Annotated in this window: 58 protein-coding genes (2 of these 58 cut by a window edge); 32 read left to right on the forward strand and 26 right to left on the reverse strand. The window is 67.7% G+C overall.

Annotated elements, in window-relative coordinates; genetic code table 11:
- The 7 genes from C4F17_RS00555 to C4F17_RS00585 all read right to left on the reverse strand — a co-directional run.
- On the reverse strand, nucleotides 1–22 hold the 5' end (the start) of the coding sequence (locus tag C4F17_RS00555; RefSeq protein ID WP_106933887.1) for a helix-turn-helix transcriptional regulator. 689 nt of this gene lie to the left of the window's left edge; 22 of the gene's 711 nt are visible here — the first part of the coding sequence; the start codon lies at nucleotides 20–22; its stop codon lies off the left edge, out of view.
- A 30-nt stretch (nucleotides 23–52) separates the two neighbouring features.
- Nucleotides 53–502, reverse strand: coding sequence for a GyrI-like domain-containing protein (locus C4F17_RS00560; protein ID WP_081270466.1), 450 nt, complete (start codon nucleotides 500–502; stop codon nucleotides 53–55).
- A 14-nt stretch (nucleotides 503–516) separates the two neighbouring features.
- On the reverse strand, nucleotides 517–966 hold the full coding sequence (locus C4F17_RS00565) for an EVE domain-containing protein (RefSeq protein ID WP_106933889.1): 450 nt from the start codon (nucleotides 964–966) through the stop codon (nucleotides 517–519).
- A 6-nt stretch (nucleotides 967–972) separates the two neighbouring features.
- Complete coding sequence (locus tag C4F17_RS00570; RefSeq protein ID WP_106933890.1) at nucleotides 973–1344, reverse strand: VOC family protein; 372 nt, start codon at nucleotides 1342–1344, stop codon at nucleotides 973–975.
- 152 nt (nucleotides 1345–1496) lie between these two features.
- Nucleotides 1497–3308 (reverse strand): PhoH family protein, encoded by a 1812-nt coding sequence (locus C4F17_RS00575; protein WP_106933891.1) that lies wholly within the window; start codon nucleotides 3306–3308, stop codon nucleotides 1497–1499.
- Nucleotides 3309–3508: 200 nt separating this feature from the next.
- The gene (locus C4F17_RS00580) at nucleotides 3509–3985 is read right to left on the reverse strand and encodes a peroxiredoxin (RefSeq protein ID WP_007830801.1); all 477 of its coding nucleotides are present in this window, start codon (nucleotides 3983–3985) and stop codon (nucleotides 3509–3511) included.
- A 146-nt stretch (nucleotides 3986–4131) separates the two neighbouring features.
- Nucleotides 4132–4515, reverse strand: a complete 384-nt coding sequence (locus C4F17_RS00585; protein ID WP_081270462.1) for an Mth938-like domain-containing protein — start codon at nucleotides 4513–4515, stop codon at nucleotides 4132–4134.
- A gap of 144 nt (nucleotides 4516–4659) precedes the next feature.
- Between C4F17_RS00585 and C4F17_RS00590 the strand changes: the two genes are divergently transcribed.
- Genes C4F17_RS00590 through moaD form a run of 7 tightly spaced genes read left to right on the forward strand, consistent with a single transcriptional unit; the run spans nucleotide 4660 to nucleotide 11828 of the window.
- On the forward strand, nucleotides 4660–5892 hold the full coding sequence (locus tag C4F17_RS00590; RefSeq protein WP_106933892.1) for a pyridoxal phosphate-dependent aminotransferase: 1233 nt from the start codon (nucleotides 4660–4662) through the stop codon (nucleotides 5890–5892).
- Nucleotides 5889–6920 (forward strand): DUF1176 domain-containing protein, encoded by a 1032-nt coding sequence (locus C4F17_RS00595; protein ID WP_106933893.1) that lies wholly within the window; start codon nucleotides 5889–5891, stop codon nucleotides 6918–6920. The genes C4F17_RS00590 and C4F17_RS00595 overlap by 4 nt, the downstream gene beginning before the upstream one ends.
- 14 nt (nucleotides 6921–6934) lie before the next feature.
- Nucleotides 6935–8257 (forward strand): homoserine dehydrogenase, encoded by a 1323-nt coding sequence (locus C4F17_RS00600; protein WP_106933894.1) that lies wholly within the window; start codon nucleotides 6935–6937, stop codon nucleotides 8255–8257.
- 38 nt (nucleotides 8258–8295) lie between these two features.
- A complete protein-coding gene (gene thrC / locus C4F17_RS00605; RefSeq protein WP_106933895.1) occupies nucleotides 8296–9711 on the forward strand; it encodes a threonine synthase in 1416 nt (471 codons plus the stop codon).
- Between the two features lie 32 nt (nucleotides 9712–9743).
- A complete protein-coding gene (gene mobB / locus C4F17_RS00610; protein WP_106933896.1) occupies nucleotides 9744–10289 on the forward strand; it encodes a molybdopterin-guanine dinucleotide biosynthesis protein B in 546 nt (181 codons plus the stop codon).
- On the forward strand, nucleotides 10282–11568 hold the full coding sequence (locus C4F17_RS00615; RefSeq protein ID WP_106933897.1) for a molybdopterin molybdotransferase MoeA: 1287 nt from the start codon (nucleotides 10282–10284) through the stop codon (nucleotides 11566–11568). The genes mobB and C4F17_RS00615 overlap by 8 nt, the downstream gene beginning before the upstream one ends.
- Nucleotides 11569–11576: 8 nt before the next feature.
- Nucleotides 11577–11828: a molybdopterin converting factor subunit 1 gene (gene moaD, locus C4F17_RS00620; protein ID WP_106933898.1), complete on the forward strand. Its 252-nt coding sequence runs from the start codon at nucleotides 11577–11579 to the stop codon at nucleotides 11826–11828.
- Here the strand turns inward: moaD and dapA are convergent.
- Entirely contained in the window at nucleotides 11815–12708 is an 894-nt protein-coding gene (gene dapA / locus C4F17_RS00625) for a 4-hydroxy-tetrahydrodipicolinate synthase (protein ID WP_106933899.1), read from the reverse strand. The two genes, moaD and dapA, sit on opposite strands and share 14 nt — an antisense overlap.
- A gap of 260 nt (nucleotides 12709–12968) precedes the next feature.
- Between dapA and C4F17_RS00630 the strand changes: the two genes are divergently transcribed.
- Nucleotides 12969–13445 carry a molybdenum cofactor biosynthesis protein MoaE gene (locus C4F17_RS00630; RefSeq protein WP_081270453.1) on the forward strand — a complete coding sequence of 159 codons (477 nt, stop codon included), beginning with the start codon at nucleotides 12969–12971 and terminating at the stop codon, nucleotides 13443–13445.
- On the opposite strand, the gene C4F17_RS00635 is transcribed toward C4F17_RS00630, so the two are convergent.
- Nucleotides 13442–14437 carry a Bug family tripartite tricarboxylate transporter substrate binding protein gene (locus C4F17_RS00635; protein ID WP_159053576.1) on the reverse strand — a complete coding sequence of 332 codons (996 nt, stop codon included), beginning with the start codon at nucleotides 14435–14437 and terminating at the stop codon, nucleotides 13442–13444. The two genes, C4F17_RS00630 and C4F17_RS00635, sit on opposite strands and share 4 nt — an antisense overlap.
- 138 nt (nucleotides 14438–14575) lie before the next feature.
- Here C4F17_RS00635 and clpB point away from each other — a divergent pair, with 138 nt between their 5' ends.
- The 5 genes from clpB (at nucleotide 14576) to C4F17_RS00660 (ending at nucleotide 19918) form a co-directional block, all read left to right on the forward strand.
- A complete protein-coding gene (clpB, locus tag C4F17_RS00640; protein WP_106933900.1) occupies nucleotides 14576–17197 on the forward strand; it encodes an ATP-dependent chaperone ClpB in 2622 nt (873 codons plus the stop codon).
- A 9-nt stretch (nucleotides 17198–17206) separates the two neighbouring features.
- The gene (locus C4F17_RS00645) at nucleotides 17207–17536 is read left to right on the forward strand and encodes a hypothetical protein (protein WP_234382460.1); all 330 of its coding nucleotides are present in this window, start codon (nucleotides 17207–17209) and stop codon (nucleotides 17534–17536) included.
- 109 nt (nucleotides 17537–17645) lie between these two features.
- Complete coding sequence (locus C4F17_RS00650; protein WP_106933902.1) at nucleotides 17646–18830, forward strand: acetyl-CoA C-acyltransferase family protein; 1185 nt, start codon at nucleotides 17646–17648, stop codon at nucleotides 18828–18830.
- 5 nt (nucleotides 18831–18835) lie between these two features.
- Complete coding sequence (arfB, locus tag C4F17_RS00655; RefSeq protein WP_081270448.1) at nucleotides 18836–19243, forward strand: alternative ribosome rescue aminoacyl-tRNA hydrolase ArfB; 408 nt, start codon at nucleotides 18836–18838, stop codon at nucleotides 19241–19243.
- Between the two features lie 93 nt (nucleotides 19244–19336).
- On the forward strand, nucleotides 19337–19918 hold the full coding sequence (locus tag C4F17_RS00660; RefSeq protein WP_199851905.1) for a DUF3299 domain-containing protein: 582 nt from the start codon (nucleotides 19337–19339) through the stop codon (nucleotides 19916–19918).
- Nucleotides 19919–19928: 10 nt separating this feature from the next.
- Here C4F17_RS00660 and C4F17_RS00665 read toward each other — a convergent pair whose 3' ends face one another.
- The 4 genes from C4F17_RS00665 to C4F17_RS00680 form a co-directional block, all read right to left on the reverse strand.
- The gene (locus tag C4F17_RS00665; protein WP_106933904.1) at nucleotides 19929–20813 is read right to left on the reverse strand and encodes a LysR substrate-binding domain-containing protein; all 885 of its coding nucleotides are present in this window, start codon (nucleotides 20811–20813) and stop codon (nucleotides 19929–19931) included.
- A gap of 9 nt (nucleotides 20814–20822) precedes the next feature.
- Nucleotides 20823–22550: a SulP family inorganic anion transporter gene (locus C4F17_RS00670; protein ID WP_106933905.1), complete on the reverse strand. Its 1728-nt coding sequence runs from the start codon at nucleotides 22548–22550 to the stop codon at nucleotides 20823–20825.
- A 91-nt stretch (nucleotides 22551–22641) separates the two neighbouring features.
- Nucleotides 22642–23094, reverse strand: a complete 453-nt coding sequence (locus tag C4F17_RS00675; protein ID WP_234382463.1) for a DUF2501 domain-containing protein — start codon at nucleotides 23092–23094, stop codon at nucleotides 22642–22644.
- An 87-nt stretch (nucleotides 23095–23181) separates the two neighbouring features.
- Nucleotides 23182–24537 carry a M20/M25/M40 family metallo-hydrolase gene (locus tag C4F17_RS00680; RefSeq protein ID WP_106933907.1) on the reverse strand — a complete coding sequence of 452 codons (1356 nt, stop codon included), beginning with the start codon at nucleotides 24535–24537 and terminating at the stop codon, nucleotides 23182–23184.
- A gap of 140 nt (nucleotides 24538–24677) precedes the next feature.
- Between C4F17_RS00680 and C4F17_RS00685 the strand changes: the two genes are divergently transcribed.
- The 4 genes from C4F17_RS00685 (at nucleotide 24678) to C4F17_RS00700 (ending at nucleotide 29784) form a co-directional block, all read left to right on the forward strand.
- Nucleotides 24678–25571, forward strand: a complete 894-nt coding sequence (locus tag C4F17_RS00685) for a LysR substrate-binding domain-containing protein (RefSeq protein WP_106933908.1) — start codon at nucleotides 24678–24680, stop codon at nucleotides 25569–25571.
- A 46-nt stretch (nucleotides 25572–25617) separates the two neighbouring features.
- On the forward strand, nucleotides 25618–26139 hold the full coding sequence (locus tag C4F17_RS00690) for a sigma-70 family RNA polymerase sigma factor (RefSeq protein WP_234382465.1): 522 nt from the start codon (nucleotides 25618–25620) through the stop codon (nucleotides 26137–26139).
- A 5-nt stretch (nucleotides 26140–26144) separates the two neighbouring features.
- Complete coding sequence (locus C4F17_RS00695; protein ID WP_106933910.1) at nucleotides 26145–27134, forward strand: FecR domain-containing protein; 990 nt, start codon at nucleotides 26145–26147, stop codon at nucleotides 27132–27134.
- A 97-nt stretch (nucleotides 27135–27231) separates the two neighbouring features.
- Nucleotides 27232–29784, forward strand: coding sequence for a TonB-dependent siderophore receptor (locus C4F17_RS00700; RefSeq protein WP_106933911.1), 2553 nt, complete (start codon nucleotides 27232–27234; stop codon nucleotides 29782–29784).
- 10 nt (nucleotides 29785–29794) lie between these two features.
- Here C4F17_RS00700 and C4F17_RS00705 read toward each other — a convergent pair whose 3' ends face one another.
- From C4F17_RS00705 to C4F17_RS00720, 4 genes are all read right to left on the reverse strand, one after another.
- Entirely contained in the window at nucleotides 29795–31012 is a 1218-nt protein-coding gene (locus C4F17_RS00705; protein ID WP_106933912.1) for a beta-ketoacyl-[acyl-carrier-protein] synthase family protein, read from the reverse strand.
- Nucleotides 31009–31251 carry an acyl carrier protein gene (locus tag C4F17_RS00710; protein WP_081270439.1) on the reverse strand — a complete coding sequence of 81 codons (243 nt, stop codon included), beginning with the start codon at nucleotides 31249–31251 and terminating at the stop codon, nucleotides 31009–31011. Before C4F17_RS00710 ends, C4F17_RS00705 begins: the two co-directional genes overlap by 4 nt.
- A 96-nt stretch (nucleotides 31252–31347) precedes the next feature.
- On the reverse strand, nucleotides 31348–32082 hold the full coding sequence (locus tag C4F17_RS00715) for a phosphatase PAP2 family protein (protein WP_106933913.1): 735 nt from the start codon (nucleotides 32080–32082) through the stop codon (nucleotides 31348–31350).
- Between the two features lie 58 nt (nucleotides 32083–32140).
- Nucleotides 32141–33013, reverse strand: a complete 873-nt coding sequence (locus tag C4F17_RS00720; protein WP_106933914.1) for an AraC family transcriptional regulator — start codon at nucleotides 33011–33013, stop codon at nucleotides 32141–32143.
- 89 nt (nucleotides 33014–33102) lie between these two features.
- Between C4F17_RS00720 and C4F17_RS00725 the strand changes: the two genes are divergently transcribed.
- Nucleotides 33103–34353: an MFS transporter gene (locus tag C4F17_RS00725; RefSeq protein ID WP_081270436.1), complete on the forward strand. Its 1251-nt coding sequence runs from the start codon at nucleotides 33103–33105 to the stop codon at nucleotides 34351–34353.
- A gap of 43 nt (nucleotides 34354–34396) precedes the next feature.
- A complete protein-coding gene (locus C4F17_RS00730) occupies nucleotides 34397–35149 on the forward strand; it encodes a sulfite exporter TauE/SafE family protein (protein ID WP_106933915.1) in 753 nt (250 codons plus the stop codon).
- A 601-nt stretch (nucleotides 35150–35750) separates the two neighbouring features.
- Here C4F17_RS00730 and C4F17_RS00740 read toward each other — a convergent pair.
- The gene (locus C4F17_RS00740; protein ID WP_081267237.1) at nucleotides 35751–36656 is read right to left on the reverse strand and encodes an AEC family transporter; all 906 of its coding nucleotides are present in this window, start codon (nucleotides 36654–36656) and stop codon (nucleotides 35751–35753) included.
- A 117-nt stretch (nucleotides 36657–36773) separates the two neighbouring features.
- Between C4F17_RS00740 and C4F17_RS00745 the strand changes: the two genes are divergently transcribed.
- From C4F17_RS00745 to C4F17_RS00780, 8 genes are all read left to right on the forward strand, one after another.
- Nucleotides 36774–37748, forward strand: a complete 975-nt coding sequence (locus C4F17_RS00745; protein ID WP_106933916.1) for a tripartite tricarboxylate transporter substrate binding protein BugE — start codon at nucleotides 36774–36776, stop codon at nucleotides 37746–37748.
- A 76-nt stretch (nucleotides 37749–37824) separates the two neighbouring features.
- Entirely contained in the window at nucleotides 37825–38736 is a 912-nt protein-coding gene (xerD, locus tag C4F17_RS00750; protein WP_081267235.1) for a site-specific tyrosine recombinase XerD, read from the forward strand.
- Nucleotides 38711–39496 (forward strand): DUF72 domain-containing protein, encoded by a 786-nt coding sequence (locus C4F17_RS00755; RefSeq protein ID WP_106933917.1) that lies wholly within the window; start codon nucleotides 38711–38713, stop codon nucleotides 39494–39496. The genes xerD and C4F17_RS00755 overlap by 26 nt, the downstream gene beginning before the upstream one ends.
- Nucleotides 39493–40473, forward strand: coding sequence for a Bug family tripartite tricarboxylate transporter substrate binding protein (locus C4F17_RS00760; protein WP_106933918.1), 981 nt, complete (start codon nucleotides 39493–39495; stop codon nucleotides 40471–40473). The genes C4F17_RS00755 and C4F17_RS00760 overlap by 4 nt, the downstream gene beginning before the upstream one ends.
- Nucleotides 40474–40507: 34 nt before the next feature.
- The gene (locus tag C4F17_RS00765; RefSeq protein ID WP_106933919.1) at nucleotides 40508–41500 is read left to right on the forward strand and encodes a Bug family tripartite tricarboxylate transporter substrate binding protein; all 993 of its coding nucleotides are present in this window, start codon (nucleotides 40508–40510) and stop codon (nucleotides 41498–41500) included.
- 74 nt (nucleotides 41501–41574) lie between these two features.
- Nucleotides 41575–42162: a TetR/AcrR family transcriptional regulator gene (locus tag C4F17_RS00770; protein ID WP_106933920.1), complete on the forward strand. Its 588-nt coding sequence runs from the start codon at nucleotides 41575–41577 to the stop codon at nucleotides 42160–42162.
- Nucleotides 42163–42256: 94 nt separating this feature from the next.
- Nucleotides 42257–43390, forward strand: a complete 1134-nt coding sequence (locus C4F17_RS00775; RefSeq protein ID WP_106933921.1) for a thiolase family protein — start codon at nucleotides 42257–42259, stop codon at nucleotides 43388–43390.
- A gap of 39 nt (nucleotides 43391–43429) precedes the next feature.
- Nucleotides 43430–43909, forward strand: a complete 480-nt coding sequence (locus C4F17_RS00780) for a MaoC family dehydratase (protein ID WP_106933922.1) — start codon at nucleotides 43430–43432, stop codon at nucleotides 43907–43909.
- A gap of 74 nt (nucleotides 43910–43983) precedes the next feature.
- On the opposite strand, the gene C4F17_RS00785 is transcribed toward C4F17_RS00780, so the two are convergent.
- Nucleotides 43984–44796, reverse strand: a complete 813-nt coding sequence (locus C4F17_RS00785; RefSeq protein WP_081267228.1) for a ferritin-like domain-containing protein — start codon at nucleotides 44794–44796, stop codon at nucleotides 43984–43986.
- Between the two features lie 37 nt (nucleotides 44797–44833).
- On the opposite strand from C4F17_RS00785, the gene C4F17_RS00790 reads away from it, so the two are divergent.
- Nucleotides 44834–45358 carry a gamma carbonic anhydrase family protein gene (locus C4F17_RS00790; protein WP_081267227.1) on the forward strand — a complete coding sequence of 175 codons (525 nt, stop codon included), beginning with the start codon at nucleotides 44834–44836 and terminating at the stop codon, nucleotides 45356–45358.
- Nucleotides 45359–45397: 39 nt separating this feature from the next.
- Nucleotides 45398–46396, forward strand: coding sequence for an Hsp33 family molecular chaperone HslO (gene hslO, locus C4F17_RS00795; RefSeq protein ID WP_106933923.1), 999 nt, complete (start codon nucleotides 45398–45400; stop codon nucleotides 46394–46396).
- Between the two features lie 27 nt (nucleotides 46397–46423).
- Here the strand turns inward: hslO and C4F17_RS00800 are convergent, their stop codons facing one another.
- From C4F17_RS00800 to C4F17_RS00830, 7 genes are read right to left on the reverse strand one after another with little or no spacing between them, the layout of a single operon-like run.
- On the reverse strand, nucleotides 46424–47398 hold the full coding sequence (locus tag C4F17_RS00800; RefSeq protein ID WP_106933924.1) for a hypothetical protein: 975 nt from the start codon (nucleotides 47396–47398) through the stop codon (nucleotides 46424–46426).
- A 37-nt stretch (nucleotides 47399–47435) separates the two neighbouring features.
- On the reverse strand, nucleotides 47436–48107 hold the full coding sequence (locus C4F17_RS00805; protein ID WP_106937394.1) for an AAA family ATPase: 672 nt from the start codon (nucleotides 48105–48107) through the stop codon (nucleotides 47436–47438).
- A complete protein-coding gene (gene pnuC, locus C4F17_RS00810; protein ID WP_106933925.1) occupies nucleotides 48104–48733 on the reverse strand; it encodes a nicotinamide riboside transporter PnuC in 630 nt (209 codons plus the stop codon). The genes C4F17_RS00805 and pnuC overlap by 4 nt, the downstream gene beginning before the upstream one ends.
- Nucleotides 48734–48787: 54 nt before the next feature.
- On the reverse strand, nucleotides 48788–49066 hold the full coding sequence (gene ftsB, locus C4F17_RS00815) for a cell division protein FtsB (RefSeq protein WP_106933926.1): 279 nt from the start codon (nucleotides 49064–49066) through the stop codon (nucleotides 48788–48790).
- A gap of 19 nt (nucleotides 49067–49085) precedes the next feature.
- Nucleotides 49086–50369, reverse strand: a complete 1284-nt coding sequence (eno, locus tag C4F17_RS00820) for a phosphopyruvate hydratase (protein ID WP_081267222.1) — start codon at nucleotides 50367–50369, stop codon at nucleotides 49086–49088.
- Between the two features lie 55 nt (nucleotides 50370–50424).
- Entirely contained in the window at nucleotides 50425–50715 is a 291-nt protein-coding gene (locus C4F17_RS00825) for a DUF1330 domain-containing protein (protein ID WP_081267221.1), read from the reverse strand.
- Entirely contained in the window at nucleotides 50712–52394 is a 1683-nt protein-coding gene (locus tag C4F17_RS00830) for a CTP synthase (RefSeq protein WP_081267220.1), read from the reverse strand. Before C4F17_RS00830 ends, C4F17_RS00825 begins: the two co-directional genes overlap by 4 nt.
- A 123-nt stretch (nucleotides 52395–52517) precedes the next feature.
- On the opposite strand from C4F17_RS00830, the gene coaBC reads away from it, so the two are divergent.
- The 3 genes in view from coaBC to dut are tightly spaced (at most 2 nt apart) and all read left to right on the forward strand, a layout consistent with a single transcriptional unit that may run on beyond the window.
- Nucleotides 52518–53741: a bifunctional phosphopantothenoylcysteine decarboxylase/phosphopantothenate--cysteine ligase CoaBC gene (gene coaBC / locus C4F17_RS00835; RefSeq protein ID WP_106933927.1), complete on the forward strand. Its 1224-nt coding sequence runs from the start codon at nucleotides 52518–52520 to the stop codon at nucleotides 53739–53741.
- Nucleotides 53741–54217, forward strand: coding sequence for a hypothetical protein (locus C4F17_RS00840; protein ID WP_234382468.1), 477 nt, complete (start codon nucleotides 53741–53743; stop codon nucleotides 54215–54217). The genes coaBC and C4F17_RS00840 overlap by 1 nt, the downstream gene beginning before the upstream one ends.
- A 2-nt stretch (nucleotides 54218–54219) precedes the next feature.
- Nucleotides 54220–54545, forward strand: partial view of a dUTP diphosphatase gene (gene dut, locus C4F17_RS00845; RefSeq protein WP_081267218.1) — the 5' portion only. 121 nt of this gene lie beyond the right edge of the window; only the first 326 of its 447 coding nucleotides appear in the window; it begins with the start codon at nucleotides 54220–54222; its stop codon lies beyond the right edge, outside the window.

A 54545-nucleotide genomic window follows, 5' to 3' on the forward strand; every position in this document is an offset into this window, starting at 1 on the left:
AGAGGCGGTCGGCGCGGCGCATCGGCTTGTTCCGTTCAGTTCTTTCCGGGGCTCATGCAACGCCGATGTGGATCGCCACCTTGTCCGGTCCTTCATAGGCCTCGAAATCGCTGCGGTAGCTGCGTGTGACCTCCGGGTGCGTCTCGAAGTATTGCCATATGCGTTGCCAGGCGGCGATCACCATGTGCGGCATCTCGCCCTGTCCGGTGAAGACGAGGTAGTCGCCGGCTTCGACGGAAATGCTGCCTTGCCCGTTCGAGACGGCGACACCGGCGGTCACGTCGAACGCGCCATCGGCGTCCGACTCGTAGCCCGAGTAGACGCCGAAGATGCGGGTGTCCGCCGTCCGGTTCGGTGTCGACGCGTAAGTCTCTTCGCCGAAGAAGCGTCCCCACAGCGCGCCGAGGCGCGCAGTGGCCGGCGTGCTCTCTTCGCGGTTGGTGGTGCGCACGGTGATGCCCGAAACGCGAAAGGCGTCGACGTGCTGGCGGATGGGTTCCATGTTTCTTCTTCTCCTCAAAACGATAGTGTCTTCGCTTCCGCCTTCATGGCCTGGGCGATCAGCCGCATGTCGCCATCGTTGACCTCGAACATGCCGAAGCGGAATTTGTAGCCCCACTGCCTGGGGTTCTCGATGAAGGCGAGCCGTTCGATCAACGGCGCGATGGGCGCTTCATGCGACGTGGCATATGCCACGTCGCGGCGCCACGGCACGAAACCGTTGCCCATGTCGAACTCGTACGGCCCGCCCGACTGCACGATGCCGATCGCGACGAAGCTCTGCAGCCTGTCGGTGCCGCCGAACACTGTGGCCGGCGAATAGTAGGCCACGCGGTCTCCGGGCGACAGCCGCTTGAGCGGCGCGTGCTTGCCGTGGCCCACCTGCATGAAGCCGGTGGGCCGGTGGTCGCGGCCACGCCGGGCATGCTCGGCGCTGGCCACGGCGATCCAGTTTCGCTGCGTCATGGTGGTTCAGTCCGGTGCGTGCAGGCCGACTTCGTTGCCTTCGGTGTCGCGCATATAGGCGATGAAACCCATGCCCGGAGGCAGCGCGGACTTGGCCCCCACGATCTGTCCGCCAGCCGCCTCGACGCGTGCCAGCACGGCGTCGATGCCGGGCGTGCAGTCGAGGTAGATGCGGATTCCGGTGCCTGCACGTGCGCTGCCGCTCGCGCCGGCTTGCAGGGCGCCGCCCGTGGCGGGCTTGTCGTGGGGGAACACGGCCAGCGTGTCGGCGCCGAAGGTCTCGCGACGCAGCTTGCGGCCCAGTACGGTCTCGTAGAAGGCCTGGGCGCGGTCCATGTCGGCGACCGGGATCTCGAACCAGCTGATGGCGTTTTGCATTTGGAGGGCTCTCTTTCGTGTGTTGTTGAGGAGCCCCGATGGTGCTGGCGGGCTACTGACAGCGTCTTGTCAGTAGCCTGTCGGCAGGTCGAAAAAAAGCCCGCGCACGCTCCGGGGAGCATGCGCGGGCCCTGTGCGGGACGAAGCGAAGGCTAGAGCACGTCGCTCGCGAAATCGGCCAGCCGCGAGCGTTCGCCGCGCGCCAGCGTGATGTGCCCGCCGTGCGGCCAGCCCTTGAACTTGTCGACCGCGAAGGTCAGGCCGGAGGAGCCTTCCGTGAGGTACGGCGTGTCGATCTGCGCGAGGTTGCCCATGCAGATGATCTTGGTGCCGGGGCCTGCGCGCGTGATCAGCGTCTTCATCTGCTTGGGCGTCAGGTTCTGCGCCTCGTCGATGATCACGTACTTGTTCAGGAAGGTGCGCCCGCGCATGAAGTTCATGCTCTTGACCTTGATGCGGCTGCGGATCAGCTCGTTGGTGGCCGCGCGGCCCCACTCGCCGGCACCGCCGCCGTCACCCTTGGCCAGGAACTCGAGGTTGTCGTCGAGCGCGCCCATCCAGGGGCCCATCTTTTCTTCCTCGGTGCCGGGCAGGAAGCCGATGTCTTCGCCCACGCTCACGGTGGCGCGGGTCATGATGATCTCGGTGTAGCGGCGGTCGTCCAGCACCTGCGTGAGACCGGAGGCCAGCGCCATCAGGGTCTTGCCGGTGCCGGCGGTGCCGGTCAGCGTGACGAAGTCGATTTCCGGGTCCATCAGCAGGTTCATCGCGAAGTTCTGCTCGCGGTTGCGGGTGTTCACGCCCCACACGGCGTTCTTGCCCGAGCTGTAGTCCTTGAGCGTCTTCAGCACCGCGGTCTTGTCGCGGATTTCGGTGACGCGCGCGTACATGCTCGGCTCGCCCGGCGCTTCGAAGAAGACGAACTGGTTGATGTACAGGTTGGGCACCAGCGGACCGCTGATCCGGTAGAAGGTGTTGCTGCCGCTCTGCCAGCTTTCGACCGTCTTGCTCTGGCGGGTCCAGAAGTCGGGCGGCAGGGCCAGCGAGCCGGCGTAGAGCAGGTCGCCATCTTCCAGCGTCTTGTCGTTCTGGTAGTCGTCGGCGGCCAGGCCGAGCGCGCGCGCCTTGACGCGCATGTTGATGTCCTTCGACACCAGCACGACCTCTTGCTTCGGCTTGCCTGGCTTGTCGGTGGCGTACTCGTCGCGCAGCGCCTGCACCACGCCGAGGATCTGGTTGTCCGCCTTGCCCTGGGGCAGGCTGACCGGCAGCGAGTAGTCCAGCGGTGCGGTCTGGAAGAACAGCCGGCCGCCGGCTTCGCGGTGGCCGGTGGTGTCGAGCTTCAGGCCCTTGTCGATGTCGGCATCCTGCGCGGCGGCCAGCGCGTCAAGCGTGCGGCTGGTCTGGCGGCCGTTGCGTGCGACTTCGGTCGTGCCTTTCTTGTGGCCGTCGAGCTCTTCCAGCACGATCATCGGCAGGAAGATGTCGTGCTCCTCGAAGCGGAACAGGCACATCGGGTCGTGCAGCAGCACGTTGGTGTCGAGCACGAAGAGCTTGGCGGGACCGGCGGACTTGCTGCGCTTGGGGCGGGCGGGAGTCTGCGGCGCCGACGAGACAGGTGCGGGAGCAGCGACCGGTGCGGTCGGCTGTACCTTCGTCTCGACCTGTATGAGGGCTTGCGGCTGGGGCGCGCTCACGGGCGCCGGTGCGGTCGCGGGAGTGGCAGCGGGCGCGGCTTTCGCCTTGGTCCGGCGCGCCGGGCGCGTGGCCGCGGATGCGCCGCCGGCACCGTCGGTGCCGATGCTGTCGAACAGTTCCAGCGGTTGCGGCGTGCGCGCGGGCGCCTCATCGGCGCGCTGGTCGGTAGCGCGGCGCGAGCCCCGGTGCGAGGAACGGGCGGGCGCGTCGATTGCGTCCGGCGAGAGCAATGCGGCGCGTTTCGTGGGGGCGGGGGGCAATGGCATGTGTCAGGTCGCTCGCAGGAAGTGGGAACCAGAAAACGAAAAAGCCGCCTGAAGACCAAGGCGGCTTTGTTCGGAGGATGCGGTCGTGGAGCTCAACGGCATGAGGCCATTATGCACACCGCAAATGAAGCACCGGGGGCTCTTTTGCGCGTGGCGTTGGGCATTTCCCACGCCGCGCCGCCAGAGCGCCCCTGCGGTGATCAGGCCGCCTTCTTGAGCGCCTTGACCGCCTTGAGCACGTCGTCGACGTGCCCCGGAACCTTGAGCCCGCGCCATTCGGCCTTCAGGATGCCGTCGGCGCCGATCAGGAAGGTGCTGCGCTCGATGCCCTTGACCTTCTTGCCGTACATGATCTTGTTCTTGACCACGCCGAACATGTGGCACATCTTTTCTTCGGTGTCGGCGATGAGTTCGAAGGGGAGTTCGAGCTTGGCCTTGAATTCGTCGTGCGACTTCATGTTGTCGCGGGACACGCCGAAGACGGTGGCACCGGCTTTTTCGAAGTCTTTGTAGCGGTCGCGAAACTGCATCGCTTCGGTAGTACAACCCGGAGTGTTATCTTTCGGGTAAAAATACATGACCAGCACGTGGCCGAGATGCGAGGTATTCGAGACCTTGAGGCCGCCCGTGGCGTTGGCGTCGAATTCAGGAATGGGTTTGTTGACAACGATCGCCATGAAACTTGTTTTCTCCGTTAGATTCCGTTCTTCGAGCCCTCTCAGCCTTTTTCGGGGCTCGCTCGATGAATGGAGGATTGGTCGTTGCTAACTTTGGGGTAGCTGGCCTGTTCGCAACCTAGTATTTTACCCCGAAAACGCCTCTATCAGCCACCCGCCGGGCTCTCGACCAGCAGCGCGGCGATTACGTGGCGGCCTTCCCCGGCCAGGATGTTGTAGGTCCGGCAGGCGGCGGCTGTGTCCATGGTCTCGACCCCGGTGCGCTGCGCCATGAGGGGCTTCAGCCACGCCGGCTGGGGAAAGCGGATGCGGTTTCCGCTGCCGAAGATGATCAATTCCGCGCCCAGCGCGGTCAGTTGCGCGAAATGCTCCGGCCCGAGCTGGTCGAAGCTGGCGCAGTTCCACTCGAAGCGCTCGCCGCGCGAGCCGACGACCACGCTGCCTTCGACTTTTTCGTTGTTGATTGCAACCCAGCCGGGGCCGTGCGCGGTGAGGGACTGGGCGTCTGATTTGTCGGGCTGGAGCTTCATCTGGGCACTGGGAACTGTGGTCAAATTATAGGTTTTCCCTGGTGCCAGAGGGCCTGCAAGGGCTTTCGCAAGCCAACCTCGCCGGCCTGTATCTCCGAGTAACAAACCCGTCTCAACCCGTTAATCCGCGCCCGGGAGGGCCCTTTGAAGCAGCTCAAGAAATCGGCCAAGCTGGCCAACGTCCTCTACGACATCCGCGGTCCCATCATGGATGCCGCCAAGCAGATGGAAGAGGACGGCCAGAAGATCATCAAGCTCAACATCGGCAACCTGGCCGTGTTCGGCTTCGACGCGCCCGAGGAAATCCAGCAGGACATGATCCGCAACCTGCCGACCTCGGCGGGCTATTCGGACAGCAAGGGTGTCTTCGCCGCGCGCAAGGCCGTGATGCACGAGACGCAGAAGCAGGGTGTCGTGGGCGTCACACTCGACGACATCTACCTCGGCAACGGCGCCAGCGAGCTGATCGCCATGTCCACCAACGCGCTGCTCAACGACGGCGACGAGCTGCTCCTGCCTGCCCCCGACTATCCGCTGTGGACCGCTTCCACGAGCCTGTCCGGCGGCACCCCGGTGCACTACCTGTGCGACGAGGCCAACGGCTGGATGCCCAACCTGGACGACATCCGCGCCAAGATCACGCCGCGCACCAAGGGCATCGTGGTCATCAATCCGAACAACCCGACCGGCGCGCTGTATTCCGACGACCTGCTCAAGAGCATCGTGGCCATCGCGCGCGAGCACGACCTCGTGATCTTCGCCGACGAGGTCTACGACAAGGTGCTCTACGACGGCGTCAAGCACACCGCCATCGCGAGCCTGTCGACCGACGTGCTCACGCTGACCTTCAATTCGCTCTCCAAGAGCTACCGCTCGTGCGGCTACCGTGCCGGCTGGCTCGCGGTGTCGGGCAACAAGCGCGCCGCGCAGGACTACATCGAGGGCCTGAACATGCTCTCGAACATGCGCCTGTGCGCCAACGTGCCGGGCCAATGGGCCATCCAGACGGCGCTGGGCGGCTACCAGAGCATCAACGACCTCGTGTGCGAAGGCGGGCGCCTGCGCCGCCAGCGCGACCTGGCCTACGAGCTGATCACCGCCATTCCCGGCGTGAGCTGCGTCAAGCCGAGCGCCGCGCTCTACATGTTTCCCAAGCTCGACCCCGAGGTCTACCCGATCGAGGACGACCGCCAGTTCTTCCTCGAGCTGCTGAAGGAAACCCGCGTGATGCTGGTGCAGGGCACCGGCTTCAACTGGGCCACGCCCGACCATTTCCGCATCGTGTTCCTGCCCCACGAGGACGACCTGCGCGAAGCTATCAACCGCATCGCCAAGTTCCTGGAGCAGTACCGCCTGCGCCGCAAGACGGGCTCATGAACCTCGCCCGTGTCGCCGTGGCGCTGTCCCTGGTCGCGCTGTCCGTTGGCGCCGCCGGCAAGGAACCGGTTGCGTTCTCGCACAACGACTGGGAGCTGGCCTGCGACAACACGCTGACCTGCCGGGCCGCCGGCTACCAGGCGGACAGCGGCGGCAGCGAGCCGGTGTCGATGCTCGTTACCCGCAAGGCCGGCCCCGGCACGCCGATCGACATCCAGCTCCAGATCGGCGACGCCGACGGCGTCAAGGGCACGCTGCGCTTCAAGGTCGGCAAGGCCACGGTCTCGGGCCTCGAGGCGGGAACCGCCAGCTTCGACGACAGCCAGGTCCGTTCCGTGCTGCCCGAACTCCTCAAGGGCGACGAAGCCCAGGTCACGGCGGGCGGCGGCAAGAAGTGGGTTCTTTCGCTGTCCGGCCTCAATGCCGTGCTGCTGAAGATGGACGAGGCGCAGGGCCGGGTCGGCACGCCGGGTGCGCTGGTGCGCAAGGGCAGCAGGCCCGAATCCTCGGCGCTGCAGCCTGTGCCCATGCCCGTCGTCAACGTGCCGAGGCCGCCGAAGGCGCGTCCCGGCGATGCCGCCCTGGCCGCGCGCATCTTCCCCTCGCTCGACCTGAAAGACGCGCTCGAGCAGTGCAACAACCAGGAACAGGTCAACGCCAAGTCGGTGGAAGTCCACCGCCTGAACGACCGCAAGGTGCTGCTGGCCCTGGGCTGCGGCGTGGGGGCGTACAACTACACCACGCTGCTCTGGATTGCCGGCGACAAGCCGCCTTATGCGCCCGTGTCCCTCGAGGCGAGCGGCGAGTTCGACGAAAAGGACGCCAGCGTCACCTCTTCCATGAAGGGGCGCGGCATCGGCGACTGCTGGTCGGCCGAGACCTGGAATTTCAACGGCAAGGACTTCGTGCGCACCGGCGCGACGGGCGACGGCATGTGCCGTGGCTTCGCCGGTGGTGCCTGGAGCTTGCCCCGCTACGTCAGCCGCGTCGTCGTGACCGAGCCGGCCGCCACCCCATCCAAACCATGAACGCGACTCTCCCAATGAAATCCATCCAAGTAGGCCTGCTCGGCGCAGGCACGGTCGGCAGCGGCACCTTCAAGGTGCTCCAGCGCAACCAGGAAGAAATCAAGCGCCGTGCCGGCCGCGGCATCGAGATCACCATGGTGGCCGAGCTCGACACCGCCCGCGCCCGCGAAGTGGCCGGCGAAGGCGTGAAAGTGGTTGCCGATGCGCGCGAAATCATCGCCAACCCCGACATCGACATCGTCATCGAGCTGATCGGCGGCTACGGCATCGCGAAGCAGCTGGTGCTCGAAGCCATCGCGGCCGGCAAGCACGTGGTCACGGCCAACAAGGCGCTGCTCGCGGTGCACGGCACCGAGATCTTCGCGGCCGCGCACGCCAAGGGCGTGATGGTGGCCTTCGAGGCCGCGGTGGCCGGCGGCATCCCGATCATCAAGGCGCTGCGCGAAGGCCTCACGGCCAACAGCATCCAGTGGCTGGCCGGCATCATCAACGGCACCACCAACTTCATCCTGTCCGAGATGCGCGACAAGGGCCTGGACTTCGCGACCGTGCTCAAGGAAGCGCAGCGCCTGGGCTACGCCGAAGCCGACCCGACCTTCGACATCGAAGGCGTGGACGCCGGCCACAAGGTCACGCTGATGAGCGCCATCGCCTTCGGCATTCCGGTGCAGTTCGACAAGGCCCACATCGAGGGCATCACCAAGCTCGCCGCGCAGGACATCAAGTACGCCGAGCAGCTCGGCTACCGCATCAAGCTGCTGGGCGTGACCAAGCGCACCGCCAAGGGCATCGAGCTGCGCGTGCACCCGTCGCTGGTGCCGTCGAAGCGCCTGCTGGCGAACGTCGAGGGCGCGATGAACGCGGTGGTGGTGCACGGCGACGCCGTGGGCACCACGCTCTACTACGGCAAGGGCGCGGGCAGCGAGCCCACGGCCAGCGCCGTGATCGCCGACCTGGTCGACATCACCCGCCTGCACACGGCCGACGCGGCGCACCGCGTGCCGCACCTGGCCTTCCACCCCGACGCCATGAGCGACCTGAAGGTGCTGCCGATGACCGAGGTCGTCACCAGCTACTACCTGCGCCTGCGCGTGGCCGACCAGGCCGGCGTGCTCGCCAAGGTGACGGGCCTGCTCGCCACCGCCGGCATCAGCATCGACGCGGTGCTGCAGCGCGAGGCCGACGAAGTGGGTGGCGAGGGCTCGACGCAGACCGACCTCATCATCCTCACGCACGACGCGCGCGAAGGCACCGTCAACGATGTGCTGGCCGAACTGCAGGCGCTGCCCACCGTGCTGCAGCCGATCGTGCGCATCCGCAAGGAAGAGCTGTCCTGAGCGACGGCGCGCCCAAGCCAAACAACCGAGCATTCAAAGTGAACTACCTGAGCACCCGCGGCCACCCCGACCGCAAGCGCTTCTGCGAAATCCTCCTCGAAGGCCTCGCGCCCGACGGCGGGCTCTACCTGCCCGAGCAATACCCGCAGGTCGACACCGCCACGCTCGCCAAGTGGCGCGCGCTGCCGTACGCCGAGCTGGCCTTCGAGATCCTCTCGCTCTACATCGACGACATTCCGCCGGCCGACCTGAAGGCGCTCTGCGCGAAGACCTACACCGCCGAAGTGTTCGGTACCGACGAGATCGTGCCGCTGCGCGAGCTCGAAGACGGCGTGTACCTCGAAGCCCTGTCCAACGGCCCCACGCTGGCCTTCAAGGACATGGCGATGCAGCTGCTGGGCAACCTGTTCGAGTACGAACTGGCGCGCCGCGGCTCGGAGCTCAACATCCTGGGCGCCACCAGCGGCGACACCGGCAGCGCTGCCGAGTACGCCATGCGCGGCAAGAAGGGCGTGCGCGTCTTCATGACCTCGCCGGACGGCCGCATGAGCCCGTTCCAGCAGGCGCAGATGTTCAGCCTGCAGGACGAGAACATTCACAACATCGCCATCACCGGCGTGTTCGACGACTGCCAGGACATCGTCAAGGCGGTGTCGAACGACTTGGGCTTCAAGCGCAAGTACCGCATCGGCACGGTCAACTCGATCAACTGGGCGCGGCTGCTGGCGCAGGTGGTCTATTACTTCGCTGGCTACTTCCAGGCCACGGCGAGCAACGACAAGCCGGTGAGCTTCACCGTGCCCTCGGGCAACTTCGGCAACGTCTGCGCGGGCCACGTGGCACGCATGATGGGCCTGCCGATCCAGACGCTGGTGGTCGCCACCAACGAGAACGACGTGCTCGACGAGTTCTTCCGCACCGGCGTGTACCGCGTGCGCGGCGCGGCCGACACGCACGAGACCTCCAGCCCGTCGATGGACATCAGCAAGGCCAGCAACTTCGAGCGCTTCGTGTTCGACCTGGTGGGCCGCGACGCCGCCCGGCTGCGCAAGCTGTTCGTGGAAGACCTGGGCGTGCAGGGCAGCTTCGACCTGAGCGGCGACCCGGCGTTCCAGCAGGCCGCCGGGCGCTTCGGCTTCAAGAGCAGCCGCAGCACGCATGCAGACCGCCTGGCCGTCATCCGTGACACCGACAAGCGCTTTGCAACGCTGGTCGACCCGCACACGGCCGACGGCCTGAAGGCCGCGCGCGAGCACATCGTGCCGGGCGTGCCGATGGTGGTGCTCGAAACCGCCTTGCCCATCAAGTTCGCGGCCACGCTGGTCGAGGCGCTGGGCGAAGAGCCCGCGCGCCCGAAGAAGTTCGAAGGCATCGAGGCGCTGCCCAAGCGCGTCGTCAAGCTGCCGGCCGACGCGGAAGCCGTCAAGGCCTACATCGCGCAGAACTGTGACTGACCACGGCCGGGCCCGCGCATGAAGGTCGTCGCATGAAGGTGGTCGGGTTTGCCGGCTATTCGGGCGCGGGCAAGACCACGCTGCTCGAGCGCCTGATTCCGGCGCTCAAGCGGCACGGGCTGCGCGTGTCGGTGGTCAAGCATGCGCACCACAAGTTCGACATCGACCATCCGGGCAAGGACACCTGGCGCCACCGCCAGGCCGGAGCCTTCGAGGTGGTGGTGGCGTCCGACCAGCGGCTGGCGGTGATGCGCGAGTTCGAGGTGCCCGTCGAGCCCAGCGTGCACCAACTGCTGGCCGAAGTGCATGCCGCGGCCGACTGGGTGCTGGTCGAGGGCTTCCGGCACAGCGACCTGCTCAAGATCGAGGTCTGGCGCGAGCCGGGAGCGGGCGAGCCTTCGCGGCCCGTGCTGTACCCGGACGACCCCTTCGTCACCGCCGTGGCCACTGACGCGCCGGGCAGCCTGCCGTCGCCCACCGCGCGCCCGCTGTTCGACCTCAACGACGCCGAGGCCATTGCGAAGTGGTTGATCGACAGCGGCGACCGCTTCGAATACAACCCCGAACACCATGGCTGATTCACCCGTTCCCTTCTCCGCTTCTTCGTCGCGTCCGCCGCTGATGCCGCTGGACGAGGCCATCGCCGTCCTGCTCGCGAAGGCGCAACCGGCGCTCGCGACCGAAAGCATCGTCACCTTCGACGCCGATGGCCGCGTGCTGGCGCAAGACCTCGTCTCCGGCCTCACGGTGCCGCCGCGCGACAACAGCGCCATGGACGGCTATGCCGTGCGCGTGGCCGACTGCGCCGCGCCGGGCGCCGAGCTGAAGGTGGCGCAGCGCATTCCCGCGGGCACCGTCGGCACGCCGCTCGCGGCAGGCACGGCGGCGCGCATCTTCACGGGCGCGCAGATCCCCGAAGGCGCCGACGCGGTCGTGATGCAGGAAGACACGGCCGCCACGCCGCAGGAGGGCGGCCTGGGCTCGGTGCGCATCGCCATCGTGCCGGCAGCCGGCCAGTGGATTCGCCGCGCAGGGGAAGACGTGGCCTCCGGGGATGTCGTGCTCAAGAAGGGCGAGCGCCTGACGCCCGCCGCGCTCGGCCTGGCGGCCAGCATCGGCTTCCACAAGCTGCCGGTGGCCCGCAAGCCACGCGTGGCGATGCTCTCCACCGGCGACGAGCTGGTGATGCCCGGCGAGGTCGCGCCCGACGCGATGAAGCCCGGCGCCATCTACAACTCCAACCGCTTCTTCATGCGTGCGCTGCTGCATCGCCTGGGCTGCGAGGTGAACGACTTGGGCATCGTGCCCGACAACCGCGAGACCACCATCGCGGCGCTGCGCGATGCGGCCGAGTCCAGCGACCTGATCATCACGACCGGCGGCGTGTCCGTCGGCGAGGAAGACCACATCCGCGCGGCCTTGCAGTCGCTGGGCGAACTGCAGCTGTGGTCGCTGTCGATGAAGCCCGGCAAGCCTTTCGCCTATGGCTCCATCGCGCGCGGCAACGGGCAGGGCGCCTGCCATGTGACCGGGCTGCCGGGCAACCCGGTGTCGAGCTTCCTGACCTTCCTGATGCTGGTGCGGCCCTTCCTGCTGACGCTGCAAGGCGCCACGCGCGTTGCGCCGGAGCCGGTGAAGATGCGCGCCGATTTCGACTGGCCGCGCGCCGACAAGCGCCGTGAGTTCCTGCGCGCGCGGCGCAACGCGGCGGGCGGCCTCGAGCTCTTCGGCAACCAGAGTTCGGGCGTGCTCACCTCGATGGTCTGGGGCGACGGCGTGGTCGACAACCCGGCGGGGCAGACGATCCAGTCCGGCGACACCGTCGACTTCATTCCCTTCGCTTCGCTGCTGGGCTGAATCCGCTCATGAAAGTCCAGGTCCGTTATTTCGCCTCGGTGCGCGAGGCGCTTTCCAGCAGTGGCGAAGCCGTCGACACGAAGACCGAAACGCTCGCCGCCCTGCGCGACGAACTCATTGCCAGGGGCGGCGCCTACGCCACCGCGCTGGCCCGGGGCAGGGCGGTGCGCATGGCGCTCGACCAGGCGATGAGCGATGAAGCCGCAGCCCTGCACGAAGGCTGCGAGGTCGCCTTCTTTCCTCCGGTCACGGGCGGTTGAGCGAGGCGTCGAGCGCCACCAGCCGCTCGCGCAGGCCATCTGACGCACGGGTCATCGGCGAGCGCAATTCGTCCTGCATTTCGCCCGCGTGCGCGAGCAGCGCCTTCACCGGGCCGGGGTTCGGTTCGGCAAAGAGCATTTCCACCAGCGGCTGCAGCGCCTGCCACTCGGCGCGTGCCTCGGCCAGCCGGTTCTGCGCCAGCAGCCGCACCAGTTGCACGAAGCGCCGCGTCTGCACGTTGCCGCTGGCCGCGATCGCTCCCACGCCGCCTTCGGCCATGGTGCTGAAGATCTGGTGGTCTTCGCCCGTCAGCACCTGCAGCCGGCCATCGGCGATCACGGCGCGCGTCTTGGCCATGTCGCCGCCGCAGTCCTTGATGCCGCGGATGCGCGGGTGCCCGGCCAGCGCCAGCAGCGTGTCGCGCGCGATGGTGACGCCGGTGCGGTAGGGAATGTCGTAGACCAGCACCGGCACCGCGCTGGCATCGGCGATGGCGTGGAACCATTCGAGCAGCCCGGCCTGCGAGGGACGCACATAGTGCGGCGCGGACACCAGCAGGCCCGCCAGCGGGCGCTCCGAGAGCTTGCGCGCCCAGGCCGTGGCCTTGCCCAGGTGGTAGCCGGACATGCCCATCACGACCGGCAGGCCGCCCGCGGCTTCCAGCACGGTGTCCAGCATGGCCAGTTGCTCGGCCTCGTCGAGCGCGGCCGCCTCGCCGGTGGAGCCGCAGGGCACGAAGCCTGTCACGCCGTCGCTCGCGAGCCGGCGGACCAGCGCGGCAAGCGCGGCGTGGTCGACGGCGCCATTGCGCAACGGGGTGACGAGGGCCACCCAGAAGCCGGAAAAGTCGGGGGTGGTGGGGTTCTGTTGTTGAGGCACGCGGGCTTCCTTTCAGGAATCGACCGATGGAAAGAACCATCGTCCGATGCGCGCGCAACCCAGGAGGGGCCAAAGCCTTGGCGGGTTCCGTCGCTCATCCGACGACGGAACCTCGGCTCCGGTCAGACGAGCTTTGGTTTTTTGGCTTTGTTGTTGCCCCGGTGCGCACGGCGGTCTTCGGGGTGCGAAGGCACCGGGAAGAGCGTGGGCGTGGCAAGGCAGGGCATCGGCGCAGTCTATCGCGATGCCACAATTCGGACATGAGCGTTGCCCGTGTTTCGATCCAGACGACCGATTTCGACCTCTCGCAGGAGGTTGCCGCGTTGCGCGACGGCGACAAACGCGTGGGCGCCGTCTGCAGCTTCGTGGGCACCGTGCGCGACCGGAACGACGGCAGCAGCGTTTCGTCGATGGAGCTGGAGCACTACCCCGGCATGACCGAGAAAGCCATCGAGGCCATGATCGACGAGGCGCACAGACGCTTCGACATCCTCGGTGCGCGTGTGATCCACCGCGTGGGCCTGCTGCAGCCGCCGGACCAGATCATGATGGTGGCGGTGGTGTCGGCGCACCGCGGCCAGAGCTTCGAGGCCTGCGAGTTCCTGATGGACTACCTCAAGACCCAGGCGCCGTTCTGGAAGAAAGAGCAGACGCCCGAAGGCGCCCGCTGGGTCGATGCGCGCGTGGCCGACGACGCGGCGCTGGCGCGCTGGGGCATCAGCGCCCCGAATGCCTAGAGAGGCTTGAAGCCGCTGGACTGGATGATCCGCTCCCAGGTCTGCGTGTACGTGCGCACCCGGCCCGCGAACTGGCCCTGCGGCTCGTAGCCGACCGTCAGGCCCATCGTGGTGAGCTTCTGCTTCACGTCGGGCATGGCCAGCACCTTCTGCAGCGCGTCGCCGTACTTGTCGATGATCGGCTGCGGCGTGCCCACCGGCGCGAAGATGCCGTAGTAGGGCAGGTCGTCCAGGTTCGCGAAGCCCAGTTCGCTGAAGGTCGGCACGTTCGGGATGACGGCCTGGCGCTTGGCGCCGATGGACGCCACGATGCGCACCTTGCCCGCCTTGTGGTTCTCGATGAAGTCCGGCACCGAGGCGATGCCCGCGGTGATCTGGTTGCCCAGCATGTCGGCCGTCATGGGCGCGCTGCCGCGGTAGGGCGCGGGCTGCACGTCGATCTTGTACTTGTCCGAGATCATCTTCACCAGGAACTCGGGAATGGAGGCCGGCGCGGGAATGCCGATGGTTTCCTTGCCGCCCTTTTGCGTGCGCACCCACTTCACGTATTCGTCCATGGACTTGGCCGGCGTGCCGCCCGAGACGGCCAGCACGTTGGCGAAGGTGGCGAAGCCGGCCACGGGCACGAAGTCGGTGGCCGGGTTGAAGCCGGGGTTCTTCACGACCTGCGGCAGGATCGATATGGTGTGGTCATGCGACAGGAACAGCGTGTGGCCGTCGGCCGGCGAAGACTTCAGCACCGTGGCCGCGATCTGCCCGCCCGCGCCTGCCCGGTTCTCGACCACCACGGGCACGCCCAGCACGTCCTTGAGCTTTTCGCCCAGCGTGCGTGCAATGGCGTCGGTGCCGGCCCCTGCCGGAAAGCCCACCAGCAGGCGGATGGGGGTGCCGCTTTGCGCCTGCGCAAGGCCGCACAGGCCCATGGCGGCTAGAAAGAGGCCGGCGCCGATCGCCCGGCGGACCGGCTGAACGCGCTGCATTGAAAAAACCATGATCGACTCCATTCGAGAGAGAGAAATGCCTACGGGCAGGAAACGGGTCTCGTGCAATACCCGTGCCCAGTGCGCCGGCCTGGCCGGCAGCCTTGAATCGTGCCCGAACGGCCCTATTTTGGATGCAGGAATACCACCATGCGACAAGACAAACTCACCACCAAATTTCAGGAAGCACTGGGCGACGCACAGTCGCTCGCGCTGGGCAACGACAACGCCTACATCGAGCCGGCTCACCTGCTGGCCGCGATGCTGCGGCAGGACGACGGTCCCCGCGCCCTGCTGGAGCGTGCCGGCGTCAACGTGCCCGGCCTGCTGAACGGGGCCGAGGCAGCCATCAAGAAGCTGCCGCAGGTGCAGGGCCACGACATCGTGCAGGTCGGCCCCGAACTCGGCAAGCTGCTGCAGGCCACCGAGAAGGAAGCCATCAAGCGCAACGACCAGTTCATTGCAGGCGAACTCTTCCTGCTGGCCCTGGCCGACAGCAAGGCCGACATCGGCAAGACCGCCCGCGAAAACGGCCTGAGCCGCAAGTCGCTCGAATCGGCCATCGACGCCGTGCGCGGCGGCCAGGGCGTGAACAGCGCCGATGCCGAAGGCCAGCGCGAGGCGCTCAAGAAATACACCTTGGACCTGACCGAGCGGGCCCGGCTGGGCAAGCTCGACCCGGTCATCGGCCGCGACGAGGAAATCCGCCGCGCCATCCAGGTGCTGCAGCGCCGCACCAAGAACAACCCCGTGCTCATCGGCGAACCTGGCGTGGGCAAGACCGCCATCGTCGAAGGCCTCGCGCAGCGCATCGTCGCGGGCGAGGTGCCCGATTCGCTCAAGGGCAAGCGGGTGCTGTCGCTCGACATGGCCGCGCTGCTGGCCGGCGCCAAGTTCCGCGGCGAATTCGAAGAGCGCCTGAAGACCGTGCTCAACGAACTCGCGAAGGACGAAGGCCAGACCATCGTCTTCATCGACGAGCTGCACACCATGGTCGGGGCCGGCAAGGCCGAAGGCGCCATGGATGCGGGCAACATGCTCAAGCCGGCCCTTGCGCGCGGCGAGCTGCACTGCGTGGGCGCCACCACGCTCGACGAATACCGCAAGTACATCGAGAAGGACGCCGCGCTGGAGCGCCGCTTCCAGAAGATCATCGTGGGCGAACCGAGCGTGGAGGCCACCATCGCCATCCTGCGCGGCCTGCAGGAAAAATACGAAGTGCACCACGGCGTGCAGATCACCGACCCGGCCATCGTGGCCGCGGCCGAACTGAGCGACCGCTACATCACCGACCGCTTCCTGCCCGACAAGGCCATCGACCTGATCGACGAGGCCGCGGCCAAGATCAAGATCGAGATGGACTCCAAGCCCGAGGTCATGGACCGGCTCGACCGCCGCCTCATCCAGCTGCAGATCGAGCGCGAAGCCGTGCGCCGCGAAAAGGACGAGGCCTCGCAGAAGCGCCTCGGCCTGATCGAGGACGAGATCGTCAAGCTGCAGAAGGAAATCGCCGACTACGACGAGATCTGGCAGGCCGAGAAGGCGCAGGCCCAGGGCAGCGCGCAGGTGCGCGAAGACGTCGACAAGATCAAGTTCCAGATCGAGGAATGGAAGCGCAAGGGCGACTTCAACAAGGTCGCGGAACTCCAGTACGGCCAACTGCCGGCACTTGAAAAGCGCCTGAAGGAAGCCGAGGCCAGCGAGGCGAGCAAGGGCAAGTCGAGCGCGCCCACGCTGCTGCGCACGCAAGTTGGCGCGGAGGAAATCGCCGAGGTCGTGGCGCGTGCCACCGGCATTCCGGTCGCCAAGCTGATGCAGGGCGAGCGCGACAAGCTGCTCGTGATGGAAGACAAGCTGCACGAGCGCGTGGTCGGCCAGGACGAGGCCATCGGTGCGGTCGCCAACGCGATCCGCCGTTCGCGCTCGGGCCTGTCCGATCCGAACCGCCCCACGGGCTCGTTCCTGTTCCTGGGCCCCACGGGCGTGGGCAAGACCGAGCTGTGCAAGGCGCTCGCGGGCTTCCTGTTCGACAGCGAAGACCACCTGATCCGCATCGACATGAGCGAGTTCATGGAGAAGCATTCGGTCGCCCGCCTGATCGGCGCGCCGCCGGGCTACGTGGGCTACGAGGAGGGCGGCTACCTCACGGAAGCCGTGCGCCGCAAGCCCTACAGCGTGGTGCTGCTCGACGAGGTCGAGAAGGCTCACCCGGACGTGTTCAACGTGCTGCTGCAGGTGCTCGACGATGGCCGCCTGACCGACGGCCAGGGCCGCACCGTGGACTTCAAGAACACCGTGATCGTGATGACGAGCAACATCGGCTCGCCCATCATCCAGGCCATGGTGGGCAAGCCTTCGGAAGAGATCAAGGAAGCGGTGTGGGACGAGCTGAAGAACTACTTCCGCCCCGAGTTCCTGAACCGTATCGACGAGACCGTGGTGTTCCATGCGCTCGACGCGAAGAACATCGAATCGATCGCGGCGATACAGCTCAAGGTGCTGCAGGCGCGGCTCGCGAAGATGGACCTGGGCCTGGAGGTGTCGCCGGCGGCGCTGGCGGAGATCGCCAAGGTCGGCTTCGACCCGGTGTTCGGCGCGCGTCCGCTGAAACGCGCGATCCAGCAGCGCATCGAGAACCCGCTGTCGAAGCTGTTGCTGGACGGCAGCTTCGGGCCGAAGGACACGATCGAGGTCACGACCGACCCGATCCGTTCGCCGGGCCAGTTCTCGTTCACGAAGACCGGGGAACCAACCGCGGCTGCCTCGGCCTAAAGTCGGATGATGAACTTCATTTTTCGCGTCATTCTTCTGCTTCTGGGGCTGGTCTTCGCGGCGAGCCTGGCCGTGGCGGTCATGCTGCTGGCGGCGGTGTGGGGTGTGCGCTACGCCTGGGGGCGTCTCACGGGCAAGCCCGTGAGCCCTTGGGTGATGCGCTTCAACCCCCGCTCCGGCTTCGACAAATTTCGCAATGCGGCACAGCCGGGCGAACCCAGCGCCGCAGACGTGGCCAATGCCCGGGCGCGCGGCGAATCGGTGGAGCGCCCGGTGCGCATTCGCGGCAGCGCCAGCGACGTGACCGACGTGTCGCCCAAGTCGGTCTCGCGCGGCTGAGCCTGCGCTATTCCACGCGCGACAACCCGTCGCGCCGTTCGCCGTCAGAATCGTCCTCCTGCAGCCGCCGCTTCTCGCGGCTTTCGCTTTCATCCAGGAGAGACATCCCATGACTTCGCGCGACATCTTCGTGGTCGGCACCGCCCGCACCGCCATCGGCACCTTCGGCGGTGCCTTGAAGGATGTACCCAACACCCAGCTGGCCACCACGGCAGTGAAGGCCGCCATCGAGCGCAGCGGCCTTGCGGGCGATGCCATCGGCCATGTGGTGATGGGCAACGTGATCCCCACCGACGTGAAGGACGCCTACCTGAGCCGCGTGGCGGCCATCGACGCGGGTTGCCCCATCGAAACGCCGGCCTTCAACGTCAATCGCCTGTGCGGCTCGGGCCTGCAGGCCATCGTGTCCGCGGCGCAGGCCATCGCGCTGGGCGACTGCGACATCGCCATCGGCGGCGGCTCGGAGTCGATGAGCCGCGGCCCGTACTTCGACACCTCGGCGCGCTACGGCGCGCGCATGGGCGACGCGGTGCTGGTCGACTACATGCTCGGCATCCTGCACGACCCGTGGGAGAAGATCCACATGGGCATCACCGCCGAGAACGTGGCCGCGCGCTACGGCATCACGCGCGAGCAGATGGACGAACTGGCCGTTGCCAGCCAGCAGCGCGCGGCGGCCGCCATCGCGGCGGCCCGCTTCAAGGAGCAGATCGTTCCCGTCGAGGTGAAGACGCGCAAGGGCGTGGTGCTGTTCGACACCGACGAGCATGTGCGCGCCGACACTTCTGTAGAGACGTTGTCGAAGATGAAACCCGCGTTCAAGAAGGACGGCCTCGTCACCGCCGGCAATGCCTCGGGCATCAACGACGGTGCCGCCGCGGTGGTGCTGGCTGCCGGCGAGAGCGTCAAGGCGCGCGGCCTGAAGCCGCTTGCACGCCTGGTGGGCTATGCGCATGCCGGCGTCGAGCCCGCCTACATGGGCATCGGCCCGGTGCCGGCCACGCGCAAGGTGCTGGAGCGCACCGGCCTGAAAGTGAGCGACTTCGACGTGATCGAGTCGAACGAAGCCTTCGCGGCGCAGGCCTGCGCGGTCATCAAGGAGCTGGGCTTCGACCCCGCCAAGGTGAACCCGAACGGCTCTGGCATTTCGCTGGGCCATCCGGTGGGCGCGACCGGCGCGATCATCACCAAGAAGGCGATTGCCGAGCTGCATCGCACGGGCGGGCGCTATGCGCTGGTCACGATGTGCATCGGCGGCGGGCAGGGCATTGCCGCCGTCTTCGAACGGGTCTGAACGTCGTGCTGCGTCCGCCCGTGCTGATCGATCCCGACGAGGTCGAGATCAGCGCCATCCGGGCGCAGGGCGCGGGCGGGCAGAACGTCAACAAGGTGTCGAGTGCGGTGCACCTGCGCTACGACATCCACGCCAGTTCGCTGCCGCCCGACGTGAAGGAACGGCTGCTCGCCCTGCGCGACAGCCGCATCACGCAGGAAGGCGTGCTGGTGCTCAAGGCGCAGCAGCACCGCACGCAGGAAATGAACCGCGCCGACGCCTTCGCGCGCCTGCAGGCGGTGGTCGACAGCGTGGCCGCGCCGCCGCGCGTGCGGCGTGCCACCAAGCCGACCTACGGTTCGAAGCAGCGCCGGCTCGAAGGCAAGAGCCAGCGCTCGCAGATCAAGAACCTGCGCGGGCCGGTGCGGGACTGAGCGCGCCGGCGCCTTGACGTATGCCGAGGCCGGGGGAAGGGACAAAGCCGGGGCTTTATCTGCCTGAAACATCGCGCCCGCACAATCAGGCGAATGAGAAGTCTTTTCGCACGCGTCCTGTTGTCGGCGCTTCTGCTGACACCGCTGGCCGTGCTGCTCGACGGCTGCACGCCGGACGCAGCATCGGGGCAGGTTGCCAGCAACGCCGCGGCGCCCGAACTCAAATGGGAAGCGCTGATCCCCAAGAGCTGGGACCCGACCAGGCGCTACCGCAACATCAGCCTCGAGGCGCTGCGCGACAACGATCCCCAGGCCATCCAGATGCTCGACGAGATGCGCGCCGTCTGGGACAACGCGCCGGTCAACGTCGAGCTCGACGGCAAGGCGGCCAAGCTCGCGGGCTTCGTCGTGCCGCTGGATGCCTCGCAGGAGGGCATCCGCGAGTTCCTGCTGGTGCCGTACTTCGGCGCCTGCATCCACACCCCGCCGCCGCCCGCCAACCAGATCGTGCACGTGATAGCGCCAGGCCCCGTGAAGGGCCTGCATGCGATGGACACGGTGTACGTCAGCGGCACGCTGAAGGCGGCGCGCTATGCGTCGGCGGACATGGGTGTGAGCGGCTACGAGATCGCTTCCGCGACGGTCGAGCGTTTCGTGCCCCGGCAGCCGCAGTGACGCGGGGCCTTCAGGCCATGCGCTGCGAGAGGAAATCCAGGAACGAGGTGATGCGCGCCGACAGCTGCGTGTTGCGGTAGTACACCGCGTTCACCGGCTGGCGCACGTCCACCGTGTCCTTGGCCAGCAGCTGGACCAGCGCGCCGCTGGCCCGGTCGGCGCCTGTCATGAAGTCCGACAGGCAGACGATGCCCACGCCGGCCAGTGCGAGCTGGCGCAGCGTTTCGCCGCTCGATGCCATCAGCGTCGGCGCGATGGTCCACTCGTCGCCGTGCGGACCTCGCAGCGGCCAGCGGTTGAGCGACTCCGGCTGTGTGAAGCCGAGCAGTGCATGCCCGGCCAGCTCGTCCACCTTGCGCGGCTTGCCGCTGGCCTCGAGATACGCGGGGCTGGCGAGCACGCGCAGCCGGTGGGTGCCCAGCGGGCGCGCATGCAGCGTGGAGTCGCGCAGCGGGCCGATGCGGATCGCGATGTCGGTGCGGCGCTCCAGCAGGTCGATGGGCAGGTCGTCGGTGTCCAGCTCCAGGCTGATCTGCGGATAGAGCCGCCGGAATTCAGGCACCAGCGGCACGATGGCATGCAGCATGAAGGGCGAGGCTGCGTTCACCCGCAGACGCCCGGCGGGCTGCTGGCGGCGCGCGGCCATCTGCTCTTCGGCATCGTCGATCGCATCGAGGATGGCGCGCGTGCGCTGCAGGAAGGCCGCGCCTTCCTCGGTGAGTTCGAGCCGCCGCGTGGTGCGGCGCAGCAGCGTGGTGTCGAGCTTCTGCTCGAGCCGGCTCAATGCGCGGCTGATGCCGGAGACCGTTTGCGCCAACTGCTCCGACGCGGCGGTGATCGAGCCCGTGTCCACCACCGCGCGGAACGCAACCAGTTCTTCGATGGTGGTTTTCATGGGGGCGCTTCAGGCGGCGGATTCGGTCTCGGCGGAGGCCGCCGGCACGTCGATGCGCGGCATCAACGCGGCGAGCGCTTCGCCGTCGGTGCGGTAGCTGAACAGCATGGGGCCCGGGGCCAGCAGGCCGGCGCGTTCCAGCACCTGCATCGCGGGCAGCTTGAGGCCGCTCAGGTGCAGGCGGATGCCCTTGGATTCCATCATCCGGCGGATCGAGCCGAACACTTCGGCGCCGGTGATGTCGATGCGGTTGATCGGCTGCGCGAACAGGCACACGTCGGTGAGTCCGGGCCGTTCGGCCAGCGCCACGGTGAGCGCGCGTTCGAGCGTGGAGGCCGAGGCGAAGTCGAGCTCGGCGTCCATGCGCAGCGCATAGAGCTGCGGCGCCAGCGGCGGCAGCTTCCAGAGATTGCGGTCGCGCAGGCTGCCGTCGGGGTGCAGGCCCACTTCGATGATGCGCGGATGCAGGTGGCGGTACATGTAGTGCGCCAGCGCCGCCAGCAGCCCGCCGAGCACGCCCCAGTAGATGCTGGGCGCGGTCGCGATGGTCAGCACGAAGGTGCCGAAGGCAATGCCCGCCTCGATGCGCGAGATGCGCCACAGCGCGGTGAAGCTCGCCGGCTTCACCAGCCCCAGGATGGCCGTGACCACCACCGCCGCCAGCACTGCCTGCGGCACGTGATAGAGCAGCGGCATCAGCCACAGCAGCGCGCCCGCCACCACCATCACGCTGAACAGCGTCGCCCAGCCGGTCTGCGCGCCCGCATAGAGCGTGATGGCCGAGCGCGAGAACGACGAGCTGGTCGGGAAGGCGCCCGAGAAGCCCGAGGCCAGCTTGGCCAGGCCCTGGCCGATCAGGTCCTGGTTTTCGTTCCAGAGCGTGCCGGCGCGTGCGTTGTCGACCTTGGCGCTCGATGCGGTTTCCAGAAAGCTCACCAGCGTGATCATCAGCGCTGGCAGCACCAGCGCGCCGAGCGTGCCCATCGGCAGCAGGCCGGGCCAGTAGAAGGACGGCAGGCCCGAAGGCAGGCTGCCGACCACCGCGCCGCCGCGCAGCGCATAGTTGATCACCCAGCTGATCGCGGCCGCGCCGGCCACCAGCGCCATCGTGGTCGGAAAGCGCGGCAGCAGCCGCTTGCCGAGCCACAGCACCGCGATGCTGCCGAGCCCGAAGGCGATGGCCACCAGGTCGGGCAACGGGCCGCCGCGCAGCACCTGTGGAATGGTGCGGCCGGTGAAGCCCAGCAGCGCGGGCAGCTGCGAGATGGCGATCAGCACCGCCGCCCCCTGCGTGAAACCGATCAGCACCGGCGAATTGACCAGCCGCAGCAGCCAGCCGAAGCGCCCCGCGCCCAGCACGATCTGGATGGCCCCGGACATCAGCGTGAGCCACACCGCCATCGCCACCCACTCGGCGCTGCCCGCCACCGCCAGCGGCGCGAGCGAGGCACCGACCAGCAGGCTGGTAAGCGCCGTGGGGCCGACCGACAGCCGCTGCGACGAGCTGAACATCACCGCGATCAGCGCCGGGAACAGCGCGGCATACACGCCCGTCACCAGCGGCATGCCGGCCAGCGCGGCATACGCCACGCCCTGCGGAATGACCATCAGCGCGACGGTGATGCCGGCCATCGCCTCGTTGCGCAGCAGCGCGGCGGAGGGACGGGGCCAGGCAAGGCAGGGGACCCAGCGGGAGAGGCGCTGGCGCAGGGAAGGGGAGGTGGTGGCCGGATTCATGGATGACGGATGGCGCCCGCAACGGTGCTTGATGCCGCGCGGGCGCGGAGAGCTTACGCGGCTGCGCGAAGCATTGGGAGCTGAGGCGTGCCTAGATCAGCGACGTCGCGTTCTTGAGAACGTAGTCGCAGGCCTTGGTCTTGAGCTTGGAGGACAGGATCTTGAAGTTCAGCGTCTGGCCGTCGCCGCCCTTGAGCAGGCCCTTGGCGCCGTTGGCGAAGCCGGTTTCCTGGGGCTTCTGGCCGGTGATCTTTGCGAGCAGCTTGTCTTTCACCGAGGCCGCGTCGCCGCCCAGGTAGTTGTTCTTGACGCAGTACTGCAGCACCCCTGCCGCGTTGCCGATGGTGCTGGAGCCGATGGCGGGCATCTTGAAGCCGAGGTTGCTGCCCAGCCCGCCGAGCGAGGAGCCGCCGGTGCCGCCCTGGGTGTTGGCGCTGGCGGCCTCGCCGGCTTTTTCCTTCAGCTGGTCGAGCAGGTTGTTGGCTTGGGCCGAGGCACCTGCCGCGAGCAGTGCCAGGGCGATGAGGGTGGAGCGGGCGTGCATGGTGTCCTCCTGTCGGTCAGCGTGATGGAAAGCGGCCATCAGCATACCGGAGACTTTCAGGGGCACAGCCCCTGGCACGCGCCTGGCCTACTTCGTGCGGGGCGGGCGCTTTTCCAGCAAAGGCGCACTCGTGCCCTGAACGCCGACCAGCCCCAGCACCGTCACCAGCGAGTTCTGCGCGCCTTTCCAGCCGTCGGTCACGTCGATCCATTCGCTCAGCGCGTGGAAGCCGCCCGTCTTGCCGCCGCCGCCGATGATGATGGCCGGAATGCCCAGCGACATCGGCACGTTCGCGTCGGTGCTCGCGCCGGTCAGCAGCGTCTTGTGGCCGAAGGCCGCGTTCGAGCGCGTGGCGGCCTCGACGATCACCGTGTCCGACTGCGTGCGGCCGCCCGGGCGGTCGCCGATGAGCTTGGTGCTCACGCTCAGCGTGTTGACGTTCCAGCGCTTGTTTTCCTCCACCACGGCCTCGTCGATGGCCGCGAGGATTTTCTTCTCGGTCTCCAGCAGCGGCGCCATTTCGTCGGAGCGGATGTCGACCGCCATGCGCGCGTCGGGTGCGATGGTGTTGACCGAGGTGCCGCCGCCGACCGTGCCCACGGTGAACGTCGTCTTGGGGAAGGTGGGCGTGCGCACGTCGGCGATCTTGGCAATGGCGCGGCCCATGCCGTGGATGGCGCTGGGCACCTGGCCGAACGCACCGAAGCTGTGGCCGCCCGGGCCCTTGAAGGTCACTTCGTAGCGATGGCTGCCGGTGCCGAGCATCAGCACCGTGCCTTCGGGCGCGGGCTCGAGGCCGACCATGCCGTCGATGTCGAGGTTGTCGCGGAAGATGGCTTTCATGCCGCGCAGGTTGCCCAGTTCTTCCTCGCCCACGTTGCCGACGAACAGCAGGTCGCCCACGGTCTGGATCTTGTTGTCGTTCAGCACCTTGAGCCACGACAGCAGCACCGACAGGCCGCGCGTGTCGTCGGAGATGCCGGGCGCGTAGAGCTTGCCGTCGCGCTCCTTCACCTTGACGTCGGTGCCTGCGGGGAACACGGTGTCGAGGTGGGCCGAGATCAGCAGCTTGGGCCCGTTGCCCGTGCCCTTGCGCAGGCCGACCACGTTGCCTTCGGCGTCGATCTTCGCGTCGTCGAGGCCCAAGGCCTTCATGCGCGCCAGGAAGGCTTCGGCGCGCTTCTGTTCCTTGAACGGGGGCGCCTCGATCTCGGTGAGCATCTTCAGGTCTTCCACCGAGCGGGCATGGTCGGCCTTCACCGCGTCGAGCAGCTTCTGGATCTGCGGCGACGCCATCAGCTGCGTGTAGGCCTTGTCCACCTCGGGGCGCACCTGCGCGGGCGTGGCGGCGACCGAGCCGGTCTGGGCATGCGCGAAGCCGGCGGCGGCGGACGCCAGGGCAAGGACGAGCGGGGCGAGGCGAAGAGACGCGGGGCGAGACATGGTGCGGGAATGTCCTTGAAAGAAAAACCGGTGAAAAGAGAGGCGCCGCCGACGCGGCGTCGTCAGCGATTCTTGCGGCTGTGCCAAGCGCGTGCTCTGGTTTAATCTTCCGCGTTGTCAGTTTTTCTAACGAGAGCCCCATGCGCCGCCATATTCCCAGCACCCGCGCGCTGCTGATCTTCGACGCGGTGGCGCGCCATCACGGCGTGGGCAAGGCCGCGGAAGAGCTCTGCCTGACCCACAGCGCGGTGAGCCAGCAACTGCGGCTGCTGGAGTCGCAGATCGGCGTGCGGCTGGTGCAGCGCACCGCGCGCGGCACCGAGCTGACCGAGCCGGGTCGGCGCTACCACGGCCAGATTTCCGGCGACCTGCTGCGGCTGCAGAACCACACGCTGGAGGCAATGGCGCAGCGCGCCGACGGCCTGCGCCTGCTGGTGGGCGCGGTGCCGGTGCTGGCCGAAGGCTGGCTCACGCCGAGGCTGCCGGAATTCATCGCGCAGCACCCGGGCTGCAGCCTGCATCTGCAGGTGTTTCCGACGCATCTCTACATGGAGGACCTGCCCTTCGACGTCGGCGTGCAGTACGACGACGCGGTGTGGCCCGGCGCCAATGCCCTGCCGTTGATGGGAGAGCCGTGCGTGGTGGTGTGCTCGCCAAAGGCGAAAGGCCGGGCGGCAATGGGGCGCGGCGACTTCCGTGCCGCGCCGCTGCTGCATCTGCGCACGCGCATGGGCGCCTGGGAGGAATGGTTCGGCCAGTCGGCGAACGCGCGTGCCCCCGACAACCTGGTGGCGGGGCACCGCTTCGACCTGTTCTCGTCGCTGGTCGCGGCGGTGCGCGCCGACCTGGGCGTGGGGCTGGTGCCGGAGTACTTCATCGAACGCGAACTGCGCTCGGGCGAACTGGTGCTGGCCTGCCCGGAACGGGTGCCGTCGAGCCGTGGCTACAGCGTGTTCGTGGCGCCGAGCCGCGCCGACGATGCGCTGGTCGGCGCTTTCGTCGAGTGGCTCCTTGCGGCGGCGTCGATACAATGAGAACAGTTCTTATTTGTATAGAGGGCCTTCGCCCCTTCGAATCCGCGTGCCGCCTTCCTCCGCAGCGTCCATTGCCCAGTCCGCCTCGCACCAGCAGGTCGAGACGCTGTACGCCAACCACCACGGCTGGCTGCAGGGCTGGCTGCGCAAGAAACTGGGCAACGCCTTCGACGCGGCGGACCTGGCGCAGGACACCTTCCTGCGCGTGATGCGCGCGCCGGGGCTGGACCGCGTCGAAGAGCCGCGCGCCTACCTCACCACCGTCGCGCGCAACCTGCTCATCAACCATGTGCGCCGCCGCGCCATCGAGCAGGCTTATCTCGATGCGCTGGCGCTCCTGCCCGAGCCCATGGCGCCCGCGCCCGAAGTGCGGCTCATGGTGCTGGAGACGCTGGTCGAGATCGACCGGCGCCTGCTTGGCCTGCCCGTGCAGGCCAAGCAGGCCTTCCTGCTGGCGCAGCTCGAGGGCCTGGGCCAGGCGGAGATCGCCGCGGAACTTGGCATTTCGGTGTCGACCGTGAAGCGGCACCTGGCGAAGGCGGCGATGCGTTGCTTTTTCTCGGAGTAGGCCGGGTGGTTTTCTCCGGAACCGACGGCGCGCCCGTCTCGCAGGCGGTTGCGCAACAGGCCGTGCAATGGTGGGTCGAGCTGCGCGAGAGCGACATCAGCGCCGCGCGGCTGACCCTGTGGCGGCGCTGGCGCGAGGCCGACGCGGCGCACGAGGCAGCGTGGCAGCGCATCGAGACCGTCGGCGGCCGGTTCGCGGACATTCCCACGCCGCTGGCCAGGGCCGTGCTGAGCACCCCGCCGGACTCGCTGCGCCGACGCCGCAGCATGCAACTGCTGACCGTGCTCGTGGTTGCCGGCGGCAGCGCGCTGGCCGTGCGCCAGGCCACGCCGTGGCGTGCATGGACGGCCGACCACGTCTCGGGCGTCGGCGATCGGCAAACGGTGCAACTGCCAGACGGCGGCAGCGTGGTGCTCAACACCGACAGCGCCGTCAATGTCCGCTTCGACGCCGATCGCCGCGTGCTGCAGTTGGTGCGCGGAGAAATCCGTGTGCAGACCGCGCAGGACGCGCTGCGCCGTCCGTTCTTCGTCGAGACCGAGGCGGGCGCCGTGCGCGCCATCGGCACGCGCTTCACGGTGCGTGAACGGGGCAGCGAAGGTGGAGTCGACGTGGGCGTGCAGCAAGGCGCGGTAGAGCTGCGCCCCGCCGACGCGCCCGCCGCGTCGCGCATCCTCCAGGCCGGCGAGGCCGGGAGTTTCACGCGCACGCGGGCCATGTACGCCGGCGCGCTCGACAGCAATGCAGGTGCCTGGGCCGACGACGGCATGCTCGTGGTCTCGCGCATGCGCCTGGACGGCTTCCTGGCCGAAGTCGGCCGCTACCGGAAAGGGCGGCTGGGGTGCGACCCGGCTGTTGCCGGCCTGCAGGTGTCGGGCGCCTACCCGCTGGACGACACCGACCGCATCCTCGCGGCGCTGACTTCCTCGCTGCCTGTCGAGGTGCACACGTACACGCGGTACTGGGTCACGGTGCACCCCAGAAAAAATAAATGAGCTAGTTCGGCGGGGGTGCTTGTCAACGAAGGAAGGGCGCGGATGCGTCGCCTCTTTTTCTTTTCTCGTCACTCACCTTTCCATCGAAGGCACTTTCATGCTTGAGCATTCCGGCCGGCCGACTTTCGCGCCGAACTCCTCCCGTTCGAACTCCCGTGGCAAGGCGCGCCTGCACATGCTGGCCCTGGCCTCGCGGACCTTGTGTTTCGCCGCGGTGGCCGGCATGGTCGCGGCAGGCCTTGCGGCGCCTCGCACTTCGCTCGCACAGCAGGCAGGCTCGCGCAGCCAGGACGTGCGTCGCTTCGACATTCCCGCAGGCCCGCTCGAGGGCGTTCTCAACCGTCTGGGGCGCGACGCCGGCGTGCTCATCACCTTCGGCTCCCAAGTCACCGAGGGGCTGAGCAGCCGTGGCGTGAGCGGCAGCCACACGGTGGCCGAGGCGCTGTCCCGGGCGCTCGAAGGCACGGGGCTCGGTGCCGTCCCCGCGGCCAGCGGCGGTTATGCGCTGCAGGCCCTGCCGGGAGGCGCGCCCTCCGCTTCCGCCGAGGGCGCGGCAGCCACCATGGCCACCGTGACCGTCACGGCGGACGCCGTGCGCGATGCAAGAACCGACGGTACCGGAAGCTACACGGCCGGCCCGTCGTCCATGTCCACCGGCCTCGGCCTCTCCTTGCGCGACACGCCCCAAAGCGTGACCGTTGTGACGCGCCAGCAGATGGACGACCAGGGCGTCGTGAGCGTCTCCGACGTGATGAGCCAGAGCCCCGGCATCACCGTGCAGAGCTATGACAGCGACCGCTGGAGCTTCAGCGCCCGCGGCTTCGCGGTCACCAATTTCCAGTACGACGGCGTCACCAAGGATTACGACGGCGTGTACGACTGGGGCGCCACCAACGGCGACCTGACGATCTACGACCGTGTCGAGATCCTCAAGGGCGCGACCGGCCTGATGAGCGGCACGGGCGACCCGTCGGCCACCGTCAACTTCATCCGCAAGCGTCCCACCGACCGTTTTGCCGGATCAGTAGCCGGCACGGTGGGCTCTTGGCACAACGGGCGCGGGGAGGTCGATCTGTCGGGGCCGCTCAACGCGAGCGGCAGCGTGCGCGGCCGCTTCGTCGGCGCCTACCAGGACCGCGAGTCGTTCCTCGATCGCTATCGCCAGAAGAAAAGCGTGGCGTACGGCGTGATCGAAGCCGATCTTTCGCGCGACACGCTGCTCACGCTGGGCGCCGACTATCAGGACACCGACCCCCGCGGCTCGACCTGGACCGGTTTCCCCATCTTCTACAGCGACGGCAGCCGCACCGATTTCAGCCGCTCGTTCAACCCCGCGACCGACTGGAGCCGGCGCCAGATGCGAACGCGCAACGTGTTCGCCACGCTGGAACAGCGGCTGAACGACGACTGGCGCTTCAAGCTCAACGTGAGCAATCAGGAAAGCAAGCACCGCTCGTTGCTCGGCTCTGCCAGCGGCGGCAACCCCGATCCGGTGACCGGCGATGGCATGTATCTGTTCTCGGGCGACTTCCGCGGCGACCGCACGCAGAACACCGTGAGTGCCAGCCTGAACGGCTCCTACAGCCTGCTGGGACGCAAGCACGAGGCGATGTTCGGCGCGTCCTGGTCGGACAGCAAGACGCACGGGCCATGGTCCGAATCGCTCTATCCCATGCTGACGGGCAGCATCTTCAACTGGAACGGCGCGTTCGAGCAGCCGGCCTACCCGCCTATTGCCTCGTACTCGGAGCGCCGCCGGCAGAGCGGCGTGTACGGCGCCACCCGGCTGCGGCCGACCGATGCGCTGTCGGTGATCGTGGGGGCTCGCGTCAGCCGCGTCGTCGGCGGCGACGCCCGGGTCTTCAGCGACGGCGTCACGCCGGCGCTGGCCAGCAACTACCGGGAGAGCGGCGTGGTCACGCCGTATGCCGGCGTGGTCTACGACCTGAACGACACCTACTCGGTGTACGGCAGCTACACCAGCATCTTCTCGCCGCAGTCGCTGCTGGACGCCAACCGCCAGTTCCTGCCGGCCGTCGAGGGACGCGGCATCGAGGCGGGCATCAAGGCGGAGTACCTCGAGGGGCGCCTCAATGCAAGCCTGGCCGCGTTCCAGATCCGGCAGGACAACGTGGCGGAATACGTCGATTTCGTCGACGGCGCTTCGGTGTACCGCGCCGTGAAGGGCGTGACCAACAAGGGCATCGAGGCTGAGTTGTCGGGGCAGATCGCCACCGGCTGGAACCTGCAGGCGGGCTATGCCTACAACCATGTGCGTGACGCCAAGGGCCAGCGTGTCTACGGCGCGACGCTGATGGCCAGCCAGCCCGAACATGTGGTGCGGCTGTCGACCAGCTATAGGCTGCCCGGCGAATGGAACGCGCTCACGGTCGGTGGCGGCGTCAGCTGGCAGAGCGCCTTCTATGGCAAGGTGTGGAACCCGGCGGCGCAGGAGTACGCCGAGATCCGGCAGAAGGGCTATGCGCTGGTGAGCCTGATGGCGCGCTACCAGGTGAACAAGGCGCTGTCCGCCACGCTCAACATCCACAACCTGCTCGACAAGAAGTACTACGCGGGCATGGGCCTGTTCGAGACGGGCTTCTACGGCGAACCGCGCAACGTGACGTTGACGCTTCGCTACCAGTTCTGAGTCAGGAAGCCTAGGAAGCGTCCGGTCGGCGGAACAGCAGCACTGAGTTCGTGCCGCCGAAGGCGAAGGAATTGCTGATCGCGGCCTCGATCGACGGTGCCGCCGTGTCGCCCGGCTGCACCAGGTTCAGGCTGCATGCCGGGTCGATTTCCGCGCAGTGCGCATTGGGCGGCAGCTGCCGCTCGTGCACAGCGAGCACGGTGATGAGCGCTTCGAGCGCGCCCGCCGCGCCCAGCAGGTGGCCGTGCAGCGCCTTGGTCGAACTCACGCGCAGCGCGCCGAGGTCGTCGCCCCACACGTCGGCCAGTGCATTGCGCTCGACCACGTCGCCGATGCGCGTGGCCGTGCCGTGCGCATTGCAGTAGCCCACGTCGCGCGGCTGCAGGCCGGCTTGCCGCAGCGCGGCGCGCAGTGCGCGGGCCTGGCCGGGGGCGTCGGGCTTGGTGAGGTGGGTGGCGTCGCTGCTCAGGCCCCAGCCGGCCAGCGTGGCATAGCTGCGGGCGCCACGGGCGCGGGCGCGCTCGGCGGATTCCAAAATCAGGAAGGCCGCGCCTTCACCCAGCACGAAGCCGCTGCGGTCGGCCGCGAAGGGCCGCACCGCGCCGGCCGCTTCGCCGGGCTGGAAGGTGGCGAGCGTCTGCATCGCCTGCCAGGCCAGGACCACGCCCGGCACGATCAGCGCCTCGCTGCCGCCGGCAATGGCGATGTCGACCTCGCCGCGTTGCACCGCCTTGGCAGCCTCGGCAATGGCCGCCGACGACGAGGCGCAGGCGACCGAATAAGTGAGCACCGGGCCCTGAACGCCCTGGCGCATGGCCACGTGGGCGGCGGGTGCGTTGGGCATGAAGGCAGGAATGGTGAGCGGTGACACGCGGCCATTGCCGCGATAGGCGGCTTCCAGCGCCGCGGCGCCGCCCATGCCGCAACCGGCGAAGACGCCGATGCGTTCGGGGTCGGCATCGCCCGCCGCGATGCCCGCGTCGCGCATCGCCATGTCGGCCGCTGCCACGGCCAGCTGGCTCACGCGGTCGACGCCCGCGAGTTGCAGCTTGGTGAACCAGCGCGTCTCGTCGAATGCGACGGTGGCCGCGGCGGCCGGCTTGGGGAGTTCGGGGTAAACGGGCTGGATGGCCGAATGGCCTTGCAGCAAGGCCTGGAACAGTACGCCGGGCGAGTCGCCGTGCGGCGCCACGACGCCCAGTCCGGTGACGGCGACCTCGTGGTTCACGCTGCCTTTGCCGCGCGGACCTTGTCGACCAGCGCCGCGAGTTCGGCCAGGGTGTCGATGTTCGCGTCCTCGTCGGGCATGGTGATGCCGAAGTGGTCTTCGATGGCGAACAGGAATTCGGCGAGTGCCAGCGAATCGAGTCCGCCGGTTTCCCGCATCGAGGCGTGTGGGTCGAGCTTCGACGGCTCGATGCCGTACTTCTCGTGGATCAGGTCCTGCAATTCCTTCAGCGAACTCATCGTGCGATGCCTGTCGTCATGTGCTGCCGCTGATCGATTGCCACCCCTGCAGGGCATGCCATTGGATCGATCCCTTCCTCATTCCGGCTGTTGTGGTCAATGATGGCCAATGATATCCGCTCCCGCGTGAGGGGCATCCCCTCGCAAACGCTTCCCCGGGCGCCAGTACAGCGAGGGCAGGGCGAACACCACGCCCAGCAGGGCACCCGCCGCCGCGTCGAGCACCACGTGCTGCTTGACGGCCAGCGTCGAGTAGGCGATGGCGGCGAACCACGCCCAGTTCAGCACGCGCCACGGCGCCGGCGTGCGGGTTTCGCGCAGCACGTGCTCGATGCGGATGGCGGTGAAGATGGCCACCGCCACGTGCATGGAGGGACAGGCGTTGCCCGCTGCATCCACGCCCTGCAGCATCGCAAAGCCGGGAAAGCCGGACACGTCGATGGAGAGCGGCGGAATCTGCGTCGGCCACAAATAGAAGAGCCCCAGCCCGGTGATGCACAGCCCGCCGATCCATAGCCCGTAGACCACCAGCTCGCGGAAGGTGAGCTGCAGCCCCGGTGCGATGCCGACGTAGAACCAGAGCGACAGGTAGGCGCCCAATGCATAGGGCTGGAACGGAATGAGGTGGTCCAGCGGCGTCAGCGGCATCAGCGTGATCGGGAACGACGGATTGCGCAGCAGGTGGAAGTAGCCGATGAAGAACAGCCACGTGAAGACCGTGGTGCCGACCGCCTTCAGCAGGAAATGGCGGCGCATGCGCAGCCAGATGTCGGCGGTCCATGTGGGCGCCGGGGCTTCGGGCGCCAGCTGCAGGGGGATCGGTGAGTGCATGGTGTCGGTCGCCGATCTTGCCAGAGCGGCATGACCCGCCGCGCGATGCCCCACGGGTTCAGCTTGCCGCGGCGCGCTTGCGGTGCTGGAACGAGGTCGGCGAGCGGCCGGTCGCCGCCTTGAACATGGCGCAGAAGGCGCTGTCGGTGGCATAGCCGCTGGCCGCCGCCACCTGGCTCACGGCCATGCCGCGCGCCAGCAGCGGCAGCGCATGGGCCATCACGGCCTGCTGGCGCCATTGCTGCCAGCTCATGCCGAGCTGGTCGCGAAACAGCCGCGCCACCGTGCGCTCGCTGGCGCCGATGGTGGCGGCGCGCTCGGCCAGCGTGGCGCGGTCGGCCGGGTTGCGCAGCAGCGCCTCGCAGAGCTGGCGCAGGCGCTTGTCGGCGGGCAGCGGCACGTCGATGCGGATCTGCGTGGCGCGCTCGACCTCGTCCACCAGCAACGGCGCGATCATGCGTTCGCGCTGCGGCGCGTGCGGGTCGGCCGGCGGCAGGCCATCGGGCGTGGTGTCGAGCGCCAGCATCAGTGCGCGCAGCAGCGGGCTGATCTCCAGCACCTCGCATTTCTCCCAGGTGGGAGCGATCCAGGCGTGCAGGTAGACGGTGCGCAGCTCCGCGTCTTCGATCAGCGTGATGCTGTGCGGCATGTTGGCCGGCACCCAGAGCGCGCGGGAGGGCGGCACGATGTAGCTGCCGTCCTGCGTGCTGAGCCGGATCACGCCGCGGGTCGAGAAGGTGAGCTGCGGCCACGGGTGCTCGTGCAGCTCGACCAGGGTGTCGGCGCTCAGGAAATGTTCCTTGGCGCGCAGCGGGCGCACCGCGTCGGGGGCGTAGAGGTGTGGCGTGAGCGGCCCGACGCTGTTGGCCGGCGCGGTCGCGGGAGAAGTCGCGACGGAAGAAGAGGCAGCGGTGGAGGCGGCGCTTGGCATGGTTTCGACAAATGTTGTCGCTGTATCGCCATTCTGCCGCGTCCCCGCCGCATAGGATCGAAGCCCGCCCCGGTTTTTTGTAGCAATCCATGTCCTCCTCATCCTCCGCCGCCGTTCCGGCCACCACCTTGCGCACCGACGCCAAGCTGATCGGGCTGGTCGGCCTGGCCCATGCGGTCAGCCACTTCAGCCAGCTCATCCTGGCGCCGTTGTTTCCCTGGCTGAAGGACGCGTTCAACGTGAGCTATGTGGAGCTGGGAGCGGTGCTCACGGTGTTCTTCGTGGTCTCGTGCATCGTGCAGGCGGCCTCGGGCTTCATCGTCGACAAGCTGGGCCCGCGGCCGGTGCTGTTCGTGGGGCTGGGCGCGCTGGGGCTTGCGGCTTTCGGCTACGCAGCGGCGCAGAGCTACTGGATGCTGCTGGCGTGCGCGGTGGTCGGCGGCATCGGCAACGGCGTGTTCCACCCGGTCGACTACACGCTGTTCAACCGCAAGGTCGCGCCCACGCGGCTGGGCCATGCCTACAGCGTGCACGGCATCACCGGCAGCCTGGGCTGGGCGCTGGCGCCGGCCTTCGTGGTGCCGATTGCCATTGCCTATTCGTGGCGCGTGGCGCTGGCGTCCGCGGGCGCCGTGGCCATCGTGGTGCTTCTGGTGCTTTGGGTCTACCGCAGCGCGCTGTCGCTCGACGCGGCGGCCGTGCACAAGGCCACCGGGCAGGGCGAGCCCGCGCCCGCCGGCGGCGAGTTCGACTTCCTGCGCATTCCCGCGGTGTGGATGTGCTTCGGTTTCTTCTTTTTCTACGCCGCCGTGATCAGCGTGGTGCAGACCTTTGCACCGGTGGCGGCGGGCCACCTGCATGCGGTGCCGGTGGCGCTGGTGGCGGTGTGCCTCACCGTCTACATGGTGGCCAGCGCGGCCGGCATGGTGGTGGGCGGCTTTCTCGCGTCCGATCCGTCGCGCTGCGAGCGCATCGTGGGCGCTGGCTTCGGCGTGGCCGCCATGCTGGCCTTGGTGCTGGCCTTCGCGGACTTCCCGCCGATCGTGGTGCCGGTGCTCTTCGGCATGATGGGTTTCGTCTCCGGGGTGGCTGGCCCTTCGCGCGACCTGCTGGTGAAGAAGTCGACCCCGCCCAACGCCACCGGCCGCGTCTACGGCGTGGTGTACGCGGGCCTGGACATCGGTCAGGCCGTGGCGCCGCTGGTGTTCGGCCGCCTGATGGACCACGGGCAGTACACGAGCGTCATCGTCGGCCTGGCGGTGGTGCAGGGCGTGCTGATCGCCAGCGCCTTCAATGTGCGCCGGGTGCGCCGCACGGCGCTGGTGCCGGCCTCCGCCTGAGCCCCTGCCGGGTCGTTGAACAGCGGCCGATATCATCGGCCGCATGCAAGCCTTGTATGTGTCAGTGATCGCCGGTGCAGTGCTGGCGGGCTTCGTGCAGGGCCTGTCCGGCTTTGCGTTCGGCATGGTGGCCATGTCAGTGTGGGCCTGGACGCTGGAGCCTCAGCTGGCGGCGCTGCTTGCGCTGTTCGGGGCGCTCACCGGGCAGGTGATCGCTGCCGTCACGGTGCGCCGCGCCTTCGACAAGAGCCTGCTGTGGCCCTTCGTGCTTGGCGGACTCGTGGGCGTGCCTTTCGGTGTGTGGCTGCTGCCGCACCTGGACCTCGTGGTCTTCAAGCTGTGCATTGGCGTGCTGCTTGTGCTGTGGTGCCCGGCCATGCTGATGTCGCAGCACCTGCCGAAGATCGCCTTCGGCGGCCGCGTGGCGGACGGAGTTGCCGGCGCCATCGGCGGCGCCATGGCCGGCATCGGCGGTTTCTCGGGAACCATTCCCACGCTCTGGTGCACGCTGCGCGGCTTCCAGCGCGATACGCAGCGTGCGGTGATTCAGAACTTCAACCTGTCTATGCTGATGGTGGCGTTTGCTGTTCACCTTGCGAGTGGCAGCATTGCGCGTTCTACGATTCCACTGCTCGGTGTGGTGGCGCTTGCGGTTGCGTTGCCTGTGTTGCTGGGGGCTCGGCTTTATGTGGGGATCAGTGAGGCTGCGTTTCGGAAGTTGGTGTTGGGGTTGTTGACGGCTTCCGGGGTGGCTATGTTGGCTTCTGCTGTGCCTGCTTTGTTGGGTCGGGGCTGAGGGTTGTTTTTGCTTTTTGGTGGGTTTTTTTCCGGGGCCGGGTCTCGCCCCGGCGGGCGACTCACTTTCTTTTGCTTCGCCAAAAGAAAGTAAGCAAAGAAAAGGCGACCCCGCTGTCTGCGACCCCTTCGCTGCGCTACGGGGCAACCTGCGGTGCTCGCGTTTCGCGGGGTCTCGCCCAAACTCGCTTCGCTCAAACAAGGGCGAGCCCTGATCCGCGAAACGCTGCGCTCCTCGGCGCAGCCAGAGGGGAGGGGAAACTGGCCGGGCCTTTGCTGCGCTCGGCCACCGATGCTGCAGCAGGCGCTGCGCGCCTGCTGCAGCCCCGCGCCGAGCGCAGCGATGGCGCGTCCGGTTTCCAAATCCCTTCTGGCTGCGCCGAGGAGCGCAGACGCAGGCGGGATCAGGGCCGCAGCTGCTTGAGCGAAGCGAGTTCTGCGGACCCCCGCCGGAGTCGAGCACCGCAGGTTGCCCGCAGCGAAGCGGAGGGACGCAGACAGCAGGGTCGCCTTTCTTTTGCCTACGTTTCTTTGGCGAAGCAAAGAAAAGTAGGTCGGCCGCCGGGCCGAGACCCGGCCCCGGAACACAAAAAGAAAAGCAACTACCGAGGCAACGCCAAGGCAAACGGCAAGCTGAGCACCCCCAACAGCGTAGACAGCGTCACTAACCCCGCCACATAAGCCCCGTTGTATCCCATCCGCGCAGCCAGCACATAAGCACTCGAAGCAGTCGGCACCGCGGAAAAAGCCATCAGCACCGAAGCCTGCATCGCATCGAGCCGCAACGCCAGAGCCAGCCCCCATGCGACCAGCGGCAGGACGAGGTGCCGTATGCCCAGTATCGACACCGCCAGCACCTTGCCCGTGCCCAGCGTCGAGAACTTCATGCCCGCACCCGCGGCCAGCAGCCCCAATGCGAGCGATGCGGCGCCGATGCGCGTGAGCGTGGGCGTGGCCCAGCCCGGCACGGTGATCCCCAGCACATTGGCCAGCAGCCCCGCGACTGTCGCGACGATCAGCGGGTTGCGCACCAGCTGCTGCAAGAAGCCGGTCTGCGCATGGCGCGTCATTGGCCACACGGCCGCGATGTTGAAGATGGGCACGCACACGCCGATCAGCACGGCAATGAGCAGCAGGCCTTCGGACCCGGCCAGCCGCTCTGCCAGCGCGAGGCAGATGAACGAATTGAAGCGGAACGCGACCTGGGCGCTGGCTGCGTGGTCACGGCGGTCGATATGCGAGCCGATGCCGGGCATGAAGGGCAGGGCGTAGGCCAAGCCGATGCCGACCGCACCGATGCACAGGCCCGCTGTCAGCAGGTTCGACGTGGCGCCGAAGTCCAGCGGGCTGCGCACGATCGAGTGGAACAGCAGCACAGGAAAAAGAAAGTAGTAGACAAGGCTCTCGACCTGGTCCCACACGCGGCGGTCGAGGGCGGTGTAGCGGCACAGGAGCCAGCCGATGGCGATGAGCGAAAAGTCGGGGAAGAGCAGCTGCGCGTAGTTCACCGCTTCGAGGATAAACCGGACGGACCATGGGTAATCCACAGCACGGGTGCGGGCCGTGAGCCGCTAGCATCCGGGCTTTCGTTTTTTCGACATCAAAGTCAAGTCAAGGAGTTTTCGATGCAACGTCGTCAATGGAGCGCTCTGGTGGGCGCCGCCGCACTGGTCGCGGTAGCGGGCCCGAGCTTCGCGCAGGGATACCCCAGCAAGCCCGTCGAGCTGAGCGTGCCCTTCGCACCGGGCGGCACGACCGACATCGTGGCGCGCGTGATCTCCGACCCGCTGGGCAAGGTGCTGGGCCAGCCGGTGGTGGTGATCAACCGTGCCGGTGGCGGCGGCATCGTGGGTGCGGCCGAGACGGCACGCGCCACGCCCGACGGCTACAAGCTCGGCATCGCCACGGTGTCGAGCACGGCGGCCAATCCGGCCATCAACCCGAAGACGCCGTACGACCCGATCAACGACTTCACGCCGATCATCAACATCGCGGCCACGCCGAACATCATCGCCGTCAACCCGAGCTTCCCGGCCAAGAACTACGCCGAGTTCGTGGCCGAGCTGAAGAAGAACCCCGGCAAGTATTCGTATGCCTCGTCGGGCACGGGCGGCATCGGCCACCTGCTGATGGAGCTGTACAAGAGCCTGACCAACACCTTCGTCACGCACATTCCGTACCGTGGCGCGGGCCCGGCGCTGAACGACGTGGTGGCCGGCCAGGTGCCGATCATGTTCGACAACATTCCCTCGGCCATGCCCTTCATCACCAGCGGCCGGCTGATCCCGATCGTGGTGTCCGCGCCCCAGCGCCTGGCCGCGCTGCCCAACGTGCCGACCTTCAAGGAAGTCGGCCTGGAGCCGGTGAACCGCATGGCCTACTACGGCATCCTCGGCCCCAAGGGCCTGCCGAAGGAAGTGGTCGAGAAGATCAGCGCCGGTGTGAAGAAGTCGGTGGAAGAACCCGCGGTGCGCAAGCGCATCGAGGACACGGGCTCGCTGATCGTGGCCAATACGCCCGAGCAGTTCGCCGCGCAGATCAAGGCCGAGTACGAGGTCTACAAGGACGTGGTGAAGAAGCAGAACCTGAAGCTCGACTGAGCCCGGTTTTTTCTTTCTTTCGACGCAAGCCGCCCGCGCCCCGGGCGGCTTTTTCTTTTTTGCTATCTTGCAACGCATGACCGAGGCCGCCGCCGCACCCACTCCCGATATCGACGACTTCATCGACGCCCTCTGGCTCGAGGACGGCTTGTCGAAGAACACGCTCGCCGCCTACCGCCGCGACCTCGCGCTGTTCGCGCAGTGGCTCGGCAAGCAGCAAGGCGGCGCCACGCTCGCCACCGCGCGGGAGACCGACCTGCAGGCCTACATGGGCGCGCGGCTCACCAACAAGGGCAAGGCAACGTCGGCCAACCGCCGGCTCACGGTGTTCAAGCGCTACTACCGCTGGGCGCTGCGCGAGCGGCGCATCACGGCCGACCCGAGCATCCGGCTCATGCCCGCGCGCCAGATGCCGCGCGCCATCAAGACGCTGTCGGAGAAGCAGGTCGACGACCTGCTGGCCGCGCCCGATGTCGAATCGCCCCTGGGCCTGCGCGACCGCGCGATGCTGGAACTGATGTACGCGAGCGGCCTGCGCGTGAGCGAACTGGTGGCGCTCAAGGCCATCGACATGAGCCTGAACGACGGCGTGCTGCGCGTGCTGGGCAAGGGAAGCAAGGAGCGGCTGGTGCCCTTCGGGGGCGAGGCTCGGCGCTGGATCGAACGCTACCTGGAGGAATCGCGCCCCGCGATCCTCGACGGCCAGCAGACGCCCGACCTGTTCGTCACGGCGCGCGGCGCAGGCATGACGCGCGTGATGTTCTGGATCATCGTGAAGAAGCATGCGACCGCCGCTGGCATTCACGTGCCGCTGTCGCCGCACACGCTGCGCCACGCCTTTGCCACGCACCTGCTGAACCACGGGGTCGACCTGCGCGCGGTGCAGCTGCTGCTGGGGCATGCGGACATCTCGACCACCACCATCTACACGCATGTGGCGCGCGAGCGCCTGAAGCAGCTTCATGCGAAGCACCACCCGCGCGGCTGAGCCTGTGCAGCCCTGGCGCATCGGCTGCGCCGGATGGAGCCTGCCGCGCGCGCTGTGGCCGGTGTTTCCGCCCGAGGGCTCGCACCTGGAGCGCTATGCGCAGCGCTTCGACGCGGTCGAGATCGACACCTCGTTCTACCGGCCGCACCGGCGCGAGACCTACGAACGCTGGGCCGCGAGCACGCCCGAAGGATTCCGCTTCGCGGTCAAGCTGCCGAAGGCGGTGACGCACGAACGACGGCTGGTCGATGCGATGCCTGCGTTCGAAGAATTTGCCGCGCAGGTCGGGGGGCTCGGGAACAAGCTCGGTGCGCTGGTCGTGCAGTTGCCGCCGAGCCTGGCGTTCGATGCCGGGGTGGTGCGCGGTTTTTTCAGCGCGCTTAGGCGCAGGCACCCGGGCGCTGTGGTGCTGGAGCCCCGTCATCGCAGCTGGTTCACGCCGCAGGCCGAGGGGCTGCTGTCTATTTTCGAAGTGGCCCGCGTGCTCGCGGACCCGGTGCTGTTCGACGAAGCCGCGGCCCCCGGCGGCTGGCCGGGCCTTGTCTATCTGCGGTTGCACGGCTCGCCGCGGCGCTACTGGTCGGCCTACGGCGACGACCTGCTTGCGCGGCTCGCGCAGCGGCTGCAGCTTGCGAAGGAAGAAGGCGCGCAGTGCTGGTGCGTGTTCGACAACACGGCCGGCGGCGAGGCGACAGGCAACGCGCTGGCGCTGCAGCGGCTGCTGGAGAATCAACGATCAACAAGAGGAGACGGAACATGAAATTCACAAGACTCTGCGCCGGCCTGGGCCTTGGCTTTGCAATGGCCGCGGCCACCGGCCTTGCCGCCGCGCAAGGCTTCCCGGGCGCCAAGCCCATTCGCCTGATCGTCGGCTATCCGCCCGGCGGCGGCATCGACTTTGCGGCGCGCACGGTGCAGGTGCCGCTGCAGGAGGCGCTCAAGCAGCAACTGGTGGTCGACTACAAGCCCGGCGCCAGCGGCATGATCGCGGCCACCGAACTCACGCGCCAGCCCGCCGACGGCTATACGCTGCTGCTGGCCAACACCGGGCCCTTCGCCATCGCGCCCTACCTGCAGAGCAAGCCGCCGTACGACCCGATCAGACAGTTCACCTACATCGGGCAGATCAGCCAGGGCAGCTACATCGCGGTGACGCGGCCCGACCATCCGGCGAAGAACCTCAAGGAGTTCGTGGCGTGGGCCAAGGGGCAGCCGGGCAAGGTCAACTTTGCCTCGGGCGGCAACGGCACCTCGACGCACCTGAACGGCGAGCTGATGAACCAGGTGACGGGGCTCGACATGACGCACGTGCCCTACAAGGGCAGCGCGCCGGCCGTGCAGGACCTGATCGGCGGGCAGACGCAGATCCTCATCGACGCGGGCAGCGTGCTGCTGCCGCAGGTCAAGGGCGGCAAGCTCAAGGCGTTGGCCGTGACCGGCCCGGTGCGAGACCCGCAGCTGCCCGACGTGCCGACCGTGAAGGAACTGGGGCTGGCGGGCATGGAGTCGGTCGGCTTCCAGGGGCTGGTGGGGCCGGCGAACATGCCCAAGGACGTGGTCGATCGGCTCTCGGGCGAGCTGGCCAAGGCGCTGGCGCAGCCCGAGATCAAGGCCAAGTTCGCGACGGCGGGGGCCGAGGTGCATTCGCTGGGCCCGGTCGAGTTCGCGGCCTTCGTGAAGGCGGACAATGAGAAGTGGTCCAGGCTGATCAAGGAGCGCAAGCTGCAGCTGGACTGACGCAATCACGCAGACGACCCGATCCACAGACACCATGAATTTCCTCGCTTCCTCGAAGCCATCGCGCCGCACGGCGACCCGACTCCTCGCCGCCGCCGCGCTGTGCGCCGCTTCTGGCGCCTACGCGCAGGCCGTGCCCAAGACCGTGCGGCTCATCGTCGCCTACCCGGCGGGCGGCGTCAGCGACGTGGTCGCGCGGGCGCTGGGCGACCGGCTCGCGGCGCAGATGGGCATCACGGTGATCGTGGACAACCGTGCCGGCGCAAGCGGCGCCATCGGCATGGACGCGGTGGCCAAGGCCGCGCCCGACGGCGCGACGCTGGGCTTCTCGGCCATCAGTCCGCTGGTGCTGAGCCCGCACCTGGGCAAGCTGCCCTTCGATCCGCTCAAGGACGTGGCGCCCGTGGCCAGCGTGATGTATTCGCCGGTGCTGCTGATCGCCACGCCGGCGAGCAAGGCCAAGGACTTCAAGGCGCTCATCGACGACGCCAAGGCGCACCCGGGCGCGGTGCGCTGGGCCACTTCCGGCCCGGCGTCGCTGGGCCACATCGTGCTGGAGCAACTGCATGCGGCGGCGGGCGTGGACATCACGCACGTACCGTACAAGGGCGGCGGTCAGCAGCTCAACGATGCGATCGGCGGGCAGTTCGAGATTCTGTCGACCAACGCGAGCCCGACGCTGTCGTCGCACATCCAGTCGGGCAAGCTGCGCCCGCTGGCCGTGGGAGCGCCGGCCCGGCTCGACAGCCTGCCCCAGGTGCCCACGCTGGGCGAGTTGGGCTACAAGGCGGCCAACATCAACTCGCTGTTCGGCGTGTTCGCGCCGGCCGCCACGCCGGCTGCGCTGGTCGCGCGGTACAACGCCGAGATCAACAAGGCGCTGGCCAGCCCCGAGCTGCGCGCCAAGCTCACGGCCACCGACAACGTGCCGACCGGCGGCACGTCTGCAGCCTTTGCGAAGGAAATCGCCAGCGAGTTCGAAAGCAACGGCCGCATCATCAAGGCGGCGAACATCAAGGCCGACTGAGCCGCCTCGCACCACCTGACGCCTGGAAGACACCTGCGCTTGTGGTTCGATTCTCCCTACCTTATAGTAGGTAGATGACCAGCGCCACAGCAGCCGTTCCCGCCCTTGCCACCGGCAGCACCCGCGAGCAGATCCTCGCGGTGGCGCGCGGCTTCATCGAAACCCGTTCCTACCTGGGCTTCAGCTTCCAGGACGTGGCCGATGCGGTCGGCGTGCGCAAGGCCAGCCTCTATCACCACTTTCCCAGCAAGGAAGCACTGGGCATCGCGGTGATCCGCTCCGCCACCCAGGGCTTCAAGGACTGGGATGCCGCCCGCGAGCGTGAGCCCAAAGACGCGCTCGAATCGTATTTCCGCATGTACCGCAACACGCTGAATGCCGGCTCCGGCATCTGCCCGGCAGGCGCGCTTGCGCCGGGCTGGGACGTCATCAACGACGAACTGCGCGAGGCGGTGCGCGAACTGCGCAGCACCCAGGTGACGTGGCTCACGGGCGTGCTGGGTGCGCTGATGCCGGAACGCAAGAAGGGCGTTTCGGTCGCTTCGCTGGCGGCTTTCGTGTTTTCTTCCTGCCAGGGTGCGCTGCTGTCGGCGCGCATGACAGGGCGCGTGGACGAGTTCGACGAAGCCATCGCGCAACTCAGGAGTTCATTGCCCGGCTGAGCGCCGGGCCTGACGCAGGCGCGCCTCGGCGTGCCTATTTTTTGACCTCGTAGCCTACCGATTGGATGGTAGGTTTCATCTGTTGGAGCCATTCATGAAAGCCGTCATTTCCGCCTATGCCCGTTCTCCCTTTCACTTCGCGAAGAAAGGCGCGCTGGCCGAGGTGCGCCCCGACACGCTGGCCGCCGACGTGGTGAAGGGCCTGCTGCAGCGCACCGACCTCGATCCCGCGCTGCTCGAAGACATCATCCTGGGCTGCGCCTACCCGGAGGCCTCGCAGGGCAACAACCTCGCGCGCATCGTCGGTCTGCTGGCCGGCCTGCCGCACGAGGTGGGCGGCATGACGGTGAACCGCTTCTGCGGCTCGTCGATGCAGGCGGTGCACATTGCCGCCGCGCAGATCGAGGCGGGCATGGGCGACGCGTTCCTGTGCGTGGGCGTGGAATCGATGACGGCGGTCCCGCAGGGCGGCTTCAACTTCTCGCCCAGCCCGGAACTGCTGGCCGACACCGACGCCTACATCTCCATGGGCGAAACCGCCGAGAACGCGGCGCAGCGCTGGAACGTGAGCCGCGCCGACCAGGAGGCCTTCGCGGTGGAGTCGCACCGCAAGGCCGCCGCCGCACGCGCGGAGGGCCGGCTGGCGGGCGAGATCGTGCCGGTGCGGCTGGCCTCGGGCGACATCGTCGATGCCGACGGCTGCATCCGCCCCAGCACTTCCGCCGAGGCGCTGGCGAACCTCAAGCCCGCATTCCGCCCCGACGGCGTGGTGACGGCCGGCACCTCGTCTCCGCTGACCGACGGCGCGGCGGTGGTGCTCGTCACCAGCGATGCGTTTGCCGCCAGGCATGGCCTGCAGGCGCTGGCACGCATCCGCTCGTTCGCGACCGTGGGCGTCGATCCCGCCGTCATGGGCATCGGCCCGATCCCCGCGACGCGCAAGGCGCTGGCCCGCGCCGGCCTGAGCGCCGCCGACCTGGACGTGATCGAGATCAACGAAGCCTTCTCGTCGCAGGCGCTGGCCTGCATCCGCGACCTGGGCCTCGACCCCGCGAAGATCAACCTCGACGGTGGCGGCCTCTCCATCGGCCATCCGCTGGGCGCGACCGGCGCACGCATCACCGGCAAGGCCGCGTCGCTGCTGGTGCGCGAGAAGGGGCGCTATGCGCTGGCCACGCAATGCATCGGCGGCGGGCAGGGCATCGCGACGATCCTCGAGCGCGCTTGAACGGTCCGAGAATGCGGCCACGAACCCCAAGGAGAACCGATGACGGCAACCCCTGAAACCGGCGCCAGGCCCAAGCTGTACCTCGAAGACCTGTCCGTCGGCGACCGCTTCCGCAGCACCGAACACGCGCTGGACGTGGCGCAGATCCAGGCCTTCGCGCGGCAGTTCGACCCGCAGCCCTTCCACACCGACGAAGAGGCCGCGAAGAAGACTTTCTTCGGCGGGCTGGCCGCGAGCGGCTGGCACACCGCGGCGCTCACCATGAAGCTGCTGGTCGAAAGCGGCATCCCGCTGGCCGACGGCATCATCGGTTCAGGCGGCGAGCTGCAATGGCCCAAGCCCACGCGGCCCGGCGACGTGCTGCATGTGGTGAGCGAGGTGGTCGATATCGTGCCCTCGCGCTCCAAGCCCGGCCGCGCGATGGTCACCATGCGCTGCCAGACGCTCAACCAGCGCGGCGATGTGCTTCAGCACTTCACGCCCAGGCTGGTGGTGCACGCCAGGCCGGCGGCGGCCTGAGTCGGGGTTTCAAAACACCCGCAGGCCCAGTTCCTCGACCAGCGAGGCGACCTGCCGGTGCGAGATCGCCTCGGTCATTCGGGGCGGGAGTCGGCCAGGGCGCGCAGTTCTTCGGGGCTGAAGCCGGCCCGGCTGCGCGCCTCGAGATTGAAGGGCGGCTTGTGGCGCGGCGCGTCGTAGCGCGCGACCAAGGCCGGATAGGTGGCCTCGGGGTCGATGCCGGCGCGCTCGCACAGCCAGCGGTACCAGTGGTTGCCGATGGCCACATGGCCCACTTCGTCGCGCAGGATGATGTCCAGGATCTCGACCGCCCGCAGCGCATCGGGCGTGTTCACCCGCTTGAGCTTGGCCTGGATCAGCGGCGTGGCGTCCAGCCCGCGCGCCTCCAGCGTGCGCGGCACGAGCGCCATGCGGCCGAGCACATCGTCCTTGGTCTTCTCGCACATGTTCCAGAGGCCGTCATGGCCCGGAAAGTCGCCGTAGCGCCAGCCCATGTCCTGCAGGTGCGTGTGCAGCAGCGTGAAGTGCAGCGCTTCTTCGTCGGCCACGCGCAGCCAGTCGCGGTAGTAGGCCTCGGGCATGCCGTCGTAGCGCCACACGGCGTCGAGTGCGAGGTTGATGGCATTGAACTCGATGTGGCAGATCGAATGGATCAGCGCGGCCCGGCCATCGGGCGTGAACGGCGAGCGCTTCTGCACCGCGGTGGCGGCCACGCGCACGGGCTTTTCCGGGCGGCCGGGCACGCCGGTGTCGTCGCCGGGTGTGCGGATCGGGTCGGTTGCTATGGAATCGGTAGCGCCGTGCAGAGAAATGGCGCGCGTTGCAGCCACCTTCTGTTCGGGATCGGAGAGGCGCAGCGCGGCCAGCGCGCTCAATCGGGGGTGCATCCCTACAATTCTAGTTTTGCCCCCGGAGACAACCACGATGGCGATTTATGAATTGGACGGCGTTGCACCGACCCTCGGCGAAGGCGCATGGGTGGCCGACAGCGCGCAGGTGATGGGCAACGTCAAGCTGGCCGACAACGCGAGCGTGTGGTTCGGCGCGGTGCTGCGCGGCGACACCGAGACGCTGACCATCGGACGCAACAGCAACATCCAGGACCTGTCGGTGCTGCATGCCGACATCGGCTGCCCGCTGACCATCGGCGACAACGTCACCGTGGGCCACCAGGTGATGCTGCACGGCTGCACCGTCGGCGACAACTCGCTCATCGGCATCCAGGCCGTGGTCTTGAATAACGCGAAGATCGGCCGCAATTCGATCGTTGGCGCCGGCAGCGTCGTGACCGAGGGCAAGGAGTTTCCGGACAACTCGCTCATCATCGGCTCGCCGGCCAAGGTGGTGCGCACCCTCGATGACGCCGCGGCCGCCCGGCTGCGCCAGAGCGCCGAGCACTATGTAGAGAACGCCCATCGCTTCGCGAAGGGCCTCAAGAAGATCGCCTGACCGGTTCGGTTGCAGGCACACAGAGAGAAAGAAAACGTTTTGAGCGAGCTGCACAAATTCCTGTTCGATGGCCTGCCGGTGCGCGGCATGATCGTGCGCCTGACAGATGCGTGGCAGGAGATCCTTGCGCGGCGCGCCTCCAACACCGCCACCGGCGCCTACCCGCCGCCCGTGGCCGAACTGCTCGGCGAAATGACGGCCGCCGCCACGCTGATGCAGGCCAACATCAAGTTCAACGGCGCGCTGATCCTGCAGATCTTCGGCGACGGCCCGGTCAAGGTGGCCGTGGCCGAGGCCAGGCCCGACCTGAGCCTGCGCGCCACCGCCAAGGTGATCGGCGAGCTGCCGGCCGACGCGCGGCTGCCCGACATGGTCAACGTGAACAACAAGGGCCGCTGCGCCATCACGCTCGACCCCAAGGACAAGCTGCCGGGCACGACGCCCTACCAGGGCGTGGTACCGCTGTTCGACGACAACGGCGAAAAGCTCGGCAAGCTCAGCGACGTGCTGCAGCACTACATGCTGCAGAGCGAGCAGCTCGACACCACCCTGGTGCTCGCGGCCGACGACAAGGTGGCCGCGGGCCTCTTGATCCAGCGCCTGCCCGTGAAGGGCGAGGGCAACCTCGAAGGCACTTCCAGCAAGGACCACGACCAGGCCAACGAAGACCAGATCGGCCTGAACGAGGACTACAACCGCATCTCGATCCTCGCCTCCAGCCTGACGCGCGACGAATTGCTCACGCTCGACATCGAGACCATTCTTCGCCGCCTTTTCTGGGAAGAGAGGCTGCTGCGCTTCGAGCCGCAGGCCGGCCTGCTGGGCCCGCACTTCGCCTGCACCTGCGGGCGCGAGCGCGTGGCGCAGATGATCCGCGGCCTGGGCGTGGAGGAGGCCGAGAGCATCCTCGCCGAGCGCGGCGACATCGAGGTGGGCTGCGACTTCTGCGGCAAGCAGTACCGCTTCGACGCGGTCGACACCGCGCAGATCTTCAGGCCGCCGACGGACCAGATTCCGGGCAGCCCGGTCGTCCAGTAGGCAGCCTGTCGAAGCGCGCTCGCGGACTCAGCGCGCTTCGCTGCTGTCGAAGCCGCCGAACGAAATGTCCGGCGCGCTCGTGTTGTGCTTCGACGGCAGGCTTCGGCCGAAGCGCACCTGCGTGGCCTGCAGGCTCTTGACCTCTGGCAGCGGCAGCACCTGCTGCGCGGCTTGCGGCGCGGCCTGCCAGCGCACTTCGCTCACGTCGGCGTTGTCCGGCGTCACGTACATCGAGCGCAGCACCGCGAAGGGCTGCGCATTCACCGTCGGCTTCGACAGGGTGACGTCGAGCGCGGTGCGCGTGCGGCTGATTTCGTCGACACGCGCCACCGCGCTGCCGCCGTTCGCAAAGCGCACGTGGATCGCCAGCGGCTTCGGCACGATGCGGATCGACGCGATGCTCACCACCGGCCGCGCGGCCGCCTCCACCGGCCCGAGCAGGAACGAAGAGCCGTACACGCCGTCGCCGAAGCGCGGGTCCGGCAGCGGCTTGAGCCGCCAGTAGCCGTCCGACGGATAGAGCACGATGGCCTCGAGCGCCTTGCCGTTCTCCTTCCTGAACACCTGCAGCAGATGGAAGCCACGGTCGCTGCGCTTGCCCACGGTCACGGGCACGCTCTGCGGGCGCCAGAAGGTCGGCAGCGTCATGCCGACGATGCGCCACTCGGCGTTGTCCAGCAGCACCACGGTGCGCTTCTTGAAGCGGTGCGCGGGGTCGGTGGGGTGGGCGCCGCCGTCGAAGTTGCAGCCCGAGAAGTCGGGCGCCGTGACGTCGTTGCCGATCTTGTCGAGATAGTCGGGCTGCAGCGCCTCGATGCGCATGTGGCGGATGCCGTCGCCGCGCAGGGTGAGGGAGACGTTGTCTTCCTCGGCGCAGGCGGTGGTCGTGGTGCCGTTCTCTATCGTGGCCGCGACGGGGGCGGCAGCGGCATGGCCGGCGGCCAGCAGCAGGGCGATGAATGTGGTGGCAGGGGCGAGGCGCGCGGCTGTCGAAAGGGGCATCGGGTCTCCGGTGAAGGGGATGGTGCGCGCCGCTGGGTTACTCGCGGCGCGCGATCAGGTCGCTGAAGAGCTTATGTTCGCATTCCGGGTCGGAGCATTTCTCGCAAGGCCATGACCACGAGGAGGGCTTGGCTTCGAGCCGGCCGCGTGCGCGCGTGCGGCCTTCGTTGCCCGCGATCGAGTTGATCGCGTTCCAGGCGTTGGCAAAGCGCTCGCCGCCGCTGCCATGCACCACGGCGAACGAGAGCCTGGCGCCGATGAGCGCGGCGCGCACCAGCGTGTCGGTCGGCTGCTGCGCATGCGGGCCGTCGCGCATGTCGTCGGCCACCCAGGGCAGGTCGAGCGCGGTGAGCAGCGTGATGGCATAGCGCCGCTGCGCGGCCAGGGCGCCTTCGTAGAGCGAGGTGTCGGCGAACAGCTGTTCGCTGTAGACCGCCGTCATGAGCGCGGTGGTGTCGGCCACCACAACGCCCGACGCGGCGGCGACGCCGATGCGGCGGGTCTGTTCGTCGGCGATGGCCTGCTGTTCGTCGGGGCGCGGCGTGCGGCCTTCGCGCTCGCACCATTCGCGCAGGTATTCGCCAACGAGCGTTACCGGGGTTCCGCGGTCCCGCAGGCGCTGCGCGATGGCGCGCGCCAGCTCGGTCTTGCCGGTGCTTTCGGCGCCCAGCAGCGCGATGACGCAGCCGGTCGGCAGGGTGGGCGTCATGCGCGTGCCGCCTGTGCCGCTTGCGGCAGGCGCTGCCGCCATGCCAGGTAACCGGCCACGCTGAGCGCGGCGAACACCGCGTACAGCCCGACCGTGAGCCAAAGGCCCTTGTGGATGAACAGGCCCACGCTGACCACGTTCACCGCCAGCCAGACCAGCCAGTTCTCGATGAACTTGCGCCCGAGCAGGAACTGCCCGACCAGGCTCAGCCCGGTGGCGAAGCCGTCCCACCAGGGCACGTCGGTGTCGGTGAAGCGGCGCAGGAAGAGGGCGACGGCCGGCCACGCCAAGGCGCAGGCGGCCAGCGCGAGGGCAATGCCGCGCGGCGAAAGCCGGCTGACATGCAGGGCGCTCCCGTCCGCCCGGTGGCCGCGCAGCCACTGGGCCCAGCCCCACAGGGCGACGAAAGCGAAAAAGACCTGGAGCGAGGCGTCGCCGTAGATGCGCGCCTTGGCGAAGACGGCCACATAGAGCAGCGAACTGACGATGGCCAGCGGCCATCCCCAGTGGATCTCGCGCATGTTGCACCCGACCATGGCGAGCGCGAGGAGCGCGGCGACAAGTTCGAGCCAGCTGACGGGAGAGCCCCAGAGCAGGAATGCAGGGGCCGAGAGAAGCTCAAGGATCAGATTCGCCCCCAGAGGGCACCGACACGAAGTGCGCGAAGACTGGGGGTCATCTTAGTGCGCGATCTGGACGAACACTTCGTTCGGCTTCACCATGCCGAGTTCCGCCCGCGCGCGTTCCTCGACCATTTCGAGGCCTTCCTTGAGGTCGTTGACCTCCGAGGTCAGGCGCTCGTTGTTCAGCGCGGCCTTGGCGTTGGCTTCCTTCTGGTCGGCCAGCTTGGTCCGCAGCTGCGCCACGTCGCGCACGCTGCCGCGCCCGTTCCACAGCTGCCACTGCAGGACGCCCAGCAGAAGCAGCAGGATGATCGGTGGAACGAGTCGGGCGCGCATGCGCGGGGCGTCCAGTGCGTTACTTCAGGTTGTAGAACGCGCCGCGGCCCGGGTACACGGCGATGTCGCCAAGGTCTTCTTCGATGCGCAGCAGCTGGTTGTACTTGGCGATGCGGTCCGAGCGCGACAGCGAGCCGGTCTTGATCTGGCCGGCGTTGGTGCCCACCGCGATATCGGCGATGGTGCTGTCTTCGGTTTCGCCCGAACGGTGCGAGATCACGGCCGTGTAGCCCGCGCGCTTGGCCATCTCGATGGCGGCGAAGGTCTCGGTCAGCGTGCCGATCTGGTTGATCTTGATGAGGATCGAGTTGGCGATGCCCTTGTCGATGCCCTCTTGCAGGATCTTGGTGTTGGTGACGAACAGGTCGTCGCCCACCAGCTGCACGCGCTTGCCCAGGCGTTCGGTCAGGTGCTTCCAGCCGTCCCAGTCGCCTTCGTGCATGCCGTCTTCGATGCTGATGATCGGGTACTTGTCGACCCAGGTCGCGAGCATGTCGGTCCAGCTTTCGGACGTGAGCGAGAGGTTTTCGCCCGACAGCACGTACTTGCCGTCCTTGTAGAACTCGCTGGCCGCGCAGTCCAGGCCCAGGGCGATCTGCTCGCCCGCCGTGTAGCCGGCCTTGTCGATGGCTTCCAGGATCAGCTGGATGGCCGCTTCATGGCTCTCGACGCTGGGGGCGAAGCCGCCTTCGTCGCCCACGGCCGTGCTGATGCCGCGGTCGCCCAGGATCTTCTTCAGTGCATGGAACACCTCGGCGCCGTAGCGCACGGCCTCGCGGAAGCTCTTGGCGCCCACGGGGATGATCATGAACTCCTGCAGGTCGAGGCTGTTGTTGGCATGCGCGCCGCCGTTGATGACGTTCATCATCGGCACCGGCAGCTGCATGCCGCCCATGCCGCCGAAGTAGCGGTACAGCGGCAGACCGGACTCTTCGGCCGCGGCGCGGGCCACGGCCATCGACACGGCGAGGGTGGCGTTGGCGCCCAGGCGGCCCTTGTTGTCGGTGCCGTCCAGGTCGATCATCGTGCGATCGAGGAAGGCCTGTTCGCTGGCGTCCAGGCCGAGCACGGCTTCCGAGATCTCGGTGTTGATGTTCTCCACGGCCTTGAGCACGCCCTTGCCCAGGTAGCGGCTCTTGTCGCCGTCGCGCAGCTCGATGGCTTCGCGCGAACCGGTCGACGCGCCCGAGGGCACGGCCGCACGGCCCATGGTGCCCGACTCCAGCAGCACGTCGCACTCGACGGTGGGGTTGCCTCGGCTGTCGAGAATTTCGCGGCCGACGATGTCAACGATTGCACTCATCTTTTGTCTTTCTCTTTCGGTTCTCTTTGGCGGATGAATAAATGGGGCAGGGGGCTCAGAGGCCCTCGACGGCGATCATGTTCATGATCGCGGCGCCGGCACGCGCTTCGCGGGCCTTGAGGTATTCGGGCGTGTCGTAGAAGGCCTTGGCCTTCTCGAAGCTGGCGAACTTGAGGATGACGACGCGCGTGGGCTTCCAGTCGCCCTCCAGCGGCTGCACCTGGCCGCCGCGCACGCACACTTCGGCGCCGTGCGCCTGCATGGCGGCGCTCGACCACTTCTTGTATTCCTCGTACTGCGTCGGGTTGGTCACCTCGACGTGGGCGATGACGTATCCGCTGCTCATGCGACGGCCTTCAGTGCCTTGTTGGTGCTGCCCGCGCCCTTTTCCTTGTGTTCGAGCGCCGCCTTGATGAAGGCGTTGAACAGCGGATGGCCGCCCCACGGGGTCGACTTGAACTCGGGGTGGAACTGCACGCCCATGAACCAGGGGTGCACGTCCTGCGGCAGCTCGACGATCTCGGTCAGGTGCTCGCGCTGCGTGAGCGCCGAGATCACGAGGCCGGCCTTGCGCAGTTCGTCGAGGTAGTTGACGTTGGCTTCGTAGCGGTGGCGGTGGCGCTCGGTGACCACGTCGCCGTAGATGCTGTGGGCCAGCGTGCCGGGCGAGACGTCGGAGCTCTGCGCGCCCAGGCGCATGGTGCCGCCGAGGTCGGACTTCTCGTCGCGCGTCTTCACGGTGCCGTCGGCGTCCTTCCACTCGGTGATCAGCGCGATCACGGGGGTGGGCGTCTCGGGGTCGAACTCGGTGCTGTTCGCGTTCTTCAGGCCGGCCACGTGGCGGGCGTACTCGATGGTGGCAACCTGCATGCCCAGGCAGATGCCCAGGTAGGGCACCTTGCCTTCACGGGCGAAGCGGGCCGCCGAGATCTTGCCTTCCACGCCGCGCTGGCCGAAGCCGCCGGGCACCAGGATGGCGTCGTACTTGGCCAGGCGGGACACGTCCTGCGCGTTGATGGTCTCGGAGTCGATGTAGTCGATCTTCACGCGGGCATGGTTCTTCATGCCGGCGTGGCGCAGGGCTTCGTTCAGCGACTTGTAGCTGTCCGACAGGTCGACGTACTTGCCGACCATGGCAATCGACACTTCCTTTTGCGGGTGCTCGACTTCGTAGACCAGGTCGTCCCAGCGCTGCAGCTTGGCGGGTGGGGTGTTGATGCGCAGCTTGTCGCAGATCAGGCCGTCCAGGCCCTGCTCGTGCAGCATGCGGGGCACCTTGTAGATGGTGTCCACGTCCCACATCGAAATCACGCCCCATTCGGGCACGTTCGAGAAGAGCGAGATCTTGGCGCGCTCGTCGTCGGGGATCGGGCGGTCGGCGCGGCACAGCAGGGCGTCGGCCTGGATGCCGATTTCGCGCAGCTTCTGCGCGGTGTGCTGCGTGGGCTTGGTCTTGAGTTCGCCGGCGGCGGCGATCCAGGGCACGTAGCTCAGGTGCACGAAGGCCGAGTTGTTCGGGCCCATGCGCAGGCTCATCTGGCGCACGGCCTCCAGGAAGGGCAGCGACTCGATGTCGCCCACGGTGCCGCCGATTTCGACGATGGCCACGTCCACCTCGTGCGCAGTGCCGATGCCGGCGCCGCGCTTGATGTATTCCTGGATTTCGTTGGTGATGTGCGGGATCACCTGCACCGTCTTGCCGAGGTAGTCGCCACGGCGCTCTTTTTCGAGCACGGTCTTGTAGATCTGGCCGGTCGTGAAGTTGTTGGCCTTGCGCATCCGCGTGTTGATGAAGCGCTCGTAGTGGCCGAGGTCGAGGTCGGTCTCTGCGCCGTCATCGGTGACGAACACTTCACCATGCTGGAAGGGCGACATCGTGCCGGGGTCGACATTGATGTACGGATCGAGCTTGATGAGGGTGACTTGGAGGCCGCGCGATTCGAGGATCGCGGCGAGCGAGGCGGAGGCGATTCCCTTGCCAAGGGAAGATACGACACCACCGGTGACGAAGACAAATTTGGTCATGCCAGTTCCGGACTTTGCAATCCGGGCAGTGGGAAATTGCGATTATAGGTGTGCCCTTCGCGACACTTTCCGCCAGGGGCTTGTTGCCGCGGGTCGGATGGCATGTGAGCAACAATACAGCCCATGCAAGATCTCGCCGGCAAACACATCGTCCTGGGCCTCACCGGAGGCATCGCCTGCTACAAGTCGGCCGAGCTGTGCCGGCTGTTCGTCAAGGCGGGCGCGACCGTCCAGGTCGTCATGACCGAGGCGGCCGAGCAGTTCATCACGCCGGTGACCATGCAGGCGCTCTCGGGGCGCACCGTCTACACCTCGCAGTGGGACACCCGCGAGCCCAACAACATGCCGCACATCAACCTGAGCCGCGAGGCCGATGCGATCGTGCTGGCGCCCTGCAGCGCCGACTTCATCGCGCGGCTGGTGCAGGGCCGCTCCGACGACCTGCTGAGCCTGATGTGCCTTGCCCGCCCCATGGACCGAATTCCGCTGCTCATCGCGCCGGCCATGAACCGCGAGATGTGGGGCCATCCGGCCACGCAGCGCAACCTGGTGCAGGTGGCGGCCGACGGCGCCACGGTGCTGGGCGTGGGCAACGGCTGGCAGGCCTGCGGCGAAACCGGCGACGGGCGCATGCTCGAACCCGCCCAGCTGCTCGAGGACATCACGGCCTTCTTCAGCCCCAAGCTGCTGGCGGGGCAGAAGGTGCTGGTCACGGCAGGGCCGACTTTCGAGTCGCTCGACCCGATCCGCGGCATCACCAACCATTCGTCCGGCAAGATGGGCTTTGCCATTGCCCGCGCGGCCCGCGAAGCGGGCGCCGAGGTCACGCTGGTGGCCGGCCCGGTGCACCTGCCCACGCCGCGCGGCGTGACGCGCGTCGACGTTCTGTCCGCGCAGGACATGCTCGAAGCCACCACCCGTGCCGCGGAGTTTGCTAGCATTTTCGTAGCAACAGCCGCCGTGGCCGACTGGCGCCCGGCCACGCAGAGCGACCAGAAGATCAAGAAGGACGGCAGCGGCAAGACCCCGGTGCTGGAGTTCGTCGAGAACGCCGACATCCTGCTTAACGTCGCGCGCAGCGAGCGCGCCCAGTCGAAGAAGCTCTTCTGCGTAGGCTTTGCCGCCGAAAGCGAGAACCTCGCGGCGCACGCCAAGGCCAAGCGCGAGCGCAAGGGCATTCCGCTCCTGGTCGGGAACATCGGCCCGCTGACCTTCGGGCAGGACGACAACGCGCTGCTGCTGGTCGATGCCAACGGCGTGCGCGAACTGCCGCGCGCGCCCAAGCTCACGCTGGCCCGCGAACTGATGACCGAGATCGCCGCACGACTTCCCGACTGGAGGGTCTGATGAACCTGAATCCCCAATGGAACACGCCGCCCAATGGCGATTTCGCGCGTTACGTCGAACGGCTGTCGGCCCAGGCCGCATTGCCCAGGCGCGCGCCGAAGGAGGGCGAACCGGGGCTCGACGTCGGCATGACGCAACCGCCCGGCCAGCAGGGCCCCGTCACGGCAGCCATGCAACGGCAGCAGCAACAGCAACAGCAGGAACTCCCCAACGGCGAAGTACCCAAGGCCCAGCCCGGTGCGTTCGATCCGAAGGTGCTCAAGGTGATGGGCGCGGTCGGCGCGCTGGTGTTCCTCGTCCTGTGGGCTTCGGGCGTGCCTTTCGGCGTGCTCGTGCTGCTGCTGGGCGTGGCCCTGTGGTTCGGCAAGAAATTGAAGGGCGTGAAGTTCACCCCCGGTGTCGCCAAGTGGCAGCTGCTGCTGGAAGAGGCGAACCGCAAGCAAAGAGAACAGCAACAGAAGCAAGGCAGCAATTAAAAGTGAAAGTCGACGTCCGTATCCTCGATCCGCGCATGGTGGATCAATTGCCCGCCTATGCCACCCCCGGCAGCGCCGGCCTCGACCTGCGGGCCTGCCTCGACGCCCCCATCACGCTGGAGCCCAACGGCTGGCAGCTGGTGGGCACCGGCATCGCGATCCACCTGGCCGACCCGGCCTATGCGGCAATGATCCTTCCGCGCTCGGGCCTGGGCCACAAGCACGGCATCGTGCTGGGCAACCTCGTCGGCCTGATCGACAGCGACTACCAGGGCGAACTGAAGATCAGCGCCTGGAACCGCAGCGACACGCCCTTCGTGCTGAATCC

Source organism: Variovorax sp. PMC12, assembly GCF_003019815.1.
In the GTDB taxonomy this organism is placed as follows: domain Bacteria; phylum Pseudomonadota; class Gammaproteobacteria; order Burkholderiales; family Burkholderiaceae_C; genus Variovorax.

Excerpts from the sequence above, each read along its gene's own strand:
- C4F17_RS00560 (WP_081270466.1), bottom strand. The coding sequence starts at position 502 with ATGGAACCCATCCGCCAGCACGTCGACGCCTTTCGCGTTTCGGGCATC.
- C4F17_RS00565 (WP_106933889.1), bottom strand. The coding sequence starts at position 966 with ATGACGCAGCGAAACTGGATCGCCGTGGCCAGCGCCGAGCATGCCCGG.
- C4F17_RS00570 (WP_106933890.1), bottom strand. The coding sequence starts at position 1,344 with ATGCAAAACGCCATCAGCTGGTTCGAGATCCCGGTCGCCGACATGGAC.
- C4F17_RS00575 (WP_106933891.1), bottom strand. The coding sequence starts at position 3,308 with ATGCCATTGCCCCCCGCCCCCACGAAACGCGCCGCATTGCTCTCGCCG.
- C4F17_RS00580 (WP_007830801.1), bottom strand. The coding sequence starts at position 3,985 with ATGGCGATCGTTGTCAACAAACCCATTCCTGAATTCGACGCCAACGCC.
- C4F17_RS00585 (WP_081270462.1), bottom strand. The coding sequence starts at position 4,515 with ATGAAGCTCCAGCCCGACAAATCAGACGCCCAGTCCCTCACCGCGCAC.
- C4F17_RS00595 (WP_106933893.1), top strand. The coding sequence starts at position 5,889 with ATGAACCTCGCCCGTGTCGCCGTGGCGCTGTCCCTGGTCGCGCTGTCC.
- C4F17_RS00600 (WP_106933894.1), top strand. The coding sequence starts at position 6,935 with ATGAAATCCATCCAAGTAGGCCTGCTCGGCGCAGGCACGGTCGGCAGC.
- mobB (WP_106933896.1), top strand. The coding sequence starts at position 9,744 with ATGAAGGTGGTCGGGTTTGCCGGCTATTCGGGCGCGGGCAAGACCACG.
- C4F17_RS00615 (WP_106933897.1), top strand. The coding sequence starts at position 10,282 with ATGGCTGATTCACCCGTTCCCTTCTCCGCTTCTTCGTCGCGTCCGCCG.
- moaD (WP_106933898.1), top strand. The coding sequence starts at position 11,577 with ATGAAAGTCCAGGTCCGTTATTTCGCCTCGGTGCGCGAGGCGCTTTCC.
- C4F17_RS00630 (WP_081270453.1), top strand. The coding sequence starts at position 12,969 with ATGAGCGTTGCCCGTGTTTCGATCCAGACGACCGATTTCGACCTCTCG.
- C4F17_RS00635 (WP_159053576.1), bottom strand. The coding sequence starts at position 14,437 with ATGGTTTTTTCAATGCAGCGCGTTCAGCCGGTCCGCCGGGCGATCGGC.
- clpB (WP_106933900.1), top strand. The coding sequence starts at position 14,576 with ATGCGACAAGACAAACTCACCACCAAATTTCAGGAAGCACTGGGCGAC.
- C4F17_RS00645 (WP_234382460.1), top strand. The coding sequence starts at position 17,207 with ATGAACTTCATTTTTCGCGTCATTCTTCTGCTTCTGGGGCTGGTCTTC.
- C4F17_RS00650 (WP_106933902.1), top strand. The coding sequence starts at position 17,646 with ATGACTTCGCGCGACATCTTCGTGGTCGGCACCGCCCGCACCGCCATC.
- C4F17_RS00660 (WP_199851905.1), top strand. The coding sequence starts at position 19,337 with ATGAGAAGTCTTTTCGCACGCGTCCTGTTGTCGGCGCTTCTGCTGACA.
- C4F17_RS00665 (WP_106933904.1), bottom strand. The coding sequence starts at position 20,813 with ATGAAAACCACCATCGAAGAACTGGTTGCGTTCCGCGCGGTGGTGGAC.
- C4F17_RS00670 (WP_106933905.1), bottom strand. The coding sequence starts at position 22,550 with ATGAATCCGGCCACCACCTCCCCTTCCCTGCGCCAGCGCCTCTCCCGC.
- C4F17_RS00675 (WP_234382463.1), bottom strand. The coding sequence starts at position 23,094 with ATGCACGCCCGCTCCACCCTCATCGCCCTGGCACTGCTCGCGGCAGGT.
- C4F17_RS00680 (WP_106933907.1), bottom strand. The coding sequence starts at position 24,537 with ATGTCTCGCCCCGCGTCTCTTCGCCTCGCCCCGCTCGTCCTTGCCCTG.
- C4F17_RS00685 (WP_106933908.1), top strand. The coding sequence starts at position 24,678 with ATGCGCCGCCATATTCCCAGCACCCGCGCGCTGCTGATCTTCGACGCG.
- C4F17_RS00700 (WP_106933911.1), top strand. The coding sequence starts at position 27,232 with ATGCTTGAGCATTCCGGCCGGCCGACTTTCGCGCCGAACTCCTCCCGT.
- C4F17_RS00710 (WP_081270439.1), bottom strand. The coding sequence starts at position 31,251 with ATGAGTTCGCTGAAGGAATTGCAGGACCTGATCCACGAGAAGTACGGC.
- C4F17_RS00715 (WP_106933913.1), bottom strand. The coding sequence starts at position 32,082 with ATGCACTCACCGATCCCCCTGCAGCTGGCGCCCGAAGCCCCGGCGCCC.
- C4F17_RS00720 (WP_106933914.1), bottom strand. The coding sequence starts at position 33,013 with ATGCCAAGCGCCGCCTCCACCGCTGCCTCTTCTTCCGTCGCGACTTCT.
- C4F17_RS00725 (WP_081270436.1), top strand. The coding sequence starts at position 33,103 with ATGTCCTCCTCATCCTCCGCCGCCGTTCCGGCCACCACCTTGCGCACC.
- C4F17_RS00730 (WP_106933915.1), top strand. The coding sequence starts at position 34,397 with ATGCAAGCCTTGTATGTGTCAGTGATCGCCGGTGCAGTGCTGGCGGGC.
- C4F17_RS00745 (WP_106933916.1), top strand. The coding sequence starts at position 36,774 with ATGCAACGTCGTCAATGGAGCGCTCTGGTGGGCGCCGCCGCACTGGTC.
- xerD (WP_081267235.1), top strand. The coding sequence starts at position 37,825 with ATGACCGAGGCCGCCGCCGCACCCACTCCCGATATCGACGACTTCATC.
- C4F17_RS00755 (WP_106933917.1), top strand. The coding sequence starts at position 38,711 with ATGCGAAGCACCACCCGCGCGGCTGAGCCTGTGCAGCCCTGGCGCATC.
- C4F17_RS00760 (WP_106933918.1), top strand. The coding sequence starts at position 39,493 with ATGAAATTCACAAGACTCTGCGCCGGCCTGGGCCTTGGCTTTGCAATG.
- C4F17_RS00765 (WP_106933919.1), top strand. The coding sequence starts at position 40,508 with ATGAATTTCCTCGCTTCCTCGAAGCCATCGCGCCGCACGGCGACCCGA.
- C4F17_RS00770 (WP_106933920.1), top strand. The coding sequence starts at position 41,575 with ATGACCAGCGCCACAGCAGCCGTTCCCGCCCTTGCCACCGGCAGCACC.
- C4F17_RS00775 (WP_106933921.1), top strand. The coding sequence starts at position 42,257 with ATGAAAGCCGTCATTTCCGCCTATGCCCGTTCTCCCTTTCACTTCGCG.
- C4F17_RS00780 (WP_106933922.1), top strand. The coding sequence starts at position 43,430 with ATGACGGCAACCCCTGAAACCGGCGCCAGGCCCAAGCTGTACCTCGAA.
- C4F17_RS00785 (WP_081267228.1), bottom strand. The coding sequence starts at position 44,796 with ATGCACCCCCGATTGAGCGCGCTGGCCGCGCTGCGCCTCTCCGATCCC.
- C4F17_RS00790 (WP_081267227.1), top strand. The coding sequence starts at position 44,834 with ATGGCGATTTATGAATTGGACGGCGTTGCACCGACCCTCGGCGAAGGC.
- C4F17_RS00800 (WP_106933924.1), bottom strand. The coding sequence starts at position 47,398 with ATGCCCCTTTCGACAGCCGCGCGCCTCGCCCCTGCCACCACATTCATC.
- C4F17_RS00805 (WP_106937394.1), bottom strand. The coding sequence starts at position 48,107 with ATGACGCCCACCCTGCCGACCGGCTGCGTCATCGCGCTGCTGGGCGCC.
- ftsB (WP_106933926.1), bottom strand. The coding sequence starts at position 49,066 with ATGCGCGCCCGACTCGTTCCACCGATCATCCTGCTGCTTCTGCTGGGC.
- eno (WP_081267222.1), bottom strand. The coding sequence starts at position 50,369 with ATGAGTGCAATCGTTGACATCGTCGGCCGCGAAATTCTCGACAGCCGA.
- C4F17_RS00825 (WP_081267221.1), bottom strand. The coding sequence starts at position 50,715 with ATGAGCAGCGGATACGTCATCGCCCACGTCGAGGTGACCAACCCGACG.
- C4F17_RS00830 (WP_081267220.1), bottom strand. The coding sequence starts at position 52,394 with ATGACCAAATTTGTCTTCGTCACCGGTGGTGTCGTATCTTCCCTTGGC.
- coaBC (WP_106933927.1), top strand. The coding sequence starts at position 52,518 with ATGCAAGATCTCGCCGGCAAACACATCGTCCTGGGCCTCACCGGAGGC.
- C4F17_RS00840 (WP_234382468.1), top strand. The coding sequence starts at position 53,741 with ATGAACCTGAATCCCCAATGGAACACGCCGCCCAATGGCGATTTCGCG.